The sequence below is a fragment of the Paracoccus sp. FO-3 genome (genome assembly GCF_006386455.1).
Taxonomy (GTDB): domain Bacteria; phylum Pseudomonadota; class Alphaproteobacteria; order Rhodobacterales; family Rhodobacteraceae; genus Paracoccus; species Paracoccus versutus.
The window spans coordinates 1-42134 of the sequence record NZ_VCBQ01000042.1; the positions used below are offsets into that span (position 1 = coordinate 1).

Genomic DNA, 42134 nt, shown 5'->3' on the forward strand with positions numbered 1-42134 from the left:
GACGGGAAACCGCGCGGGACTGGGCGGTTGAACCGACCTCCACCAGGTTTCGAGAGGAAGAAATCCCCTGCCAGGACGCCACCGAAACTTCTGCATGAATTCAGGCGCCAGATCCTCGCGGAATACCATGTCGGCCAAAGCCAGCATGCACTCTGCCCGACGAACCGGCGGAACAGATCCTGCATCTGTGCCATCCATGGTCACGCGGATCGGGCCGAGGCCCCGCGGTGATGAGCGGACGGGTTGTCTAGCCGCAGTTGGGACGTCAAGCGGGAAGCTGTCGAGATGACGCTGCCGGGCGCGGGGTCGTCTTCGCGGTCGACATCGGTCGCCGCATGATCGAGCCGGTGACTGCGCCGGCTCGGCGCAAGGCGCCTCGGTGGTCGAGAAGCTGTCGGTCCCGCCGCGTGGATCGGTATCGAGATAACCGGCGCGATCCGCTCCAGCGCCGCGACTGGCGCGCCGATGCCGAAAGCGCCGAGGAACAGGTCGGGCGACAGGGCCTGCAGCGATTCCGAGTGCGGTGCGTGGAAGAAGCCGAGGTTCATCGTCTCGCAAAGGCGCTGCATCGCGGATCAGCATCCATGTCTGCGTCGTCGACAGGCCGATGCGCTGCCCGATCTCGGCATTGCCGAGCCCCTCCCAGCCGATGCTGTTCGAAGGCCAGCCGCGTGCGCGGCGGCAGGTCCGCCCGCGCGCACCTGACGATGCGAAGCGCTGCCGGTCATGGACGATGGTTTCCGCGCCCGGCGACGGGTCGGGGACCTGCCGCCGCGCGTCGTCGCCGACCTGGTGGATGGTGACAGAGTGCCGCCGGCACTCGTGGTCTATCACCAGATTGCGGGCGAGCGCACTGTCATGACCCACTCCGGGAGCGCAAGCCGCTTCCCTGGCATTCTTGTCGGATGTCGTTCGCGGCGTTTCAGCCACATTGCGCGCCGGTCATGATCATCCCGCGGCCATGGGCGGGATGGGCCGGGCGGTCCCGCCGGCCCGCCCGCGCTGCGTCGCGAAAATACACCAGCCTGGCCCGGCCGAAACGACGTTGGGGCCCGCCATATTGCCAAGGCGGGCCGTTTCCCGCATCATGCGTGGTCGACAATGGATCGCTTCCCAGAGATGACGCCTCGCGCCCTGCTGCGCCGCGCCTGACAGGCATGCCATCTGGAATACTCAGCACGAGCGGGGCTTTCGGACGATGAGCTATCGTCACTCGATGATCTGTTATACCCAAGGCATCAGCTGCGTATCGCCGGTGCAATGGCGCGGGCTGGACGGGCTGGTCAGCGTCTATTGGCAGGCCGAAGGCCAGGCCGGCGCGCATGGCTATTACCTGTCGCCCGACCCGCGCATCATGTTCTTCTTCGACGACGTGTCCTCGCATATCCTGATCTCGAACCGCGACGACGAAATGCGACGCAGCGGGCGACCGATGATGCGGGCGCTCTATGTCCCGGCGGGCGTGCCGATGTGGTCGCGCTTTACCGGCCATCACGTCTTTGCGCATCTGGACCTGCATATCCACAAGGACCGGATGATGCGCTTCCTGACGCCGACGGTGGGGGCATCCGCCGCACTGGCCGCGCTGCGCCGCCCGGTCGAGATCCAGGACGCCGATGCGATCCACACCCTGGCCGGGCTGCTGGTCGGAGAGGTCGCGCAGCCCTCGCGCCACGGCGTTTTCGCCGAAAGCCTTGTCGGCAGCATCGTGACCGGGCTTCTGGACATTCCGCACGAGGGGGCCGAGCGTGCAAGCGGCGGGCTGACCCCGGCGCAGATGAACCGTCTGGCCGCGCGTCTTGAAAAGGCGGGCGATCACCGCCTGACCGTGGCCGAGATGGCGGCGACGGTGGGGCTGTCGGAAAGCTGGTTTGCGACGGTGTTCAAGCAGACGACCGGGCAGACGCCGCTGCAATGGCAGATGGCGCAACGCATCGGCCAGGCGCAGAAGCTGCTGGTCGAAACCGACCTGACCGTCGCCGATGTCGCGGCCCAGGTCGGCTTTTCCGATCAGGCGCATCTGACGCGCGTGTTCCGCCAGGTCGCCGGGGAAACGCCCGCCGCCTGGCGGCGGATGCAGCTGGTCAGCTAGGGGCCCGGCCGTCGCGACGACGGCCGGGCCGTCGGCTTACCAGGTGCGGCGCAGCGTCACCGCGACGGTGCGGCCCGGATTGTAGTAATCCGCCGTGCCCCGCCCGACGACATGCTGTTCGTCCAGCAGGTTGCTGATATTGACCGCCAGGTTGGTGTTTTCCAGCACCTTGTAGTTGAAGGCCGCATCAAGCGTGACCGAGGCATCGGCCTTGCCCGTATTGTTCGAGATCGTGTGGAAATACGAACCGACGTAGCGCGCGCCCAGGCCGAAGGTCATGTCGCCGCGGGTCTCATTGCCCTCAAGGGTATAGTTCAGCCACAGCGATGCCATGTGGTTGGGAACCTCGGAGAACTCGTTTCCTTCCACGTCCACGCCCCGGATCGGCCCGGATCGCACGACTTCCGAATCCATGTAGGAATAGGACGCGATCAGGTCGAGGTTGTTCGCCAGCTCGGCCTTGCCTTCCAGGTCGAAGCCGCGCACGCGCTGCTCGCCCACCAGTTCGCGGGTGATATTGCCGTCGGGCTGGACCACGGCGACAGTGACGTTGTTCTTGCGCAGGTCATAGACCGAGGCCGAGATCAGCGCATTGGTGCCAAGCGGTTGGTATTTCACCCCGACTTCGTATTGCTCGCCCCGTTCCGGCTCGGCGCCGACGCCCGGAGGCGCGACGGATTCGACATAGCTGGCATAGGCCGAGATTTCGCTGTTGATCTTGTAGGTCAGCGCGCCGCGGATCGAGGTTTCCGAGTAATCGCCGCTGGAGCGCACGCCGTTCAGCGTTTCCTCGATGTCCAGCCAGTCGTGGCGCAGGCCTACCGTTGCGATGATCTTGTCGTCGAAGGACAGGTTCTGCTGCACGAACAGCGATTGGGTCTTGTAGTCGTTGTCGCGCAGTTCGTAGGGCGCTGCCAGCGCGCCGGGTGCGCCCGAATAGACCGGATTGGCCACGTCGATGGGTGTGTAAAGCCCATAGAACGGGGCGCTGGTGGTCGATGCGTCGCGGAACTCGATGCCGCCCACGGTGCTGCTGTCGAAGGCTTCGAAGCTGCGGTCGTATTGCAGGATGACGTTGCCGATCAGTTCCTTGGCCGTGGAGTTGCCGCCGAAATACCAGCGGTCCACCATGGTGCCGGTCCGCGCCGCGCTGTCCGACAGATAGACATAGCCGAAATCGCTTTTTAGGTCGCTGTAGCGCAGGTTCGCACGCAGGCTGAGGCCGCTGTCGAACTCATGCTCGAACAGGGCGCTGATGCTCGAGCGCTCCACGTTCTGATAGTTGAAATCCGGCTCGCCGAAGAAGTCGCTGCGGTCGTATTCGCGGTCCAGCGGATAGCCGCCGCTGTTGGGCGTGTTCTCGCGCTTCAGGTAATCCGCGATCACGCTGAGCTTGGTCGCCGTGGTGGGCTGCCAGGACAGGCCGCCCATGACGAAGGTGGAATCGTTGCGCGAATAGTCGTATTCCCGCTCGCCGTCCTGCACCCTGGCGGTCAGGCGCCAGGCCAGCGTCTGGTCGGCGTTCAGCGTGTCGCCCACGTCGAAGCCGTATTCCGCGTTCCGCGGCGATCCGATCGAGCCATAGACCTCGCCGAAACGCTCGAAGCGCGGCTGCTTGGTCACGAAGTTGATCGTGCCGCCCGGATCCGAGGTCCCGAAGAGCGTCGAGTTGCCGCCGCGGATGACCTCGACCCGCTCATAGGCATAGGGCTCTTCGCGCGTGGCGCGCATCGAGCCCAGGGTCAGCCCGTCGCGATAGGTCGTCGCCTGGAAGCCGCGCACGAGATAGTATTCGTTGCGGTCGTCCGTCCCCCAATAGTCGGTGTGGATGCCCGCCGAATAGCTCAGCACCTCTTCCAGCGTGGTGGCCCTGCGGTCGCGCATCTCCTTTTCGGTGATCACCGAAACCGAGGCCGGGGTGTCGAGGATGCTGGTCGCCACCTTGCCGCCGACCCACAATTCGCTGGCGACGATGGTGTTCGCGTCGTCGTCGAACGGGCCGCTGGCGTTGATGATGATCGGGGAAAGGCGATAGGGCGATTCCTCGGTTCCCGCCCCGGAATCCGGCGGCGCGGGATCCTGGGCCAGGGCCGGGGATGCGATCAGGGCGGTGCAGCCCAGCAGAAGGGCGGTAAGGTGGCGGCGGGGGCCGCGCCGGATGTCATGTGCCATGGTTCAAGGTCCCGCATGGATGTTGTTGTTGTTGCTGCTGGCTGCCTGCGGATCAGAGGAGGGGCCGAGGCTGGCTGGTCTTGGAATGACGGCAGCCCCCCGGTGCCCGAGGCTGGGGCAGGGACGGCGTGGCGGTCATGCTGGCGGGGCTTCTAGGGCCGATGGCGCGAACCTGTCTTGTAGAATCCCACTTTTTTTGTCGGAATCTTTGGGAAAAAGCGGATACCTTGGTCGGCACGGGTTGACGCATGCCCGCTTGCGCGGGAAATCCGCAGGCGAACCTGCCAGGAAAGGCCATGACGATGCGGATTCTGCGCCCTGCGATGCTGGTCCTGATGACGGCCGCCGCCCCCGCCCTTGCGGATGAGGCCGGGTTTCCCGTCAGCATCCCGCACGCGTTCGGCACCACGACGATCACGGAAAAGCCGCGCCGCGTGGCGACGGTCGCCTCGGGCAATCACGAGGTGCCGCTTGCGCTGGGGGTCGTGCCGGTGGGCATGGCGGCGGCGAATTACGGCGACGACGACAGCGACGGCGTGCTGCCCTGGGTCGAGGAAAAGCTGGCCGAACTGGGCGCGGGCACGCCCGCCTTGTTCGACGAAGGCGACGGTATCGATTTCGAGGCCGTCGCGGCGGTGGACCCCGACGTGATCCTTGCCGCCTATTCCGGGCTGACGCAGTCCGATTACGACACGCTGAGCCAAATCGCGCCGGTCGTCGCCTACCCGGATTCGCCCTGGACGACCGATTGGCGGCGGATGATCCAGATGAACAGCGCCGGCATGGGCATGGGTGCCGAAGGCGATGCGCTGATCGCCAGGATGGAGACGCAGATCGCCGACACGCTTGCCGCGCATCCCGCCCTGCAGGGCAAGACCGCGATGTTCGTGACCCATCTGGACACCACGAACCTCAGCGTCGTGAATTTCTACACGGCCAACGATACGCGGGTGAAGTTCTTCCAGGATCTTGGCCTGTCGATGCCGAAAAGCGTCGCGGATGCCACGCAGCCCGGCAAGTTCGCGGGCTCGGTCAGTGCCGAGAATATCGACGCGTTCGAAGATGTGGACATCGTCGTGACCTATGGCAACCTGCTTTTGCTGGCCGCGATGAAGGCCGATCCGCTGGTCAGCCACATGCCCGCCGTCGCCCATGGCAGCATCGTCATGCTGAAGAACGATCCGGTCGGGAACGCGGCGAATCCCACGCCCCTGGGCATCGCATGGGTGCTGGACGATTACGTCGCCATGCTGGCCGAGGCCGCGCAGAAAGCCGAATGACCGAATCCGCGACCATCTTGCCGCGGCGCGCCGCGCGGGCGCGGCTGCTGTGGCTGGCGGTGGTCCTGGCCGCGCTGCTGCTGCTTGGCGCGCTGTCGGTGGCCATCGGCACCCGGCAGGTGGGGCTTGACGACATCCTGGCCGGGCTGCGGGGTGAGACCGGCACGATCGCGCAGGCCGCCGTCTCGGCCCGCATTCCGCGCACGATGCTTGCGGCGCTGGCCGGGGCCTCGCTTGGGCTTTCGGGCGCGTTGATGCAGGGGGTGACGCGCAATCCGCTGGCCGATCCGGGCATCCTGGGGGTGAATACCGGGGCGGCGCTGGCCGTGGTCATCGCGGTCGCGTGGTTCCAGATCAGCGCCGCGCACAGCTTCATCTGGGTCGCGATCTGCGGCGCCGGCGCGACGGCGGTCTTCGTCTATGCCATCGGCTCGCTCGGCCGAGGCGGCGCGACGCCGCTGAAGCTGGCGCTGGCGGGGACGGCGACCTCGATCGCCTTCTACTCGCTGGTGGTGGCGGTGATGCTGACGCGCGGCGACATCGCCGGGGGCTTGCAGGCCTGGCAGATCGGCGGCGTCGGCGGGGCGACATTCGCGCGGATGCAGCCGGTGCTGCCTTTCCTTGCCGTCGGGCTGCTGCTGGCGATGGCATCCGCGCGCAGGCTGAACTCGCTGGCGCTTGGGGATGAGATGGCGGCGGGACTGGGCGAGCGTGTCGCGGTTGCGCGCGCAACGGCTGCGCTGTCGGCGATCCTGCTTTGCGGGGCGACAACCGCGGTCTGCGGCCCCATCGGCTTCGTCGGGCTGCTCGTGCCGCATCTGTGCCGCCTGCTGGTGGGGGTCGATCATCGCTGGCTGCTGCCGTTCTCGGCCCTGACCGGCGCGGCGCTGCTGGTCGCGTCCGACGTGGTCGGCCGCATCATCGCCCGCCCCGGAGAGCTGGACGTCGGCATCGTCACCGCCTTCATCGGCGCGCCCTTCTTCATCTGGATCGTCCGTCGCCAGAGGGTCCGCGAGCTATGATCGCCGATGCCGTCACCGCCGCGCGCCTGCGCCGCGCGCGTTATCGCAGCCGGGTGATCTGGACGGCGCTCGCGCTGCTGGCGGCGGGGTTCGCCGTCACGCTGATGCTGGGCCAAAGCTTCACCCCGCCGCAGGACGTGCTGCGGGTGCTGGCCGGGCACGAGGTGCCGGGCGCCTCCTTCACCGTCGGGCAGTTGCGCCTGCCGCGCGCGGTCATGGCGATCCTGGCGGGCCTGTCCTTCGGCCTTGGCGGCGCGGCGTTCCAGATCATGCTGCGCAACCCGCTGGCCAGCCCCGACATCATCGGCATCAGCTCGGGCGCCAGCGCCGCGGCGGTCTTTGCCATCGTCGTGATGGGCCTCGACGGCGCGGCGGTGTCGGTCTTTGCCGTCCTGGCCGGGCTGGGCGTGGCGATTGCGATCTATGCGCTGTCCTTTCGCGGCGGCGTCGCCGGCACGCGGCTGATCCTGGTCGGTATCGGCGTGCAGGCGATGATGCAAAGCTTCATCTCCTACACGCTGTCGCGCGCGCCCTCGTGGGATCTGCAAGAGGCGATCCGCTGGCTGGCGGGCAGCCTCAACGGCGCGCAGCTGGCGCAGGCCGTGCCGGTGCTGCTGTCGCTGCTGGTCTTCGGCGGGCTGCTGGTCTTGCGCACGCGCGATCTCGAGGCGCTGCGGCTGGGCGACGATGCGGCCTCGGCGCTGGGCACCGATGTCGGACGGACGCGCGCCCTCGTGGTGGTCACGGCGGTCGGGCTGATCGCGGTGGCGACGGCGGTGGTCGGGCCGATCTCCTTCGTCGCCTTCCTTGCCGGGCCGATTGCGGCGCGGATCGTCGGGCCGAACGGCTCGGCCCTGCTGCCCGCCGCGCTGGTGGGCGCGGCGCTGGTGCTGGCCGGCGATTACGCCGGGCAGTTCCTGCTGCCGGGGCGCTATCCCGTGGGCGTCGTGACCGGGGCCCTGGGCGCGCCTTACCTCATCTATCTCATCATCCGCGTCAACCGCACCGGAGGCTCGCTGTGACCGCCCATACCCTTTGCGTGCAGCAGCTGTCGGCCGGATATGGCGACCGGCTGATCCTTGAGGGGCTGGACCTCGACGTGTTGCCGGGCCGGATGACGGCGATCGTCGGGGCCAATGCCTGCGGGAAATCGACGTTGCTGCGGTCGATGTCGCGGCTGCTTGCGCCGCGTGGCGGGCAGGTGCTGCTGGACGGCAAGGCGGTGCATCGCATGGCGCCGCGCAAGCTGGCGCAGGTGCTGGGCCTTCTGCCGCAATCGCCCACGGCGCCCGAGGGGATCACCGTGGCCGATCTGGTCAGCCGGGGCCGCCATCCGCATCACGGCATCCTGTCCCGCTGGAACCGCAGCGACGACCAGGCCGTCGCCGCCGCGCTGGAGGCCACGCGCACCGCCGACCTGGCCGAGCGCGCCGTGGACGAGCTGTCGGGCGGGCAGCGCCAGCGCGTCTGGATCGCGATGGCGCTGGCGCAGGAAACCGACCTGCTGCTCTTGGACGAGCCGACGACATTCCTGGACATTGCCCATCAGGTCGAGGTGCTGGACCTGCTGACCGACCTGAACCAGCGCCGCGGCACGACCATCGTGATGGTTCTGCACGACCTCAACCTTGCCGCGCGCTATGCCGATCACCTGGTGGCGATGGCGGCGGGGCGGCTGCATGTGTCGGGCAGCCCGGACGAGGTGCTGACGGCGGCGAATGTGCGGGCGGTGTTCGGGCTGGACAGCCGGATCATCGCGGACCCGACCTCGGGGCGCCCGATGATGCTGCCCATCGGGCGGCACCGGATGGCGGGCGCGTGATCCGCTGCATCGCGGCGTGCCGACCGGCAGCGCCTCCGGCCTGCCCCGCCAGGCATCAGGTCAGGCACCAGGCCCGGTTGGATCAGGCCGCCGTGGCCTGCCGAACCGGGATCAGGGCAGAAAGATCTCCTCGATCTTCCGGTCGAAGAGACGTGCGATCCTGAAGGCAAGTTCGAGGCTGGGATCGTATCTCTCGCGCTCGATCGCATTGACGGTCTGGCGCGAGACATTCAGTTTCGCGGCGAGTTCGGCTTGCGACCAGCTTTTCTCCTGGCGCAGCTGCTGCACGCGGTTGTTCATTTGTAGCGCAGCCGGCCGATGACCAGTCCGAGGGTCCAGAGCGCGCACATCAGCGGCCAGACCGCGAACATGGACAGCCGAGGCATGCCGGCATTTTCCAGGAACCCGTAGCTGAAGGTCAGCAATGCCGTGCCGGCAAAGGCCAGCGCGAATGCCTCGAACTGGATGCGCCTTTGCAATTCGTCCAGTGCGCGGATGGCGCGAACGACCGACCAGCACAGAAGGACGGCCGGAACCATGGGCGCCATCGAAACGACGATCTGCATCGTCTGGCCCCGGTCGTTGCCGTTCAAAAGGCGCAACGAGACTGCCAGCGTGACCATATAGGCCAGCATGCTCAGGATGAAGGATGGGGCTATCCGGGTCATTTCATGTCCTCGATGTAAAGCACGCTTTACAGTCGGGCCGCAGGCTGCGGATGTCAAGTATGCTTTACATCGGCATCGCAGGCGGCGACCGCTGCGGGCGGATTGCGCCCCAGGCGCACAGGCCGTAAGGCTCCGGGTTCTCATCGCCTTGCAACGGAGACGACGCCTTGCCCCTTGCCGCCGCAATGAACAGCCTCGGGTCGCTGGCCTTCATCCTGCTGGTCGCGCATACGACCGCCTATCAGGAGGCGAACTGGCCCGCGGGGCGGGTCGTCCATGTGCGCGACTGGGTGGTCCATGCCGCCTATGCGCTTGGCGCGGCCCTGCTTTGGCTGACCCTGGTCCCGGCAAGGGATGCGCGGCGCAGGGTCTTGCTGGCCATATGGTTCCCGCGCGCCTGCTGGGCGCTTCTGCTGGTCGGGATCGTCGTCCTGCCGATGTTCTTTCCGCTCGAACCGTGACCGGCGGCAAGGCGGCGGGCCGGGAAACCGGAACCCTGCGAAAGGGGAAAGCCCCGCCTCTCCCGCAGCTGCCATCTGCGGAAAGGGGCGGGGCCGCCGCGGCCTGCCAGGAGATTCAGGCAGCGGCAAGCTCGGTAACCAGAACCTCGTCAACAACAGGCGCTTCCGACCCGGCGTTGGTCGCAAGGACCAGACCACCGTCGCCATCGGGTCGGAAGCTTTCGGTCACATCCAGCGTCCGCACGGTGAAATTGACCGTATGGACCGCCTTCAGCGTCCCCAGCAGGGAAATGCGCCCCTGCGTGGGATCGGTGGGATCGCGGCCATAGCTCCAGGACTCGTCGGCCGCCGAGCCATGGCGGTTGATCCATTCGCACAGCGTGCCGGCATCGGCCTGCCAGATCCTCTGGCCACGGATCGGCGACAGGAAATTCGCCACCGTGCTGCCCTTCAGGATGATGTCGGCGCGATAGGGCATGCTGAGTTCCTTCTTGTTGGCCATCAGCACGACCTGCCAGACCCGGCCGGCAGGCACGTTGCGCACCGGCACCGAGACGCTGAAGCTGCGCGACTCGGATTTCGACACGGCGGTCGCATCCGTCCAGGAATGCGAATATTCGGCGGTGAAGCTGATGCCGAATTCCTTCTTCACCACCTTGGCGTCGATGGTCCCCTTGATCGAGACCGTGGTGCCCGTCTTGACCGCCTTGCTGACCGAATGCGTCGTCGTCACCGTGTCCTGGAAGGTGCAGGACAGGCCGACCGTCTGCTCGGGCGTCAGGCCGTTGCGGTTGTCCACGATCCCGGTCGCCGCCGCCGACTGGTAGACGCTGAAGGTCTGCGCCGGCACGTCGAAGACCAGTTCGGATGCCAGCGTGTCCGTCAGCTTGCCGAACAGCCCGCCGTTGTTGCCGGGACCGTTGGCGAACCATTGGCCGCCGGCCGGGTCCTTCTCGGTTTCGAGGTGATTTTGCCAGGCATCCACGATGATGGCGCCAAGCCCAAGCGTGTCGAGATATTGCAGCGTCATGGAAAATCCTCCTGAAGGAAGGGCTCAGCAGTTCACGTCGATCAGCCCCAGCGTGTTCGACAGCGTCGTGCCGGTGATCGTATAGGCCGCCGTGCAGGTATTGCCGCGCTCGTAGGTGAAGGCGCGCGCGGCCTCGTTGTCCTTGCCCCAGACCACGTCGACATGCAGATAGACGAGCGCGCCGTCCGGGATGTCGAACTCTTCCAGTTTCGCGGTCTTGGTCTGGCCCAGAAGGATGTCGCCGGTTTCCCGCGTGCTCTTCTTCTGGCCCTCGTCGTCGATATAGGCGAACTTCATCCGGGCGACGAAGCCGCCGCCATTGTGCAGGCTGAAATTGCCGACTTTCTGCAGAGACATGATTTTCCTCCGAAATCGCGGGTCTGAAATGGTCCGCGGCGTTGCCGCCTTGGGTAAGACCTGTTTCGCGCATTCCGCGAATCGGCGCAGTGGCATTTGCCACAGCGCCGGGGAATAATCGCGCCGGTTGTGGATCATTCGCGCAATGGGAGAGAGGCGATGCAATTGACCGGCGAGGCGCGGGCGATGTTCATGGCGTCCGCGCACCAGCGCAGCCACCCGGCCGGCGCCGAACTGATCCGCGAGGCCGACCGGGACCGGCGCGTCTTCCTGATGCTGGCGGGCGAGGCCGACGTTCTGGCCCATTCGCCCGAGGGGCGCATGGTCCTGTTTTCCCGTGTCGTGCCCGGCGACCTGGTCGGCATCCTGGCCGCCATCGACGGCGGCGCGCGCTCGACCAGCGTGGTGGCGCGGGATGCGGGGCGCACGGCATGGGTCTCGCCCCAGGATTTCCAGCGGCTGATGCGAGAGCCGGATTTTGCCGGTGCGATCCACCTGCATTTCGTCGGCCTCATCCGCGGCCTGTCCGAGCGGGTCTATGAATTCGGCACGCTCCTGGTGCGCGAAAGGCTGGTGCGCGAATTGCTGCGCCTGCTGGCCGCGCCGGGCGACGGGCCGCATCTGCTGGACCCGGCGCCAAGCCATATGGAGCTGGCCGCCCGCATCGCCACCCATCGCGAGGCAGTCTCGCGCGAGATGAGCCGGCTTGCCCGGCTGGGGGTGCTGGAAAGGCGGGGCCGCAGCCTGCACGTGCCCTCGCGCGCCAGGCTGGCCGCCGCGCTGGACACGGGCGAGCAGATCAGGCCAGAGCCGTGATCTCCACCGGGTCGTCGATGCCCTTCAGCGTGACCTGGCGCAGCGGCGGGGGCGCCTGCCGCGCGGCGTCGCAGACGGCCCTGGTGGCCAGGATCTGCCCCGGCTCGGCCAGGGCCGAAAGGCGCGCCGCGATGTTCATCGCCTGGCCGAAGGCGCCGACCTCTTGCAGCAGGCCGCTGGCCGCCGAAAAGGTGCACAGGAAGGCCGTGCCGGTATGCAGGCCGATGCCGGCGCGGATCGGATCGTCGCCGGCATCCTCCTGCCGCGCCAGCGTCCGGGCCATGCTGCGGGCGGCGGCGACGGCCTTGAGCGCATGGTCCTTGCCGGAAAAGCCGGGCGGCCAGACGCCGATCACTGAATCGCCCTGGAACTCCAGCACGAAGCCGTCATGCTGCCACAGCGCCGCGACCACCGTGTCGCGCATCCGCGCCACCGTCGCGGCATAGGCGGCCGCGCCCAGCCTTTCGCCCAATGCGACCGAGCCGCGCAGGTCGCAGAACAGGATGCTGATCGGCACCTCGGCGCCGCCGGGGAATTGCTCGATGAACCTGTCGCAGGCGTTGCAGAAGCGCGGGTTGCGGTTCGACGGGCGCAGGCCGATCCGCCGGGCCACCCAGCCGCCCCAGCCGCCGAAGGGCGCGAAGCACAGCTTGCAGCGCGGCAGGCCCGGCAGCCGCCGGTAGCGCCGCTGCTTGCCCATCAGCACCGGGTGGCCGTCGCGAAAGATCTGCAGCCAAAGCTGCTCGTTGCCGAATTCGGGCTGCGAGGCGCTATCGGACATCGGGCCTGACCAGGTATTCGTCGGGGGTTTCGGAGGCGTGCATCGACTGATCCTCGGGGCAGACGTCCAGCCCCTCGCTGTTGCAGACCGCGGTGGCGCAGAAGAACGAGGGGCCGGCGACGGCGGTCAGGGGCGGGTCGCGCGGCAGGCCGCGATAATCCAGCACCACCGCCTCGCCCTCGGCCATGGGGATGGCGCAGGGGATATGCGCCCGCCCGTCCGGGCCGCGCAAGGGGATCGAGGGCACGGTGACGACGATCCCCGCCTCCAGCATGTCCGGCGCGATCCAGTGGGGCGTCCCCGCCAGGCTCAGCACATGGTCGTAGCCGGGGCCGAAAAGCATGCCGCCGTCCGCGGCCAGGGCGACGGGCGCGGTCTGCAGGTCGGTCATATGCGCCTCGGCGCCGCGGCCGAACATCAGGTAATGCGCGACCTCGGGCAGGGGCTCGGCATGGGAGAAGGGCCGGAAATATACCACGCGCTCGACCGTGACCGGGATCTTGCCGAAGACCGGGCGCACCCGCGTCAGCTGCCAGGGAAAGAAATGCGGATCCTTCTCGTCCTCGGGACCGAAGGGCGGGATGCCCTGGAAGATGTTGCCGGTGAAGGTGGGCTTCAGCCCGGCCGCGACCGAGGGGATGTTGAACTCGTCGCTTTCGTCGTTGGCCAGCACGAAGATGTCGCGCGGATAACGCGCCCGGATCTCGCGCAGGGCGGCGGCGACCTCGGCCGGGACCGAAAAGCGCAGCACCAGCTGATACTTGTGCATCTCGGTATGGTATTGCGTCATGTGGACGCCGAACAGCGTCTGGGCGCCGACGATGGTGAAGGCGTGCTGATGCGCCATGTTGCTGATCGGCGGCCCGGCCGGATCGTGTTCGGGGCAATGATCCATCTTCATCCTTTCTTCAGACGCAATCCGGCGGCCCGGCAGATTTCCCCGGCAGCCTCGGTGGCGGTTTCGCGCAGGATCGCGATCAGCCGCGGAATGAAATCCCCGTCCTCGGTCGCGGTCAGGAACGGGTTCTGCTGGGTCGAGATCAGGAAGCGCACGCCCATGCCCGGCTGCGGCTCGACCCCGGCCCGCCGGGCGAAGCGCGCGACGAACCCCTCGCCATAGACGGCGGGATCGAATTCCGAGGCGGTGACGAACATCGGCTTCGGCGGCGGTCCCGAAACGGGCGCCTCTTCCAGGCTCAGCGCGCGGAAGATGGCGTCGTTGAGCCGGTTCATCAGCCCCAGGTCCGTGTTGAGCCCGCGCTCGCTGCGGAAGTTGAAGGCATAGGGCACGATGCTGGTGTCCGAGCCGATGCTGCGAAACAACGCCATCAGCGTCGGATCGGCCAGCAGCCGGTCGACCAGCGCATCGTTGTCGAGGCAGGCGATCTCGTCGTGCAGCCGCCGCTCCTGCTCGGCCACGGCCTGGGGGTCGAGGCCGCGGCGCTCGGCCGGCAGGCGCTGGAAGGGGGTGACGGCGACCGGCCCGTCGGCCGGGAACCCGGCCCGCAGCGCGGCATAGAAGCGGCGGCTGGCAAAGATGCATTTCGCCAGCAACCGGCCATAGCCCGACTGGTCGGGCGGGATCACCCGATGCGACAGCCAGACCGAGGCCGCCGCGGCGCCGGGCTTCGAGCCCTCGATGCCATAGATGCCGACCGTCGGCACCACGCCGTCGTGAAAGACCACCGGCGCGGCAAAGCTGACCAGATCGCGCATCGCGCCGTCGCGATAGCAAAGCGCGCCGGCGGGGTAGGGGATGAACCCCGCCTTGTGCGGGTCCACGGTCAGCGTCTCGCAATGCCGCGCCGCCTCGAGGCGCGCCTCGACCCGCGGGTTCAGGTGCATGCCGGGCGGCGCGTCGTCGTCGTCGATGTCCAGCATGTGGTTGGGGTCCGAACTGCCCAGCGGCGGCTGGCGCAGCATGGACATGAAATAGCCGCCCCAGGCGGCGTCGGCATGCAGCGCAAAGCCCAGGCCGCGGCCGCCGAACGCCTCGCGCAGGGAGACGATGCGGTCCAGCGGATCGACCGCGCCCTCCTCGGTGGTGCCCAGCACGGCGACCGCCAGCATGACCGGCCGGCGCTGGTCCAGGCATTCCGCCAGCATCCGCTCCAGCGCGCCGATCTCCATGCGGCCGTTGTCGTCCACCGGCACGCTGCGCAGCGCGGCGCGCCCCAGGCCCAGCAGCGCCGCGCCCTTGGGCCAGGAATAATGCGCCGTCGCCGGGGCAAGGATCAGAGGCACCGGCAGGTCGGGGGCATGGCGGCGGTGCATCTCGGCCAGGCCCAGATCCTGCACGGTGCGGCCTGCCAGCGCGGCGACCGCCGCCTCGGGCTCGACCCCGGCCGACCGGGCAAGATCGCCGGTCAGGTCCAGCACCGTCCGCACCGGCAGGTTCATCAGCCCCCAGGCGTCCAGCTCCAGCAGCCGGGCCTGCCCCTGTCCGGTCCGCACCTCCAGCCCGCGGGCCGCGGCCAGGGCCGGCACTTCGCGCAGCGCCTCCGCCGCCGCGAAGGGCAGGTATTTCAGGTTGCGCGCCGCCCAGATCGCCTCGGCATTGGCCACGCTGCCGTCGCAGGTGACATGGCCCCAGGGCGGGCGCTGCGCATCGTCAAAGCCGGCCATCCGGCACAACTCGCGCCCGACGGTGATCTCGAGCAAGGTGGTGACGGGCGAGGCCTCGGCCGCGACATTGTTCTGGTTGAAGAGCAGCGCCGCGATATAGCCCGCAACCCCCGGCAGGGTGATGTCCCAATACATGTGCGACTGGTTGCGATAGCTGGAAAGCGGCGTGGACCCGGCCAGCTTGCCGATCATCTCGGCAAGACAGGCGCGCATGCGCTCGACCGTGGCGCGATAGGCGTCGCTTTCGAAGACGCGGTCCGGCCCAAGCCGGGGATCCTGCGGCGCATAGTCCCGCCGGGCGGCGACATGGCCGGAAATCGCCATCCCGACCAGTTCGCGCAGCACCGCCTCGTTCTCGGCCTTGGGGCCAAGGAACCATGCTGGCAGCGCGCCCGCCCGCGCGACCCCGGCCGCGCCCAACAGCCCCGTCCCCTCCCGCGCGATCCGGTCCAGCGAATCTATCAGGTCGGGATTGGCCTTGCCGGTCATGGACGCCTCGCAGGATCGCCGGGAGCAGGAAGATGGGACCACCATGGCCCGAGCGTTCGGCCTTTTCAACATGCAGTTGCATGAGCCGCGCCGTTTTCCCCAATGTTTGGACGGGCTTCCGCGGGCCGCATCGCCCGCGGCCGGGGCAGGAGCCGGGCAGGAACCGGGCAGGGCGGCGGCCGCATATTTTCCGAAATGTCGAATTCTCAACATTCCGGCCATCCGCCGTCCGCTTATACCCGGAGACGGCGCCCACGGGCGCCCCTTGTCCCCACCAGATTTGCACAGGCGCGATTATGAGCAAAAACCTTCGCCATACCCGGAATCCCGACATGATCGCCTTTACCATCGGATGGGTCGTGCTGCAGCTTATCCACGACGACCTGCCCACCGACATCAAGACCATCAAGGGAAGGCTGCGCCAGATCGCTGCGGGCCGCGCCGAAGGCCGGGTGACGCCCGAGATGGCCAAGGACGCCCTTTCCGGCACCGAGGGCCTGGAGCGCGGGCGAATGCGCGACGTGGCCTGAAAGGACAGGGCCTGAGAAGGCCCGGCCGAGAGCGGATGGCCGGGGTATCAGCCCTCGGTCCCGGTGACATAGGCGCGCAGGCCCTGTGGCCTCAGCACGGTTATCCGGCCATAGCCGACCTCGATGCAGCCGAGGGCCTCCAGCTTCTTCAGCGTCTCGTTCACGATATGGCGCGAGGCGTTGGCCATTTCGGCCAGGTCGTTCTGCGTCAGCCGGCAGGTCTCGGGCGCGTCCTCGCAGGGGCCCGTGCCGGCCACGCGCAAAAGCACCGCCGCCGTCCGGCGATCCGCCCGCCGGATCAGCAAGTCGGCCATGCAGCGGACCGCTATGTCGAGGTTGTATTCCGAAAGAGAGCCGAAATGCAGCGCCGCCTCGGGCAGGCGCCGGCAAATCCTGTCCACGGCCGCAAGCGAGACGTAAAGCACCGCGGCAGGCTCCATGGCGCGAAAGGACAGGGTCCGCGGCTGGCGAGAGACCATCGGCCCTTCCCCCACCCAGTCGCCGCGCCGGAAGATATGCCCCATGGCGATGCCGGCATCCGGGGTTGGGCCCAGCCCGGCAAAGCTGCCCCGGACGATCCCGTAGAATCCGCCCAGGCCGTCGCCGATGTGATGGGTATACTGGCCGGCCTCGTAATGGCGCAGCCTCGCCTCGTCGAGAAGGGCGGACTGGAACGCGCCCGGCTTTTGCGCCAGCCAGCCAAAGGACAGCAGGGTCTGCCGGCACTCGGCCATGGAAACAGCAACTTGCATGAAATTCCCGGTATCGAACGGCGCGCAGGGCGCCCGCCACAGGCTTGTCCATCATCGAGAAAGGGTCAAGCCTTGCTGCAACGGCCGCGCGCGTTGCCCGCGCCTCGTGCATGAGGAGATCCCCTGTTTCTGCGGATGGCCGGACAAAGGTTCACCGCTTGCCGGCCCCCGCGCCACCCTGTCCCAGCAGCCAGACCAGGTAGAGCCCGCCGCACAATCCGGTCATGCTGCCGATGGGCAAGAGCAGGCCAAGCGGCGCGCGCTGCGAGATCAGGTCCGCCGCCAGCAGCAGCGCCGCGCCGGTCCATGCGCCGGAAAGCAGCGGCACCCCGGGCGCGCGGGTCAGGCGGCGGGCGATCTGCGGCCCGGCCAGCGCGATGAAGGCGATGGGGCCGGCGCTGGCGGTGGCCACAGCGGTCAGCCCGACGGCGGCGATGACCAGCAGCACGCGGGTGCGGGCGATGTTCAGGCCCAGCTGGGCCGCCATGCCCTCGCCCAGCTCAAGGACGGCCAGGCGGCGCGCGTTCAGCACCAGCAGCGGCGCGAACAGCGCCAGCCCCGCCAGGGCCGGCCAGACATGCGACCAGCTGCGCGCGTTCAGCGATCCGGCCAGCCAGATCTGCGCCGACATGGCGCGGTCGAGGTTGCCCATCACCATCAGCATGTTGTTGACCCCGGTCAGCACCGCGCCCACGCCGATGCCGACCAGGATCAGGCGATAGCCGCCCTCGGTCCCCCGGCGTCGCGCCAGCGCCAGCACCACCACCGCCGTCGCCAGGCCCGAGACCACCGCCGCCGAGGCGACCTGGAAGGTGCCGGCGTTGAACAGGACGATCTGCACGATGGCCCCGGTCGCCGCCCCGGTGGTGAAGCCGATCACGTCGGGCGAACCCAGCGCATTGCGCGACAGCGACTGGAACACCGCCCCGGCCATGCCCAGCGAGGCGCCGACCAGCGCCGCCGTCAGCACCCGCGGCAGGCGGATGCCGCGCAGCACCCGCGTCACCGTGGTCTCGCCCGAGGTGCCGGCCAGCCCCTCGACCACCTGCGCCGGCGACAGCCGCACCGTGCCGGTGCCCAGAAGCAGCAGCGCCAGGACCAGGCACAGCAGCAGCAGCGCCAGGCAGACCGCCAGCGCGCGCGGCCGCCACAGCAGCGAGGCGCGGCCCAGTCGCAGGACGCGGGTCTCGGGCAGGATCATAGCCGCGCCAGCCGGAAGCGGCGCACGACATGGACGAAGAACGGCCCGCCCAGGATCGCCGCGACGATGCCGGCCGCGACCTCGGCCGGCGGCGCGACGACGCGGCCGATGATGTCCGCGCCCAAGAGGACCGAGGCCGCGAACAGCGCCGAAAGCGGCAGCACCCGGCGGTTGTCCGGCCCGGTGACGGCGCGCGCCAGATGCGGCGCGACCAGCCCGACAAAGCCGATCGGCCCGGCCGCGGCCGTCGCGGCGCCGGCCAGGATCATCACCGACAGGCAGGCGAGCGCCCAGAACCGCTGCGGCCGCAGCCCCAGCGCCCGGCCGCTGTCATGCCCCAGCGCCATGGCGTTCAGCCCCGGCGCCAGCGCCAGCGCCAGCCCGCCGCCAAGCGCCAGCGCCACGCCCATGGTCGCCGCCACGGCCCGCCCGCGCCCCTCGAGCGCGCCCGAGCCCCAGTTGCGGAACAGGTCCAGCACCTCGAGCCCCGAGTTCAGGATCACCAGGCTCGCCGCCGCGCCCAGCAGGACCGAGATCCCGGCCCCCGCCAGCACCAGCCGGACCGGGTCGGTGCCGCTTTCATGCGCCCGGCCCAGCAGGAAGACCGCGACCCCCGCCAGCCCGGCGCCCAGGAAGCCGAACCAGACATATTGCGCCATCTGCGTCAGCCCGAAGGCCGAGGCCCCCAAGACGACCGCGATGGCCGCGCCCGAATTCACCCCCAGCAGGCCCGGTTCGGCCAGCGGGTTGCGTGTCACCGATTGCATCACCGCCCCGGCCAGCCCCAGCGCCGCGCCGGCAAAGATCGCCAGCAGCGTGCGCGGCAGCCGCAGCGCGCGCACCACCAGATGCAGGTCGTTCGCCGGGTCGAAGCCGAACAGCGCCGAAAGCACCTGCGAGGGCGGCACCGGGCGCGAGCCGACGGCCAGGCTTGCCAGCGCCAGAAGCGCCAGCACCGCCGCTCCGGCCGCGTATTGCCGCCCTGCCGGCGCCGGGCGCAAGAGCGGCGTCATTTGGCGAAATAGGGCGCGACCGTCTCGATGATCTGCAGGCCCGAGTAATAATCCACCCGGAACGAGTTCGGCCCCAGCGGATAGACCCGGCCCTCGCGCACTGCGGGCAGGTTGGCCAGCACCGGATCGGCGCTGAATTCGCGCACCGTCTGCTCGGTCCCGTTCAGCAGGAAGACGCTGTCGCCGGTGATCGCGGCGGGCAGGTTCTCATGCGAGACGAAATCGAAATCGGCCGAGCGCGAGACCTCGCCCCGCATCTCGTCGGGAAGGCCCGCGACCGAGAACCCCAGCGCCGCCAGCACCCGCGCCTGCGGGCTTTCGGGCTTGCCGACCGAATAGGTGCCCGAGAAATTGTAGGACACGATGCTGACATCGCCCGGCGGCAGGGACAGCCCCGCCTTCGCCTCGGCCGCCCGGCGGGCGAAATCCTGGGTCATGCGGGCGGCGTCGGCCTCGTGCCCGGTGGCGCGGCCCAGGCTGTGGGCCAGTTTCTCCCAGCCGTCGTTGGCATAGTCCAGCACGATCACCGGCACCTCCTGCGCGCGCAGCTGGTCGAGATAGGGCAGGATGCTGTCGCCGCCGACGGAGGAGGCGACGACGAGGTCGGGCTCCTGCACGATCAGCGCCTCGATGTCGAAATTCAGGTTCGGATACAGCAGCTCGACCCCGCGTTGGTCGGCGGTGGCGGCCCATTGCGTGAAGAAGCCCTTGTGGTCGGTCAGCGGCCCGACCATGGCCGAGGCGGTGGCCGCAAGCGGCGCGTCGATGGCCAGCAGGATGCCGGTCAGGCTGGGCGAGGTCGAGACGATGCGCTGCGGAGGCGCTGCCACCTTCGCCTCGCCCAGGGCGTCGGGAATGCTGCGCGGCCAGCCTTCGTCGGCAAGCGCCGCGGCGGGCAGGATCAGCGCAAGGAGCAGCGGGGCGAGGCGTGTGGGCATGGGCATTCCTCAGATCGGCAGTTCGGCGTCGTCAAGGTCTTCCAGCCGCAGCCCGCGTTTGCGGATCTCGGCATATTCGCGCAGCCGGATGCGGTCGATCTCGGAGCTGCTGGCGCCGTGCTTCCAGTAGCCGAAGACGCGCACGTCCTCTCGGGCCAGGCCGAGGGCGCGGAAATGGCTGCGCAGATCCCGCATCTCCTGGCGCTCGCCGGCGGCCCAGAGCGTCCAGCCCTTGGGCGTGGTGATGGCGTTGCGCGCGGCGGCCAGCAGTGCGCCGGTGGTGCCCGCGGGCCGGTCCCGCCGGATCAGGTAATAGTCGATGCCGGGCAGGCGCGGCAGTTCCTCGAATGCGCCGCGCTCGGCGGTCTCGATCCACAGGCTGCCGGGGGTGCCCTGCGGCCATGCGCCCAGGATGGCGTGGACGGCGGGGATCGCGGTTTCGTCGGCAAAGATCGCCGCGCGCTTGCCGGGGGCGTGGCCGGGGACCAGGTGCTGGCGCGGCCCGATCATCCAGGCGCGCGTGCCGGCGCGGGCGGCCTTCAGCCAGCGCATCGCCGGGCTGTCGTCGTCATGGAGCACGAAGTCGATCTCGACCGTGCCGCTGGCGGGCTCGAAGCTGCGGACCGTGTAGATGCGCGAGACCGGCCGCTGGTCCTGGGGCGTCTCGACCTCGATGCGGACGGCCAGGTTCGCGGGCAGCCAGGCGGCGGGGTCCGCCGCGTCGATGCGGCCGACCACCCGCGCGACCGAGGGAAAGGGGCGGCGGATCTCGGCCACCTCCAGCTGGACGCGATCCATGTCGCGCATGTGATCCTGCTGCGACAGCAGGTCGTCAGGATCTTCGACGGATTCCGTGTTCGGGCTGGCCATGGCATCCTTTCCGCCTGCAGCATGTCGCGGGCGCTGGTCTGAAAAGCAGGGATGGCTGATCGCCGGACCGGGCTCCGGCGCAATGGCTGAAACCATATTGCAGAGCGCATTCCGCAATGCAATACACATGCCGCCGGAAAAAGGCGGCCCAAGGGAAGGAACGGGAATGTCCCATCGCCTGCATGCCGATGCGGTGACGCTGCGCTACCAGGCGCGGGTGGTGTCGGAAAACCTGTCGCTGGCGATACCGGACGGGTCGTTCACCGCCATCGTCGGGCCCAACGCCTGCGGCAAGTCGACGCTGTTGCGCGCCCTGGCGCGGCTGCTGGTGCCCGATGCGGGGCAGGTGGTGCTGGACGGCAAGGCGATCCTGGGCCTGCCCTCGCGCGAGGTGGCGCGGCGGCTGGGGCTGCTGCCGCAGTCGCCCGTGGCGCCGGACGGGCTGACCGTGGCCGAGCTGGTGGCCCGCGGCCGCTTTCCGCACCAGGGCTTCCTGCAGCAATGGTCGCCCGAGGACGAGCGCGCCGTGCGCGCGGCGCTGGAAACCACCGGCACGCTGCCCCTGGCCGGGCGCCCGGTGGCCGAGCTGTCGGGCGGCCAGCGCCAGCGCGTCTGGATCGCCATGGCGCTGGCGCAGGAAACCGGCATCCTGCTGCTGGACGAGCCGACGACCTTCCTGGACATCGTGCATCAGGTCGAATTGCTCGAGCTTCTGTCCGGGCTGAACGCGCAGGGCCGCACCGTGGTCGCGGTGCTGCACGAGTTGAACCTGGCCTTTCGCTATGCCTCGCATCTGGTGGCGATGAACGATGGCGCCGTGGTGGCCGAGGGCGCGCCCGACCAGATCGTCACCGATGCGCTGATGCGGCAGGTCTTTGGCCTCGATGCGCTGGTGCAGCCCGATCCGCTGACCGGGCGGCCGATGGTGATCCCGCGTCCGCGCGGCGAATTGGGCGGCGGCTGATCAGTCGAAGGTGCTTTGCCCGCCGGTCGCGCGGTTGATCAGCCGCGCCGCGTCGCGCAGCGCCAGCCCCGCCTGGGGCGAATCCAGCTTGCCCAGGTTGCCGGCCGTGGTCACGACGCAGACCAGCTCGCCCTGCGCATCCAGGACCGGCGCGGCCTGGCCGGTGACGTTGGACAGAAGGTGGCTGGTCAGTTCCGCCCAGCCCTCGGCGCGAATGCGGTCGATCGCCGCCTTGCCGGGCGGCGTGCCGCGGAAGCTGGCCGGTTGCAGGCGGCGTGCGGCCTCGATCTGCGCGCGGGGCAGGAAGGCCTGGAAGACCAGGCCGCAGGCGGTGTTGTCCACCGGCAGCACGTCGCCAAGGCTGACGGCGGTGATGGCGAAATGCGCGCTGCGATACCAGCGCACGATGGTCGGGCCGCGCTCGGTCCAGATGCAGACGCCGGAGCTGAGCCCGTGATTCTCGGTCAGCTGCTTCATCTGCGTGCCCGAGATCTCGACCGCATCGACCCGGCGCAGCGCGGCGACGCCCAGGCTCAGCGCCGCCGGGCCAAGGTCATAGCGGCTGGAGGCGGGATCCTGCACCGCCAGCCCCTCTTTCACCAGGCTCTGCATGTAGCGATGCGCGGTCGAGCGGCCGGTGCGCGACAGCTGCGCGATCTCGGCCAGCGGCAGGGCGCGTTCCGCCCCGGCCAGGATGTTGAGGAAACGCATGGCGATGGTGATCGACTGGATCGTCCCCGACCGCTTTTGCCCCGAGAGCTTCGCATCCTCGTCAAGGAAGGGCTCGAACTCCATCATGGGCGGTTTCTCCTGCGCTTGCGGCTGGCTCGCGGATCGGGCGTGCGGCAGCGGCGCAACACTAGCGCGGCGCGGCGGCGATGGCAAAGGGGCGGGCGCGCTATGTGATTGACATGCGGAATGCATTGCGCAATGTGGCACGCATGCCGCCAGCAAGGTTCCCCTGCCAGCCCGCGCTTTTGCCGACAAGCCCGAGGAACCCATGCCCAAGAATCATCGCAGGCGGCTGACGCAAGGGGTCAGCCTGGTCACGCTTCTGGTCGCAGCGCCGCTGCAGGCGCAGGAAGCCCCCGCCGAAGCCATCACGCTGGAGACGGTCATCATCACCGGCGACACCATCACCCGCGACCTGATGGAGACCCCCAGTTCGGTTTCCGTGGTGACGGCCGAGGAGCTGGAAAAGGAAAAGCCCGGCAAGGCCGAGGTCCGCGGCGTCATCGCCGGCACGCCGAACGTGCTCTATACCGACAACGTCAGCACGCCGGTCATCCGCGGCCAGGACGCGCAGGGGCCGCATACCGGCGCCAACGCCTTCTTCGCCGGATCGGTGCCGCGCGCGACCATCAACCTCGACGGCCATTATCTCAGCTATAACGAGCTTTACTTCGGCGCGACCTCGACCTGGGACGTGGACGGCGTCGAGGTGTTCCGCGGCCCGCAGACCACCGCGCAGGGCGCGAACGCCATCGCCGGCGCGATCATCGTCAACACCAAGGATCCCAGCTTCACCCCCGAGGGCGCGTATCGGCTGGAAGGCGGCAACTACAACCAGCGCGCCGCATCCTTCATGTGGTCGGGGCCGATCACCGAGGAACTGGCCGCGCGGGTCTCGCTGGACTATTCGGCCCGCGACACCTTCATCGACTATGTCGGCTCGAACTTCATCCAGAACGAGATCGGGCAGGACTTCCTGAACGCCAATGCGCGGCTGAAGCTGCTGTGGCAGCCGGCCGAACTGCCGGGCCTGTCCGCCAAGCTGACCTACAGCCACAGCCGGATGAAGCGCCCCAGCGCCGAGGGGGCCTCGGAACCCTATGACGAGCTGGAATCGATCGCCACCTGGATGCCGGGCTGGGACCAGGCCACCGACACCGCGATCCTCGACGTGGATTACGACATCGGCAACGGCATGGTGCTGAGCAGCAGGACGCAATATTCGACCTCGGATGTCGAGCGCCGCGTCGGCACGCCGACCATGGGCGACGCGAATGTCGCGCAGGACAACTACTCGAACGAAAGCAAGCTGACCTTCGGCACGCCGGCCGACGGGCTCAGCGGCGTGGCCGGCATCTATGTCGCCTTCACCGACCAGGACGAATGGCTGAACCAGGGCGGCATCTCGACCTTCCGCGACGAGAAGTCGAACCTGGGCCTTTACGGCGAGGTGAACTGGCGCATGGACGAGCGTTGGACGCTGTCGGCGGGCCTGCGCTATCAGCGCGACCACATCCGCCGGCAGGGCGACGTCTCGCCGCTGTTCGCCAACAGCGACGTGGATTACGACCACACCTTCGACGCGCTGCTGCCCAGGCTGACCCTGGCCTATCAGGCGACGCCGGACTGGAGCGTCGGCGCGCTGGTCAGCAAGGGCTATAACCCCGGCGGCATCTCGCTGGACTTCGGCTATTCCAAGGAATGGACCGAGTTCGACGCCGAGACCGTCTGGAACTACGAGCTGTTCACCCGCGCCGAACTGCTGGAAGGGCGGCTGATGCTGACCGGCAACCTGTTCTACATGGATTACAGCGATGCGCAGCACAATATCGCGCATCTGGTCAATGGCGTGACCTATCTGCAGACCGTGAACGCGCAGGATGCCCGCGCCTACGGGCTGGAGCTGGCCGCGGACTGGCGCGCGACCGATGCGCTGACCCTGCGCGGCAGCATGGGCCTGCTGCATACCAAGTTCGAGCGCTTCGACCAGATGCCCGCCTACGAGGGCAACGAATTCGCCCGTGCGCCCGGCAAGATGCTGACGCTGGGCGCCAGCTGGGATGCGACCGACCGGCTGAACCTGGGCGGGCAGCTGCGCTATATCGACGGCTATTATTCCAACACCGCCAACACCCCGGCCTATGCGGTGGACGGCTTTACCCTGGTCGACGTCAATGCCAGCTACCGTGTCAACGACCGGGTCGAGCTTTACGGCTATGTCAACAACCTTCTGGACGAACGCACGCCGACGCTGCTTGAAGCGGCGCGGGGGAATGTGGTCTTTACCCAGGGCAGCATGACCTCGCCGCGCATGGTCGGCATCGGCATCCGCGGCACCTTCTAGGCGGCTGCACCGCGCAATTCCGGCCGGCGCCCCCGTGGCGCCGGTCTTCTTTGACAGGCAGGCAGGGCGAATGATGCTCCGACCAAGACTTTGCATCGGCATGTCCGTTGCGCCCACATGGCTCAGCGGCGAAGGCTGGCGGCACAGGGACAGCGGCATCGAGGGGCTTTATTCCAGCGACCTGGCGCTGGACGTGGCCCGGCGGGCCGAGGCGGCGCATATGGATTTCGTCTTTCGCCCCGACGCCAGCTTCCTGCCCCTGCCGGTGATGGCGCAATCCTTCGGCTTTTCCAGCTTGGACCCGACCCTGCTTCTGGCCTCGATCGCGCGGGAAACCCGCCGGATCGGGCTGGTCACGACCATCTCGACCACCTTCGGCCATCCCTATCACGCCGCGCGCCAGCTGATGTCGCTGCATTGGCTCAGCCGGGGCCGGGCGGGGTGGAACGTCGTCACCGCCTTGCAGGGCAACGAGAATTTCGGCCTGCCCGAGATGCCCTCGTCCGAGGCGCGCTATGCCCGCGCGGCCGAGTTCACCGAGGTGGTGCGCCGGCTCTGGGCCAGCTTCCCGGCCGAGGCGCTGCTGGTCGACCGCGAGAACGGCCGCTATGCCGATACCGACCTGATCCTGCCCATCGACCACCACGGCCCGCAGTTCCAGGTCAGCGGGCCGATGAACCTGCCGCAATATCCCGGCCCGGACATTCCGCTGATGCAGGCCGGCGGATCAAGCCTGGGGGTGGATTTCGCCGGGCAGGTCGCCGACATGGTCTTCGGCATGACGCCCGACATGCCGACCGCGCTGGAGATGCGGCGGCAATTGTCCGAACGCGCGCTGGCCCATGGCCGCCAGCCCCGCGACGTGCGGCTGCTGCCGGGCCTGAGCCTTTACCTGGGCAAGACGCGGGACGAGGCGCGGGCGCTGTTCCTGGCCACCCACGCCCGGATCGACCGCCGCCAGCGCATGCGGCTGGCCCAGGAATTCCTGGGCCTCGACCTGCGGGACTGGCCCGAGGACCGGCCGATCACCCCGGCGGACCTGCCGGCCGACCACCGCTCGTCCCGCTGCGCCAGCCATTGCGAGGCGCTGCGCCGCATCGTGCGCGACCAGCGCCCGACGCCCGCCGACCTGCTGGCCCGGCCCGAGATCCTGGCCTCGGTGCATTGGCAGGTGATCGGCACGGTCGAGGATGCGGTCCGGGAGATCGCCGCCTGGTTCCGCGCCGGCGCCATCGACGGCTTCATCGCCGTGCCGGGCGGCTCGATCCGCTCGCTGGACCTGCTGCTGGAGGCGCTGATCCCGCGGCTGGTGCAGGAGGGGCTGTTCCGGCCGCGATACTCGGCCGATACCCTGCGCGGCCATCTGGAGGAATGACCGGCCGCCCGGCCGCAAGCTGCGCGAGTGCAGGATCGGGACCATGCGATCCGCTCCCGCTGGCGGTTTCGCGGGCCTGGCTGCCTGTCACGGTCGTGCCCCGTGCAACTTCATTGCCCGGTGACAGGCCGCCCGCGCCGCCTATAGTGGTCCAGCGCAGTGCAGGAGGATGAATCATGCATGTTGTATCGCTGCTTCGCACCGACATGTTCGCGATCCGCATCGGCGGCAGGCCCGCAGGGCTGGACGAGCTTTTCCCCGGCTGGACCGAGCTTGACCGTTTCGGCCTGGTGATCGACGAGCCCGTGGGCGGGGTCGGCGCCACCCACCTGCTGCAATCCGCGATGATGGCCTATTACGACGCGAAACCCTCGCGCCGCAGCAGCCGCGCCGTCTATCCCGAGATCTATGCCTTCCATATCGGCAAGTGCCACGGCGCCCATGCGCCCTATGATTTCTGGCCCGCCCGGCGCGAGGTGATCCTGCGTACCGACGATCACCGCGAGGTGCTAGATGCGATCAACGACCGCGGCATCACCCGCCTCGCCGTTCCCGACCGCCCCTTGCGTGAGGTGGTGCATCGCCCGAAAGAGGTCGAGGCCGCGCTCGACCGCATCGCCTCTGCCTTCGTCTATGACGCCACGGGGCGGGTGACGGGCGGCGATGTCGAGATCGCGGGGACCGACAAGCGCACCGAGTTCAATCCTGCGCAGGTGCTGCGCCCGGTTTCCGAGATCGTCGCGATGCGCCGTTCGCCCGGCGCGGTCTCGAGCAGCGGCATCCCGATCAAGGAAGCCGATGACGATTATGCGCATTGGCTGGTCGCCTGCGACGCCGAGATCGCCCCCGAAGAGCGGGAAAGGGCGCTGCAGACCCGGCAGGCCCTGCGCTCGCCCGAGGGGCTGGCGACCGAGACCTATCGCCGGGTGGAGGTGTCCGAGGCGCTGAAGCGCCTGGCTTCCGCAGGACAGCCCCGCCGCGCCGCTTCGGCGGAATGAGGGTCGCAGGACATTCGCCATGACCCACCGGCCCAGCGGCATGGTGTGACGCTTCCCCAATCAGCCGCGCAGCATCCGGGCGATCCGTTTCGCCGTGGCCTTGGCCGAGGCGCTGAAGCGCCTGGCTTTCGCAGGACAGCCCCGCCGCGCCGCTTCGGCGGAATGAGGGTCGCAGGACATTCGCCATGACCCACCGGCCCAGCGGCATGGTGTGACGCTTCCCCAATCAGCCGCGCAGCATCCGGGCGATCCGTTTCGCCGTGGCCTTGGCCGAGGCGCTGAAGCGCCTGGCTTCCGCAGGACAGCCCCGCCGCGCCGCTTCGGCGGAATGAGGGTCGCAGGACATTCGCCATGACCCACCGGCCCAGCGGCATGGTGTGGCGCTTCCCCATTCAGCCGCGCAGCATCCGGGCGATCCGTTTCGCCATGGCCTTGGCCGAGGCGCTGAAGCGCCTGGCTTTCGCAGGACAGCTCCGCCGCGCCGCTTCGGCGGAATGAGGGCCGCAGGACATTCGCCATGACCCACCGGCCCAGCGGCATAGCGTGGCGCTTCCCCAATCATTCCCGCAGCAGCCGAGCGATGTGCCGGGCAGTGGCCTTGGCCGAGGCGGGGTTCTGGCCCGTCACCAGCCGCCCGTCGGCGACGACATGCGGGACGAAGGGCAGCCACGCCTTGCGGTAGAGCGCGCCACGGCGGATCATCTCGGCCTCGGCATCGAAGGGCATCGCCTTGGCCACCCCGGCGAGGATCTCCTCGCGCCATGAAAACCCGGTGACGCGGCGGCCCGCCACCAGAAGCCGGCCGTCCGAAAGCCGGGTGTTCAAGAGCCCGCAATAGCCGTGGCAGACCGCGCCGACGATGCCGCCCCGCTCCCATATCTCGCGGGTGATGCGCTGCAATCCGGCGCTGTCGGGGAAATCCCACATCACCCCATGCCCGCCGGTGAAATAGATGGCGTCGTAATCGGCCGGGTCGATCCGGTCGGGCGCGGCGGTCTCTTCCAGCAGCGCCATCCGGGCCGGATCGTCCCGCCAGGCCCGCGCCGAGGCGTCCAGCAGCGGCCATCTCAGCGCCCGCGGTTCCAGCGGCGCGCGGCCGCCTTGCGGGCTGGCCAGGTGCTGGGCATGGCCCTGGGCGGCAAAGATGTCCCAGGCATGGGTCAGTTCCGACAGCCACAGCCCGGTGGGGTGGCTCGGGTCGTCGTAATGCGCGGTATTGGTCACGACATGCAGGATGCGTTTCATGGGCTCTCGCCTCCTTGCTGGCGGGCCTGCAACCAGGCGCGATAGCGGCGGCTGCGCCAGGCGGTCCTGACCTGGTCGAGGACTGCCACGCCGGGCGCCCAGGCGCGGGGCGTCGGTGCCTTGCCCGCACCCATGCGGCGCAGTTGCAGCTTGGCCAGCGCCATGGTGGCGAGGCTCGCCAGCGGGCGGCTTTTCCAGCGCACCCCTGGCACCTCGGCCACCGCCTCTCCCGCGCGCCAGCGGTTCGGCAGGTCGGGCGCCCAGGCCAGCGCCTGCGCAAGGCCGACCATGGCCACGCCGGGGCGGCCGTCCTCGGGGGCCAGCGCGGCCTCGGCCGTGGCGCGGCGGCGGATCCCGCCCGTGACCAGCACCGGCATATGCGCCACCGCCACCACGTCGCGGGCGAAATCGACGAAATAGGCCTCGCGCGCCACGGTGCTGGCGGCGGCGGGCCGGCCATGCATGGCCGGGCTTTCGTAGCTGCCGCCCGACAGCTCGACCAGGTCGACGGGCAGGTCGTTCAGCATCCGCACCACGGCGACCGCATCCTCGGCCCCGAACCCGCCCTTCTGGAAATCCGAGGAGTTCAGCTTGACCCCCAGTCCGAAGCCGGGCGAGACCCGCGTGCGCACCGCCCGGACGATCTCGACCAGCAGCCGGGCGCGGTTCTCCAGGCTGCCGCCCCATTCGTCGGTCCGCAGGTTGGTCAGCGGCGACAGGAACTGGCTCAGCAGATAGCCATGCGCGGCATGGATCTGCACCCCGTCGAAGCCCGCCTGTTCGGCCAGCGCGGCGGTTTCGGCAAAGCGGCGGATCACCTCGGCGATCTCTGCGCCGGTCATGGCGCGGGGCTGCGCGAAGAGGCGCGAGGCGCCCTCCATTCGCATCGGCACCGCCGAGGGGGCGATGGCCTCGGGCGCGGTGCGGGCAAAGACCTGGCGGCCGGGATGGTTGATCTGCATCCAGAGCCGCGCCCCGTTCACGCGCCCCGCCGCCGCCCAGTCCTTGAACGGCGCCAGCGGCTGGCTTGCGTCGAGGATAACCCCGGCAGGCCCCGTCACCGCATCGGGCGCGACCATAACATTGCCGGTGACGATCAGCCCGGCGCCACCCTCGGCCCATTGTCGGTAAAGCCGGCCCAGGCGCTCCCCCGGCAGGTGGCGTAGGTCGGCCATGTTCTCCTCCATCGCCGCCTTGGCGATGCGGTTGGGGATGGTCTGGCCGCTGGGCAGCGGAAGCGGCTGGAACAGCGGGGATTGGGACATATCCGGCATGCGGCGCGATCCTTTCTTGTCGTGTCGCATCGGGATATAGGGTTTGAACCTAGGTTTAAGGTCAAGGGGCCAGAATGAAGATCGGTGAGATCGCGAAAGCAGCAGGCTTGACGACCTCGCGCATCCGCTTCTACGAGAGGCGCGGCATCATCGCGCCTGCCGCACGCGGGCCGAACGGCTATCGGGACTACCCCGAGGAACTGGTCGCGCTTTTGCGTTTCATCGAGCAGGCGCAGGGGCTGGGCTTCACCCTGCGCGAGATCGCCAGCGTCGAGGTCCGTTCCGGCCCGCATCCGATCTCCTGCGCCGAGGCGATCCGCCTGCTGAGCGCAAAGCGCGATGCGGTGGACGCGCTGATCGCCGAGGCGCGGCAGCGAAAGCGCAGGATCGAGGCGCTGATCGGGGAATTGCAGGCGAGCCAGGCGGGGACCACGGGATAAGGGCGGGGGTGGCCCTTACCCCGTCGGTGTCGAGTGTCGGGCCAAGCCGGCTTGCGATTGCCTGCGACGATCTCGATCGTCCTGCTGTTCGCGCAGGGCGGCCGGATCGTTGACGAGAAGCCGCGTCTCGCCTCGGTGCGTGAGGCGGAGGTCGGTGCCCCAAGGGGGCTGCTGGGAAACGGTGCCTTGGCGGCGATCCGTCGGCCTCGGCACCGGGACGGGTTCAGAGGAAAGGCTGGCCGCGGTTTCTCGCCTGCGGCGCGGGGCGGCATCTGGGGGCTGTTGGGAAACGCGGTCTCGGCGATGCGATCCGTCGGCTCAGGCGCGGGGACGGGTGCAGAGGAACGGCTCGCCGCGGGCGGCAGACCGTGGTGCCGAGCGGCGATCCCGCGGGCGGCTATGCGGGAAGGCTGGCGATCCCGGTCGATTTCGCCGCCAGGCGCGGCATGGGCATGGCGCGGCCACCCGGAAACGGCTGAGCCGCGCGGTGCGGGACAGACCCCTTTGGCCCGGCCGGGCCGGGCACGGCGCGCCTGGATTGATGCGGATCAAGGACGGCAAGGGCGAATCGGGCTAGGATCAAATAATCCGGGCAAGCCGCCGCCAGCTCGTTTCCTCCTTGCCAACGAGGTCATCCATGTGCGCGGTATCCCTTGACGAAGCCCCGGACGGCGCGCTTGGGGTGCGCGCCATCGAGGCCCCGCCCGAAGAACAGCTTCGCCTGTCCGATCTGGGCCTGCATGTCGGCTGCCGCCTGCGCGTGGTGCAGCGCAGCGGGGCAGGGCTGCTGGTGTCCATCAACGAGGATGCGCGGCTGACGCTGGACCTGGACACCGCGCGGCGGGTCAAGGTGCGGCTGCTGGAGCCGGCCATGCCGGCGCTGACGCTTTCCGACCTGGTGCCGGGGGACAGGGCGCGGATCCTCGGGCTGGGCCGTGGCGCCGCAGGCTATCGCCAGCGGCTGATGTCCATGGGCCTGACGCCCGGCGTCGAATTCGCCATCACCCGCGTCGCGCCCCTTGGCGATCCGGTCGAGATCAGCCTGCGCGGCTTTGCCATGAGCCTGCGCAAGGCCGAGGCCGCCCTTCTGTCGGTGGAGAAGCTGCAATGACCATCGTCATCGGCGTCGTCGGCAACCCCAATTGCGGCAAGAGCACGCTTTTCAACATCCTGACCGGCGCGCGGCAGGAGGTGGGCAACTGGCCCGGCGTGACGGTCGAGAAAAAGACCGGCCGCTTCCGCCACCAGAACCGGGTCTATGAGCTGGTCGACCTGCCCGGCGTCTATTCGCTGGGCGCGACCGTGCAGGTGTCCGAGGACGAGCGCGTCGCGCGCGACTTCGTGCTGTCGGGCGCGGCGCAGGTGATCGTCAATATCGTCGATGCCTCGAACCTGGAGCGCAACCTCTACCTCACCACGCAGCTGCTGGAGATGCAGGTGCCGATCGTGGTCGCGCTGAACATGGTCGACATCGCGGCGCGGCGGGGGCTGGCCATCGACCGGGCTGGGCTGGAGCGCGCGCTCGGCTGCCCGGTGATCGAGGTCGTGGCCTCGCGCGGGACCGGCATCGAGGCGCTGAAGCGCGCGATCACCGCCGCCCCCGGCCCAGGCACCGAGCCGCGCTATGCGCCCGAGATCGAGGCCGCCGTCGCCGCGCTGATGCCCCATGCCGGCAGCCGCTGGCGGGCGCTGAAGCTGATCGAGGGCGACCCGCCGACGCTGGCCGGGACCGGGGGCGAACTGGAATCGCAGATCGCCGCCGCCCGCGACGGGCTGGAGCGCGCGCTGGGCGAGGACAGCGACATCCTGATCGCCGATGCCCGCTTCGGCTTCGTGACCGGGATTGTCTCTGCGGTGCTGACCCGGCCGCATGACGTCTCGCGCACCATGTCGGACCGGATCGACCGGGTGGTGCTGAACCGCTGGCTGGGGATCCCGATCTTCCTGGCGATGATGTATCTGATGTTCTTCTTCACCATTTCCATCGGCGGCGCCTTCATCGACTTCTTCGACATCGCGGTGGGCGCGGTGGCGGTCGACGGCTTCGGCCGGGCTCTGTCCTCGATCGGCCTGCCGGAATGGCTGGTGGTGCTGCTGGCCGACGGGGTGGGCGGCGGCATCCAGACGGTGGCGACCTTCATCCCGATCATCGCCTTTCTCTACCTGTTCCTGTCGGTGCTGGAGGATTCGGGCTACATGGCGCGGGCGGCCTTCGTCATGGACCGGGCGATGCGCTTCATCGGCCTGCCGGGAAAAAGCTTCGTGCCGCTGATCGTCGGTTTCGGCTGCAACGTGCCCGCGATCATGGCCACGCGCACGCTGGAAAGCCGTCGCGACCGGCTGCTGACGGTGATGATGGCGCCCTTCATGTCCTGCGGGGCGCGGCTGCCGGTCTATGCGCTGTTCGCCGCCGCCTTCTTTCCCGAAACCGGGCAGAACCTGGTCTTCCTGCTATACGTCATCGGCATCGCCGCGGCGGTGCTGACCGGGCTCTTGCTGAAGAACACGGTGCTGAAAGGCGATGCCTCGCCCTTCATCATGGAACTGCCGCCCTATCACCTGCCGACCTTCACCACGGTGATCCTGCGCGCCTGGGACCGGCTCAAGGCGTTCATCGTCAAGGCCGGGCGGGTGATCGTGCCGGTGGTCGTGGTGCTGAACTTCCTCAATTCGGTCGGCACCGACGGCAGCTTCGGCCACCAGGACGAGACGGATTCGGTCCTGTCCGCCATCGGGCGCGGCATCGTGCCGGTGTTCCGCCCCATGGGCATGACCGACGACAACTGGCCCGCCGCCGTGGGCGTCTTTACCGGCATCCTGGCGAAAGAGGCGGTGATCGGCACGCTGAACGCGCTTTACACCCAGCTTGGCGTCGCGGAAGCCGGCGGCGAGGCGGCCGAGGAAGAGGCGCCCGGCATCGGCGAACAGATCGCGACCGCCCTTGCCACCATTCCCGCGAACCTGGCCGATGCCTTCGGCTCGGCCGGCGATCCGCTGGGGATCGACGTCTCCTATACGGCCGAGGGCGAGGATGCGGCGGCCGAGGAGCTTGAGGTCGCCCCCGCCGCCTTCCGCGCGATGGAGGCGCGTTTCGACGGGCAGGCCGGCGCCTTCGCCTATCTGCTGATGATCCTGCTCTACATGCCCTGCGTGGCCGCGGTGGGCGCGATCTGGCACGAGGTCGGCTGGCGCTGGACCGCGTTCTCGGCCGGCTGGACCACGGGGCTGGGCTGGACGGCGGCGACACTGTTCTACCAAGGCGCGCGCTTTGGCCGCGACCCGGCGCAGGCGACGCTCTGGATCGCCTTCTGCCTCGCGCTGCTGGCCGGGTCGATGGCCGCGCTTTGGGTGGTGGGCCATTCGGTCGCGCGCAGGCGGCTGCCCGAGCGCCCGCCGCTGCCGGACCGGATCGGAGGTGCTGCATGACCACGCTGGCCGCCCTTCGCGACTATATGGAGCGCGCGCATCGCGCCAGCCTGACCGACCTGTCCATCGCGCTGGAGACCAGCCGCGACAATGCCCATGCGATGATGCAGATCTGGGCCGCCAAGGGTCGCGCCCGGCTGGTGGCCGATGCTTGCGGTTCCTGCGGCAAGGGGCCGGTATGCTGCACCTGCCCGGTGGCCGAGATGCTGCCCGAGGTCTGGGAATGGATCCCGCGCGAGGTGCCCCATGGCTGATCCCATGCCCGATCTGGCCCCCTTCCTGCACCTGCGCCGCCATGTCACCGTGGCCCATCACGTTGCCGGCCGCATCCGGCTGAAGCTGGCGCCCGCGGCGCTCAGGGACATGCCCTCGGCCGATCCGGCGCCGTTCCTCGACCTGTTGCGCCGCCTGCCGCTGCGGATCGCGCGGCTCAACCCGGCGGCGCTGTCGGTGGTGGTGGAATACGATCCGCAGGTGATCGGCGCGGCGGATTGGCAGGTCATCTTGAACGGAGGGGCCGCGGAGATCGCCGCGGCCCTGAACCGCCAGCTTGGGGACGGCGCGTCCCCGCACCAGTCGCAAAGGAGCATCCCATGAGCAACGATTATCAATCCGGCCCCGGCCAGCCCCACGGCTGGGGCTATGGCCAGGGGCCGCAGGGCGGGCCCTATGGCTATGGTCCGGGTCCGGGACCGGGTCCGCGCCGGGTCGATCTGCTGGACGTGCTGGAGGGGGTGATGCAGGACGGGCTCAGCCTGTCGAACCTCGGCCGGATCGCGCGGGCCAGCGGCTCGAAATTCTGGCTCGGCGCGGCCATCGGCGCCGGCGTGGTGGTCCTGGCCCGCAAGCCGGAACTGCGCGAGGTCGTCTCGCAGGTCTTTCACAAGCCCGGTCAGGAGGGGTGAGCATGTCGAGCAAGGATAACGGCGGGGTGCATTATCACTATCACTTCTACGGCAGCCAGGGCTGGCCGGCGCCCGATCCGGCCCAGCAGATGGCCCCTCAGCCCCAGCCGCAACCTCAGCCATGGGCCGGCCCGCCGGCCTTTCCCGGCTATCGCGGCCAGCCCGGCCAGCCCGCGCCGGGCATGGCCAATCCGCACCCGCATCCGCAGGCGGATTCGCTGGTCAAGGGGCTGGCGGTCGGCGCCGGCGCGGCCTGGCTTCTGACCAGCGAGCCGGCGCAGCGCGTCATCATGCGCACCGCGGTGCAGCTTTGGGCGACGCTGCAGGGCGGGATCGAGGAGTTGAAGGAACGCTATCACGACGCCGAGGCCGAAGCGGCCGCCGAAGCCGCGGCGACGCCCGAAGCCCCCGCCGAGGCCCCCGCCGAGCCCCAGGCGGCGGTCGATCCCCAGGCCGACCGCAGCGGCCCGCGCCCGGTGAACGGCTAGGCCATGCGGATCGCCCATGAACTGCCCGGCCGCCTGCGCCTGCGGCTGCCGGCCGATGCCGCGCTGATCGCGCGGGCGGGGGCGGCGATCCGCGCCCTGCCGGGCGTGACCGGGCTGCGGGTGAACCGGCGGGGCGGCTCGGTCGTGGTCCTTCATGACGGCCGCCCCGGTCTGCGCGCACGCATCCTCGCCACCGCCGCCAACCCGCCCGCCCATGCCGAGGGCTTCGTGCCGCCCGAGGGGGCGGACGGGCTGGACCTGGCGCTGGCGGCTGGCTCGGTCGCCGGGGCCTTCGCCCTGCCGCGCCCCCTGGCCGCGCTGGCCACCTGGGCGAATGTCGCCCGCCCGGTCCTGACCGGCGCCGGGGCAGCGCTGACCCAGGGGCTGAAGGTCGAGGTGCTGGACGCCATCGCCATGGGCCTGCCGGCGCTGCGCGGCGAATACGGCACGGCGAACTTCACCCGCTTCCTGATGGAGCTGGCGAATTACATCGAGGCGGGCACCGAGCAGCGCTCGGACGAGCTGTTGCGCACGCTGCTGCACCGCCGCCCCGACGACGTCTGGGTCGAGCGCGGCGGCCAGACCGTCCGCGTCCCCTTCGACAGCCTGCAGGGCGGCGAAAGCGTCGTGGTCGGCATGGGCGAGACCGTGCCCGTCGACGGGCTGGTGCTGGCGGGCGCGGGCTATGTCGACCAGTCGGCAGTGACGGGCGAAAGCCTGCCCCTGTCGCGGATGCCGGGCGAGGTGGCGCTGTCGGGCGGCATCGTCACCGACGGCCGGCTGGTGATCCGCGCCGACCGGGTGGGCGACGCCACCACCACCGGCCGCATCACCCGCTATATCCAGGAGGCGCTGGAACGCCCGGCCGAGATCGAGACCGTGTCCGAGCAGCTTGCCGACAAGCGCATCGGCATCACGCTGGCCTCGGCCGCCGGGGTCTTTGCCGCGACGCGCGACTGGCGGCGGATGGAATCGGTCTTCATGGTCGATTATTCCTGCACCGTGAAGCTGGGCACCCCCATCGCCATCAAGAGCGCGATGTATCGCGCCGCGAAACAGGGCTGCCTGATCAAGTCCGGCCAGGCGCTGGAGGCGCTGGCGGGCGTCGATACGCTGGTCTTCGACAAGACAGGGACGCTGACCCACAATACGCTGCAAGTCACCGACATCGTGCCGCTGGCCAGGGGCGTGGACGAAGAGCGGGCCGTGGCCATGGTCGCCTCGCTGGGGGAACACACCGCCCATCCCATCGCCCGCGCGGTGGTGGAACTGGCGCAGGCCCGGCATCTGGCCCATGTCGCGCATGAAGAGGTGAACTTCATCGTCGGCCACGGCGTCGAGGGCAGGATCGGCGGCAACGTGATCCGCTTCGGCAGCCGGCATTTCCTGGAAGACGACGAACATGTCTCCTTCGCCGCCGAACGCGCGCGGGTCGAGGCGCTGAAGGCCGAGGGCAAGTCGATGCTCTATGCCGCGCAGGACGACCGCCCGCTGGCGATGTTCGCCCTGCGCGACCGGCTGCGGGACGAGGCGGCGCCGGTGCTGGCGCGGCTGCGGGCGATGGGCATCCGGCGCATGGTGATGATCACCGGCGACGCGCGCGAAAAGGCGCTGGCCTTCGGCCGCGTGCTGGGCATGGACGAGGTGCATTACGAACAGCAGCCCGAGGACAAGGCCAGCCTGATCGCCGCGCTCAAGGCGCAGGGCGCCAAGGTCGCCTATGTCGGCGACGGGGTGAACGACGGGCCGGCGCTGATGGTGGCCGATGTGGGCCTTGCCATGCCGCGCGCGGCCGACATCGCGCGGGCGACCGCCGACGTGCTGCTGGTCGAGGACCGGCTGGACGCCTTGGCCGACGTGCTGGAGATCGCGCAGGACACGATGGCGCTGATCCGCTCGAACTTCCGCGTCGCGGTGGGGGTGAACTCGGCAATCCTGGCCGGGGCGACGACGGGCCTGCTTGCGCCCGCGACCACGGCGCTCTTGCATAACGGCACGACCATCGCGGTCCTCGTCCGCTCGATGCGGCATCGGCGGGCGCTTGGCATGACCCGCAGGCCCGTCGGCGCCTGAGCGGCGCCAGGCCCGGCCGTTCCGCAGGCTTGCCGCGACGGCGATCCGCCTTGCCTGGCCGGCATCACGGCCGCGCCCGGCCGCGGTCGGCTTGCCGTGCGGATCACCCGGCCGCGGCCGGCGACGGCCCTAGTCGATCCCGGCCAGGGCGGCCCTTGTCGCCGCCGCCACCGCCACGACCAGCGGAACCTGGAACTTGTCCTGGATGCGCATCGCGGGGGCCGACAGCGGGCCGCCGCCCATGATGATCGCCGCCGCGCCCTTTTCCGCGATGGCCCGTTCGACCGCATCCGCCAGCGCGGCGTCCAGCGCATCGGCATCCTTGACCAGCTCGTTCGGATCCCCCTCCGTCACCGTGACGCCCTGGTATTGGTCGGCATAGCCCAGCTCCTCGGCCCGCAGGCGGAAGGATTCGAGCAGCCCCTCGTCGGGGGTGATGGTCACGATGGAGAAAGGCCGGCCATCCCGCGCCGCCTCGTGGAACGCCTCTTCGCCGATGCCGAAGACACCGATCCCGGTCACGGCCTGGCGCAGCTCCGGCAGGCCCGGATCGCTGAAGGCGGCCACGATGACCGCGGCGACGCCGGGCTCGGCAGCAACCTCCTGCCCGATGGCGGCGACGCCCCTGGCGGCATTCGCCATGTCCTCGGGCGTGGTCAGCAGCGCGGGAACGCCTGCATTCGTCCGCTCGACGATGGTGGCGCGGTCGCCGGCGACGCCGCGGGCCAGATCGGCCATGCTTCTGGTCGCCTCGGCATTGGAATTGGGGTTGATCAGCACGATGGCGGGCGTTTCCGCCAGCGCCTGGGGAGCAGTCGCCAGGGTCAGCATCAGCGCGGCCAAAACCGGATGGGTGCGGTGTTTCATCTGTCTTACCTCCGTGGGATCAGGATGCGCGGGGCGCGCCAGGGTCAGGCCGGGGCCAGCTTGTGTTGCGGCACCGGGGCATAGCCGCCCAGGCGGGACGTCCGCAGCTTCAGCCGCACCATCGCCTCGCACAGGGTCACGGCACAGCTGACCCCGTCCAGGACGGGGACGCCATGTTCGGCGGCCAGCCGCTCGGTCAGGTCGGTCATCCCGGCGCAGCCCAGCACGATGGCCTCGGCCCGGTCGTCGGCGATGGCGCGGGCGATCTCGCGGCCGATGCGGGCGCTGGCGTTGCTGCCCGGCTCTTCCAGCTCCAGCACGGCGACCTCGGACGAGCGCACCCGCCCGCATCGCGACCACAGGCCATAGCGGTGCAGGTTGTGTTCCAGCGCCGGGACCGAGCGCGCCAGCGTCGTGACCACCGAGAACCTGTTCGAGATCAGCGAGGCCATGTGATAGGCGGCCTCGCCGATGCCGACCACGGGAATGTCGGTCAGGCAGCGCGCCGCATCGAGGCCGGTGTCGTCGAAACAGGCGATCACCACAGCATCGACATCGGGGGTCTCGCGGATCACCTGCAACAGGCCCGACAGGCTCATCGCCTCGTCATAGAAACCCTCGATGGAGGCCGGGCCGCGGGCGGGGTTGGCCGCCACGATCTCGGTTCCGGGCGAGGCCGCGCGCCGGGCGGCGGCGGCGATCTTTTCGGTCATCGAAGCGGTGGTATTGGGGTTCAGAACCAGAATGCGCATGTTTTCCTCAGACATCCCCGCCCAGATAGGCGGCCTTGACGCGCGGGTCGTTCAGCAGCTCGCGCGAATTGCCCGACAGGACGACCTGTCCCAGGGACAGCGCATAGGCCCGGTTCGAGATGGACAGCGCCATGCGGCTGTTCTGCTCGACCAGCAGGACCGACACCCCCTCGTCGCGGCTGATGGCGACGATGGCGCGGGCGATGTCCTGCACCAGCTTGGGCGCGATCCCCAGCGAAGGCTCGTCCAGCAGCAACAGCCTGGGCTTGGCCATCAGCGCGCGGCCGATCACCATCATCTGCTGCTCTCCGCCCGAAAGCGTGCTGGCCTGCTGGTTGAAGCGTTCGCGCAGGCGGGGAAACCGCGTCAGGATGCTTTCCAGCGTCTGTTCGATGCCGGGCTTGTCGCTGCGGGTGAAGGCCCCCATCAGCAGGTTGTCCTTGACGCTCATCAGCGGAAAGACGCGCCGTCCCTCGGGGACCATGGCGATGCCTTTCCTGACGACCTCGGGGGCGGAGGTGCCGTCCAGCCGCTCGCCCATGTAGGTGATCTGGCCGGACTTGATCTTGCGCAGGCCGGTGATCGCCCGCAGGATCGAGGACTTGCCGGCCCCGTTCGCGCCGATCAGCGCCACGGTCTCGCCCTCGTTCAGTTCGATGGACACGCCTTTCAGCGCATAGACATGGTCGTAGTAAAGCTCGACATTGTCGAAGCTGAGCATCCTGGTCATGCGCTTACATCCCGATGGCCGCGTCTTCCGAGCCGAGATAGGCTTCGATGACGCGGGGGTTGGCCTGAATCTCGGCGGGGCTGCCCTCGGCGATCTTCTCGCCGAAGTTGATGCAGACGATCCGGTCCGAGATCTTCATCACCGCGGGCATGTCGTGTTCGACCAGCAGCACGGTCACGCCGCGTTCGTCGCGCAGCCTGCGGACCAGGGCGACCATGCGCATGGTTTCGTCGTGGTTCATGCCGGCGAAGGGTTCGTCCAGCAGGATGACCTGCGGCTGCGTGGCCAGGCCGATGGCCATGCCAAGCGCCCGCAGATGCCCCTGCGGCAGGTTCGAGGCCAGTTCGTCGCGGATGGCGCCCAGGCCCAGGAAGTCGATGATCTCGTCGGCCGAGCGGGCGAATTCTGCCTCGTCCGCGCGCGCGGTGGCGGTGCCCAGGAAATAGCCCAGCAGGCTGGCGCGCGAGCGCAGGTGATGCGAGACGATGACGTTCTCGCGCACGGTCATCGACCGGAAGATGGTGGTTTCCTGAAAGGTGCGCACCACGCCCAGCCGCGCCACCCTGTGCGGGGCCAGCCCCGAGATGCGTTCGCCCTTGAAGCGGACCTCGCCGGTGGTCGGCTTCTCGAAACCGGCGATCTGCTTGAACAGCGTCGATTTCCCGGCGCCGTTCGGCCCGATCACCGACAGGATCTCGCCGGGTGCGACGTCGAAGCTGATGTCGTTGTTCGCCGTCAGCCCGCCGAATTTCTTGGTGACGTTGCGGATTTCCAGGATCGGGCTCATTTGCCGCCCCCCTTCCGGTCAAACAGGCTCAGCACGCCGTTCGGCAGCACCAGCATCAGCGTGATCATCGCCCCCGAATAGATCAGCAGCTGGTATTTCCCGGCCACCGACAGCAGATCCCAGCCGAAATACAGCAGCAGCGTGCCCAGCATCGGGCCGAAGACATAGCCCAGGCCGCCGAGGAAGCAGTAGAGCATGAAGTTCACGCTGTCCTGCACCACGAAGGACGAGGGATAGATGGATTGCGAGATCGACACGAACATCGCCCCCGCGACGCCCCCGAAGAAGCTGGAGATGGCATAGGCCATGATCCGCAGCCATGCGGTGTTGACGCCGATGGAGGCCGAAAGCTCTTCGTTCTGCTGCAGGCTGCGGCACAGGTGGCCCAGGCGCGAGTTCACGATCCGCCACAGGATCACGTAGACCAGGATCATCAGGCCGATGGCGGCGAAATAGAACGCCTGGCGCGGGTTCTGCAGCGTGGCGAAATCGGGGATCAGGGTGATGCCGAAGACCGAGACGCCCCCCGGCAGCGGGATCGAGGTGATGCCCTTGGCCCCGTTCGTCACCGGCAGGGCCAGCGCGGTCAGCCGCGCCACCTCGGTCAGCACCAGCGTGACCATGGCGAAATAGACGCCGCGCAGCCGCAGGATCGGTAGGCCGATCAGCACCGAGATCAGCGCGCAGAACAGCCCCGCCAGCGGCAGGGTCAGCCAGAAGCTGACGCCCGCCTGCGTGATCAGCACGGCCGAGACATAGCCGCCGGCCAGCGCATAGGCCCCCTGTCCGATGTTGATCCGCCCGATATAGAAGGTCAGCCAGACCCCCGCCGCCCCGATGGACAGCAGCGCCACCGAGGTCAGCGTATAGTAGAAGTCCCAGCGGCCGGTCGCCGCGATGAACATGGGCACGGCTGCGAAGACGAAGGCCAGGAAGGCGGCCACGCCCAGCATCTTGGGCATCGTCAGCCCCTTGCCGGCCGCCAAGGGCGCGGCGTGCGGTTGGTTTTGCATCGTCATCGCCTCAGCCCCAGGGTTTGCCCATCAGGCCCTGCGGCCGGATGGCAAGGAAGATCATCAGGGTGGCGAAGATCACCAGATAGGTCACGTCGCCATAGGAGGACAAGACCGACAGGCCGACGCTTTCCATCATCCCCAGGATGAAGCCCCCGGCGATGGCGCCCGAGATCACCCCGGCGCCGCCGATCATGATCATCAGGAAGGCCTTGATCGAGGTGGGCCCGCCCATGCCCAGGTTGACGCCGGTGATCGTGACCAGCAGCGCCCCGACCAGCCCGGCCAGCATCGCGCCCATGGCAAAGCCGATCATGGAATAGCGGTCCACGTCGACGCCCATCAGCTGCGCCGCCACCCGGTCCTGCGCCAGGGCCCGCATGGCGCGGCCGGCCTTGGAATATTGCATGAACAGGATGAAGGCGACGATCAGGCCGATGGCCAGCATCCCGATCAGGATGCGGTCATAGGGCATGATGATGCGGAAGTCCCAGTTGAAGACCCCGTTGACCACCTTGGGCACGCCGCGCTGCTTTTCGCCGAACAGCAGCAGGATCACCGCATCCAGGAAGAAGGCGATCCCCGCCGCCAGCAGCATGGTGGATTCGTCGCGCTTGGAGCGGCGGATGACGGGGCGGAACAGGAACCGCTCGATCAGCCCGCCCAGCACCGCCAGCACCAGGGCCGAGGCGACCAGCCCGACGATGAACGGCATCCCCAGCTGCGCCACGACGGTGTAGCAGACGAAGCCGCCCAGGACATACATCTGCCCATGCGTGTCAACGGCGGAGTAAAACCCGGC

44 protein-coding genes are annotated in these 42134 nt (G+C 69.0%); 21 read left to right on the forward strand and 23 right to left on the reverse strand.

The genetic code is table 11. The features are described from left to right. Positions 1–200: 200 nt before the first annotated feature. Complete coding sequence (locus tag FE811_RS13165; protein ID WP_116222674.1) at positions 201–569, reverse strand: hypothetical protein; 369 nt, start codon at positions 567–569, stop codon at positions 201–203. 629 nt (positions 570–1198) lie between these two features. Between FE811_RS13165 and FE811_RS13170 the strand changes: the two genes are divergently transcribed. Continuing rightward, the gene (locus tag FE811_RS13170; RefSeq protein ID WP_181180866.1) at positions 1199–2092 is read left to right on the forward strand and encodes an AraC family transcriptional regulator; all 894 of its coding nucleotides are present in this window, start codon (positions 1199–1201) and stop codon (positions 2090–2092) included. A gap of 36 nt (positions 2093–2128) precedes the next feature. Here the strand turns inward: FE811_RS13170 and FE811_RS13175 are convergent, their stop codons facing one another. Continuing rightward, on the reverse strand, positions 2129–4264 hold the full coding sequence (locus FE811_RS13175) for a TonB-dependent siderophore receptor (protein WP_072462538.1): 2136 nt from the start codon (positions 4262–4264) through the stop codon (positions 2129–2131). 296 nt (positions 4265–4560) lie between these two features. Here FE811_RS13175 and FE811_RS13180 point away from each other — a divergent pair, with 296 nt between their 5' ends. From FE811_RS13180 to FE811_RS13195, 4 genes are read left to right on the forward strand one after another with little or no spacing between them, the layout of a single operon-like run. Further along, complete coding sequence (locus FE811_RS13180; RefSeq protein ID WP_208861647.1) at positions 4561–5544, forward strand: iron-siderophore ABC transporter substrate-binding protein; 984 nt, start codon at positions 4561–4563, stop codon at positions 5542–5544. Beyond that, positions 5541–6566 (forward strand): iron ABC transporter permease, encoded by a 1026-nt coding sequence (locus tag FE811_RS13185; RefSeq protein WP_116222675.1) that lies wholly within the window; start codon positions 5541–5543, stop codon positions 6564–6566. Before FE811_RS13180 ends, FE811_RS13185 begins: the two co-directional genes overlap by 4 nt. Next, positions 6563–7588, forward strand: coding sequence for an iron chelate uptake ABC transporter family permease subunit (locus tag FE811_RS13190; protein ID WP_116222676.1), 1026 nt, complete (start codon positions 6563–6565; stop codon positions 7586–7588). Before FE811_RS13185 ends, FE811_RS13190 begins: the two co-directional genes overlap by 4 nt. After that, positions 7585–8388, forward strand: coding sequence for an ABC transporter ATP-binding protein (locus FE811_RS13195; protein WP_116222677.1), 804 nt, complete (start codon positions 7585–7587; stop codon positions 8386–8388). The genes FE811_RS13190 and FE811_RS13195 overlap by 4 nt, the downstream gene beginning before the upstream one ends. A gap of 111 nt (positions 8389–8499) precedes the next feature. Here the strand turns inward: FE811_RS13195 and FE811_RS13200 are convergent, their stop codons facing one another. Together FE811_RS13200 and FE811_RS13205 are read right to left on the reverse strand one after the other, a co-directional pair. After that, a complete protein-coding gene (locus FE811_RS13200) occupies positions 8500–8688 on the reverse strand; it encodes a helix-turn-helix transcriptional regulator (RefSeq protein WP_036755046.1) in 189 nt (62 codons plus the stop codon). Beyond that, positions 8685–9056, reverse strand: a complete 372-nt coding sequence (locus FE811_RS13205) for a hypothetical protein (protein ID WP_116222678.1) — start codon at positions 9054–9056, stop codon at positions 8685–8687. The genes FE811_RS13200 and FE811_RS13205 overlap by 4 nt, the downstream gene beginning before the upstream one ends. Before the next feature lie 167 nt (positions 9057–9223). Here FE811_RS13205 and FE811_RS13210 point away from each other — a divergent pair, with 167 nt between their 5' ends. Beyond that, complete coding sequence (locus tag FE811_RS13210; protein ID WP_208861648.1) at positions 9224–9517, forward strand: hypothetical protein; 294 nt, start codon at positions 9224–9226, stop codon at positions 9515–9517. Positions 9518–9632: 115 nt separating this feature from the next. On the opposite strand, the gene FE811_RS13215 is transcribed toward FE811_RS13210, so the two are convergent. Beyond that, a complete protein-coding gene (locus FE811_RS13215) occupies positions 9633–10547 on the reverse strand; it encodes an ETX/MTX2 family pore-forming toxin (protein ID WP_140847839.1) in 915 nt (304 codons plus the stop codon). A 24-nt stretch (positions 10548–10571) separates the two neighbouring features. After that, positions 10572–10904: a hypothetical protein gene (locus FE811_RS13220; protein WP_036755057.1), complete on the reverse strand. Its 333-nt coding sequence runs from the start codon at positions 10902–10904 to the stop codon at positions 10572–10574. Between the two features lie 159 nt (positions 10905–11063). Here FE811_RS13220 and FE811_RS13225 point away from each other — a divergent pair, with 159 nt between their 5' ends. Beyond that, positions 11064–11720 (forward strand): Crp/Fnr family transcriptional regulator, encoded by a 657-nt coding sequence (locus tag FE811_RS13225; RefSeq protein ID WP_052095879.1) that lies wholly within the window; start codon positions 11064–11066, stop codon positions 11718–11720. On the opposite strand, the gene FE811_RS13230 is transcribed toward FE811_RS13225, so the two are convergent. The 3 genes from FE811_RS13230 to FE811_RS13240 are packed head-to-tail and all read right to left on the reverse strand — an operon-like array spanning position 11704 to position 15615. Beyond that, a complete protein-coding gene (locus FE811_RS13230; RefSeq protein ID WP_116222681.1) occupies positions 11704–12501 on the reverse strand; it encodes an adenylate/guanylate cyclase domain-containing protein in 798 nt (265 codons plus the stop codon). The two genes, FE811_RS13225 and FE811_RS13230, sit on opposite strands and share 17 nt — an antisense overlap. After that, positions 12491–13396 carry a hypothetical protein gene (locus FE811_RS13235; RefSeq protein WP_140847842.1) on the reverse strand — a complete coding sequence of 302 codons (906 nt, stop codon included), beginning with the start codon at positions 13394–13396 and terminating at the stop codon, positions 12491–12493. Before FE811_RS13235 ends, FE811_RS13230 begins: the two co-directional genes overlap by 11 nt. 2 nt (positions 13397–13398) lie before the next feature. After that, positions 13399–15615, reverse strand: a complete 2217-nt coding sequence (locus FE811_RS13240; protein ID WP_116222683.1) for a pyridoxal-dependent decarboxylase — start codon at positions 15613–15615, stop codon at positions 13399–13401. Positions 15616–15911: 296 nt separating this feature from the next. Here FE811_RS13240 and FE811_RS13245 point away from each other — a divergent pair, with 296 nt between their 5' ends. Further along, complete coding sequence (locus FE811_RS13245) at positions 15912–16145, forward strand: hypothetical protein (RefSeq protein ID WP_116222684.1); 234 nt, start codon at positions 15912–15914, stop codon at positions 16143–16145. A gap of 47 nt (positions 16146–16192) precedes the next feature. On the opposite strand, the gene FE811_RS13250 is transcribed toward FE811_RS13245, so the two are convergent. The 5 genes from FE811_RS13250 to FE811_RS13270 form a co-directional block, all read right to left on the reverse strand. Continuing rightward, positions 16193–16897 carry a Crp/Fnr family transcriptional regulator gene (locus FE811_RS13250; RefSeq protein WP_083539140.1) on the reverse strand — a complete coding sequence of 235 codons (705 nt, stop codon included), beginning with the start codon at positions 16895–16897 and terminating at the stop codon, positions 16193–16195. 151 nt (positions 16898–17048) lie between these two features. Further along, complete coding sequence (locus FE811_RS13255; RefSeq protein ID WP_072462550.1) at positions 17049–18098, reverse strand: iron chelate uptake ABC transporter family permease subunit; 1050 nt, start codon at positions 18096–18098, stop codon at positions 17049–17051. Continuing rightward, positions 18095–19054 (reverse strand): iron ABC transporter permease, encoded by a 960-nt coding sequence (locus FE811_RS13260; protein ID WP_255469731.1) that lies wholly within the window; start codon positions 19052–19054, stop codon positions 18095–18097. The genes FE811_RS13255 and FE811_RS13260 overlap by 4 nt, the downstream gene beginning before the upstream one ends. A 53-nt stretch (positions 19055–19107) precedes the next feature. Beyond that, positions 19108–20049: a Fe2+-enterobactin ABC transporter substrate-binding protein gene (gene fepB, locus FE811_RS13265; RefSeq protein ID WP_116222856.1), complete on the reverse strand. Its 942-nt coding sequence runs from the start codon at positions 20047–20049 to the stop codon at positions 19108–19110. Positions 20050–20058: 9 nt separating this feature from the next. Beyond that, positions 20059–20919 carry a siderophore-interacting protein gene (locus FE811_RS13270; RefSeq protein ID WP_181180867.1) on the reverse strand — a complete coding sequence of 287 codons (861 nt, stop codon included), beginning with the start codon at positions 20917–20919 and terminating at the stop codon, positions 20059–20061. Positions 20920–21085: 166 nt separating this feature from the next. Between FE811_RS13270 and FE811_RS13275 the strand changes: the two genes are divergently transcribed. Beyond that, on the forward strand, positions 21086–21883 hold the full coding sequence (locus tag FE811_RS13275; RefSeq protein WP_036755081.1) for an ABC transporter ATP-binding protein: 798 nt from the start codon (positions 21086–21088) through the stop codon (positions 21881–21883). Here FE811_RS13275 and FE811_RS13280 read toward each other — a convergent pair whose 3' ends face one another. Continuing rightward, positions 21884–22681 (reverse strand): IclR family transcriptional regulator, encoded by a 798-nt coding sequence (locus tag FE811_RS13280; protein WP_072462555.1) that lies wholly within the window; start codon positions 22679–22681, stop codon positions 21884–21886. A 202-nt stretch (positions 22682–22883) separates the two neighbouring features. Here FE811_RS13280 and FE811_RS13285 point away from each other — a divergent pair, with 202 nt between their 5' ends. From FE811_RS13285 to FE811_RS27470, 4 genes are all read left to right on the forward strand, one after another. Beyond that, entirely contained in the window at positions 22884–24959 is a 2076-nt protein-coding gene (locus FE811_RS13285; protein ID WP_116222687.1) for a TonB-dependent receptor, read from the forward strand. A 100-nt stretch (positions 24960–25059) separates the two neighbouring features. After that, entirely contained in the window at positions 25060–26334 is a 1275-nt protein-coding gene (locus tag FE811_RS13290) for an NtaA/DmoA family FMN-dependent monooxygenase (RefSeq protein WP_255469732.1), read from the forward strand. Between the two features lie 176 nt (positions 26335–26510). Further along, on the forward strand, positions 26511–27332 hold the full coding sequence (locus FE811_RS13295) for a hypothetical protein (RefSeq protein ID WP_140847845.1): 822 nt from the start codon (positions 26511–26513) through the stop codon (positions 27330–27332). Between the two features lie 351 nt (positions 27333–27683). Next, positions 27684–27830, forward strand: coding sequence for a hypothetical protein (locus FE811_RS27470; protein WP_166435594.1), 147 nt, complete (start codon positions 27684–27686; stop codon positions 27828–27830). A 60-nt stretch (positions 27831–27890) separates the two neighbouring features. Here FE811_RS27470 and FE811_RS13300 read toward each other — a convergent pair whose 3' ends face one another. Beyond that, a complete protein-coding gene (locus tag FE811_RS13300) occupies positions 27891–28577 on the reverse strand; it encodes a type 1 glutamine amidotransferase domain-containing protein (RefSeq protein ID WP_116222689.1) in 687 nt (228 codons plus the stop codon). Continuing rightward, positions 28574–29851, reverse strand: a complete 1278-nt coding sequence (locus FE811_RS13305) for an NADH:flavin oxidoreductase/NADH oxidase family protein (protein ID WP_116222690.1) — start codon at positions 29849–29851, stop codon at positions 28574–28576. The genes FE811_RS13300 and FE811_RS13305 overlap by 4 nt, the downstream gene beginning before the upstream one ends. A 74-nt stretch (positions 29852–29925) precedes the next feature. Between FE811_RS13305 and FE811_RS13310 the strand changes: the two genes are divergently transcribed. The 8 genes from FE811_RS13310 to FE811_RS13345 all read left to right on the forward strand — a co-directional run bounded on the left by FE811_RS13310 (position 29926) and on the right by FE811_RS13345 (position 37183). Further along, positions 29926–30291, forward strand: a complete 366-nt coding sequence (locus FE811_RS13310) for a MerR family transcriptional regulator (protein ID WP_116222691.1) — start codon at positions 29926–29928, stop codon at positions 30289–30291. A 637-nt stretch (positions 30292–30928) separates the two neighbouring features. After that, entirely contained in the window at positions 30929–31402 is a 474-nt protein-coding gene (locus FE811_RS13315) for a FeoA family protein (RefSeq protein WP_116222692.1), read from the forward strand. Further along, positions 31399–33717, forward strand: a complete 2319-nt coding sequence (feoB, locus tag FE811_RS13320) for a Fe(2+) transporter permease subunit FeoB (RefSeq protein ID WP_116222693.1) — start codon at positions 31399–31401, stop codon at positions 33715–33717. The genes FE811_RS13315 and feoB overlap by 4 nt, the downstream gene beginning before the upstream one ends. Next, positions 33714–33971 carry a FeoC-like transcriptional regulator gene (locus FE811_RS13325; RefSeq protein ID WP_036755104.1) on the forward strand — a complete coding sequence of 86 codons (258 nt, stop codon included), beginning with the start codon at positions 33714–33716 and terminating at the stop codon, positions 33969–33971. The genes feoB and FE811_RS13325 overlap by 4 nt, the downstream gene beginning before the upstream one ends. Then, positions 33964–34314 carry a hypothetical protein gene (locus FE811_RS13330; RefSeq protein ID WP_140847848.1) on the forward strand — a complete coding sequence of 117 codons (351 nt, stop codon included), beginning with the start codon at positions 33964–33966 and terminating at the stop codon, positions 34312–34314. The genes FE811_RS13325 and FE811_RS13330 overlap by 8 nt, the downstream gene beginning before the upstream one ends. Further along, a complete protein-coding gene (locus FE811_RS13335; RefSeq protein ID WP_116222695.1) occupies positions 34311–34622 on the forward strand; it encodes a hypothetical protein in 312 nt (103 codons plus the stop codon). The genes FE811_RS13330 and FE811_RS13335 overlap by 4 nt, the downstream gene beginning before the upstream one ends. 2 nt (positions 34623–34624) lie before the next feature. Beyond that, positions 34625–35110, forward strand: a complete 486-nt coding sequence (locus FE811_RS13340) for a hypothetical protein (protein ID WP_114537851.1) — start codon at positions 34625–34627, stop codon at positions 35108–35110. A gap of 3 nt (positions 35111–35113) precedes the next feature. Next, a complete protein-coding gene (locus tag FE811_RS13345; RefSeq protein WP_116222696.1) occupies positions 35114–37183 on the forward strand; it encodes a heavy metal translocating P-type ATPase in 2070 nt (689 codons plus the stop codon). A 129-nt stretch (positions 37184–37312) separates the two neighbouring features. Here FE811_RS13345 and FE811_RS13350 read toward each other — a convergent pair whose 3' ends face one another. The 6 genes from FE811_RS13350 to FE811_RS13375 form a co-directional block, all read right to left on the reverse strand. Beyond that, on the reverse strand, positions 37313–38050 hold the full coding sequence (locus tag FE811_RS13350; RefSeq protein ID WP_208861649.1) for an aspartate/glutamate racemase family protein: 738 nt from the start codon (positions 38048–38050) through the stop codon (positions 37313–37315). Between the two features lie 44 nt (positions 38051–38094). After that, complete coding sequence (locus tag FE811_RS13355; RefSeq protein ID WP_072462565.1) at positions 38095–38802, reverse strand: aspartate/glutamate racemase family protein; 708 nt, start codon at positions 38800–38802, stop codon at positions 38095–38097. Between the two features lie 7 nt (positions 38803–38809). Further along, the gene (locus FE811_RS13360; protein WP_208021360.1) at positions 38810–39523 is read right to left on the reverse strand and encodes an ABC transporter ATP-binding protein; all 714 of its coding nucleotides are present in this window, start codon (positions 39521–39523) and stop codon (positions 38810–38812) included. A 13-nt stretch (positions 39524–39536) separates the two neighbouring features. Beyond that, positions 39537–40319 (reverse strand): ABC transporter ATP-binding protein, encoded by a 783-nt coding sequence (locus FE811_RS13365; RefSeq protein WP_036755116.1) that lies wholly within the window; start codon positions 40317–40319, stop codon positions 39537–39539. After that, positions 40316–41332, reverse strand: coding sequence for a branched-chain amino acid ABC transporter permease (locus FE811_RS13370; protein WP_240540221.1), 1017 nt, complete (start codon positions 41330–41332; stop codon positions 40316–40318). The genes FE811_RS13365 and FE811_RS13370 overlap by 4 nt, the downstream gene beginning before the upstream one ends. Before the next feature lie 10 nt (positions 41333–41342). Next, a partial coding sequence (locus FE811_RS13375; RefSeq protein ID WP_140847850.1) for a branched-chain amino acid ABC transporter permease occupies positions 41343–42134 on the reverse strand: 792 nt, incomplete at its 5' end.

Excerpts from the sequence above, each read along its gene's own strand:
- FE811_RS13165 (WP_116222674.1), bottom strand. The coding sequence starts at position 569 with ATGCAGCGCCTTTGCGAGACGATGAACCTCGGCTTCTTCCACGCACCG.
- FE811_RS13170 (WP_181180866.1), top strand. The coding sequence starts at position 1,199 with ATGAGCTATCGTCACTCGATGATCTGTTATACCCAAGGCATCAGCTGC.
- FE811_RS13175 (WP_072462538.1), bottom strand. The coding sequence starts at position 4,264 with ATGGCACATGACATCCGGCGCGGCCCCCGCCGCCACCTTACCGCCCTT.
- FE811_RS13180 (WP_208861647.1), top strand. The coding sequence starts at position 4,561 with ATGACGATGCGGATTCTGCGCCCTGCGATGCTGGTCCTGATGACGGCC.
- FE811_RS13185 (WP_116222675.1), top strand. The coding sequence starts at position 5,541 with ATGACCGAATCCGCGACCATCTTGCCGCGGCGCGCCGCGCGGGCGCGG.
- FE811_RS13190 (WP_116222676.1), top strand. The coding sequence starts at position 6,563 with ATGATCGCCGATGCCGTCACCGCCGCGCGCCTGCGCCGCGCGCGTTAT.
- FE811_RS13200 (WP_036755046.1), bottom strand. The coding sequence starts at position 8,688 with ATGAACAACCGCGTGCAGCAGCTGCGCCAGGAGAAAAGCTGGTCGCAA.
- FE811_RS13205 (WP_116222678.1), bottom strand. The coding sequence starts at position 9,056 with ATGACCCGGATAGCCCCATCCTTCATCCTGAGCATGCTGGCCTATATG.
- FE811_RS13215 (WP_140847839.1), bottom strand. The coding sequence starts at position 10,547 with ATGACGCTGCAATATCTCGACACGCTTGGGCTTGGCGCCATCATCGTG.
- FE811_RS13220 (WP_036755057.1), bottom strand. The coding sequence starts at position 10,904 with ATGTCTCTGCAGAAAGTCGGCAATTTCAGCCTGCACAATGGCGGCGGC.
- FE811_RS13225 (WP_052095879.1), top strand. The coding sequence starts at position 11,064 with ATGCAATTGACCGGCGAGGCGCGGGCGATGTTCATGGCGTCCGCGCAC.
- FE811_RS13230 (WP_116222681.1), bottom strand. The coding sequence starts at position 12,501 with ATGTCCGATAGCGCCTCGCAGCCCGAATTCGGCAACGAGCAGCTTTGG.
- FE811_RS13235 (WP_140847842.1), bottom strand. The coding sequence starts at position 13,396 with ATGGATCATTGCCCCGAACACGATCCGGCCGGGCCGCCGATCAGCAAC.
- FE811_RS13240 (WP_116222683.1), bottom strand. The coding sequence starts at position 15,615 with ATGACCGGCAAGGCCAATCCCGACCTGATAGATTCGCTGGACCGGATC.
- FE811_RS13245 (WP_116222684.1), top strand. The coding sequence starts at position 15,912 with ATGAGCAAAAACCTTCGCCATACCCGGAATCCCGACATGATCGCCTTT.
- FE811_RS13250 (WP_083539140.1), bottom strand. The coding sequence starts at position 16,897 with ATGCAAGTTGCTGTTTCCATGGCCGAGTGCCGGCAGACCCTGCTGTCC.
- FE811_RS13255 (WP_072462550.1), bottom strand. The coding sequence starts at position 18,098 with ATGATCCTGCCCGAGACCCGCGTCCTGCGACTGGGCCGCGCCTCGCTG.
- fepB (WP_116222856.1), bottom strand. The coding sequence starts at position 20,049 with ATGCCCACACGCCTCGCCCCGCTGCTCCTTGCGCTGATCCTGCCCGCC.
- FE811_RS13270 (WP_181180867.1), bottom strand. The coding sequence starts at position 20,919 with ATGGCCAGCCCGAACACGGAATCCGTCGAAGATCCTGACGACCTGCTG.
- FE811_RS13275 (WP_036755081.1), top strand. The coding sequence starts at position 21,086 with ATGTCCCATCGCCTGCATGCCGATGCGGTGACGCTGCGCTACCAGGCG.
- FE811_RS13280 (WP_072462555.1), bottom strand. The coding sequence starts at position 22,681 with ATGATGGAGTTCGAGCCCTTCCTTGACGAGGATGCGAAGCTCTCGGGG.
- FE811_RS13285 (WP_116222687.1), top strand. The coding sequence starts at position 22,884 with ATGCCCAAGAATCATCGCAGGCGGCTGACGCAAGGGGTCAGCCTGGTC.
- FE811_RS13290 (WP_255469732.1), top strand. The coding sequence starts at position 25,060 with ATGTCCGTTGCGCCCACATGGCTCAGCGGCGAAGGCTGGCGGCACAGG.
- FE811_RS13295 (WP_140847845.1), top strand. The coding sequence starts at position 26,511 with ATGCATGTTGTATCGCTGCTTCGCACCGACATGTTCGCGATCCGCATC.
- FE811_RS27470 (WP_166435594.1), top strand. The coding sequence starts at position 27,684 with ATGACCCACCGGCCCAGCGGCATGGTGTGGCGCTTCCCCATTCAGCCG.
- FE811_RS13300 (WP_116222689.1), bottom strand. The coding sequence starts at position 28,577 with ATGAAACGCATCCTGCATGTCGTGACCAATACCGCGCATTACGACGAC.
- FE811_RS13305 (WP_116222690.1), bottom strand. The coding sequence starts at position 29,851 with ATGCCGGATATGTCCCAATCCCCGCTGTTCCAGCCGCTTCCGCTGCCC.
- FE811_RS13310 (WP_116222691.1), top strand. The coding sequence starts at position 29,926 with ATGAAGATCGGTGAGATCGCGAAAGCAGCAGGCTTGACGACCTCGCGC.
- FE811_RS13315 (WP_116222692.1), top strand. The coding sequence starts at position 30,929 with ATGTGCGCGGTATCCCTTGACGAAGCCCCGGACGGCGCGCTTGGGGTG.
- feoB (WP_116222693.1), top strand. The coding sequence starts at position 31,399 with ATGACCATCGTCATCGGCGTCGTCGGCAACCCCAATTGCGGCAAGAGC.
- FE811_RS13325 (WP_036755104.1), top strand. The coding sequence starts at position 33,714 with ATGACCACGCTGGCCGCCCTTCGCGACTATATGGAGCGCGCGCATCGC.
- FE811_RS13330 (WP_140847848.1), top strand. The coding sequence starts at position 33,964 with ATGGCTGATCCCATGCCCGATCTGGCCCCCTTCCTGCACCTGCGCCGC.
- FE811_RS13335 (WP_116222695.1), top strand. The coding sequence starts at position 34,311 with ATGAGCAACGATTATCAATCCGGCCCCGGCCAGCCCCACGGCTGGGGC.
- FE811_RS13340 (WP_114537851.1), top strand. The coding sequence starts at position 34,625 with ATGTCGAGCAAGGATAACGGCGGGGTGCATTATCACTATCACTTCTAC.
- FE811_RS13345 (WP_116222696.1), top strand. The coding sequence starts at position 35,114 with ATGCGGATCGCCCATGAACTGCCCGGCCGCCTGCGCCTGCGGCTGCCG.
- FE811_RS13350 (WP_208861649.1), bottom strand. The coding sequence starts at position 38,050 with ATGAAACACCGCACCCATCCGGTTTTGGCCGCGCTGATGCTGACCCTG.
- FE811_RS13355 (WP_072462565.1), bottom strand. The coding sequence starts at position 38,802 with ATGCGCATTCTGGTTCTGAACCCCAATACCACCGCTTCGATGACCGAA.
- FE811_RS13360 (WP_208021360.1), bottom strand. The coding sequence starts at position 39,523 with ATGCTCAGCTTCGACAATGTCGAGCTTTACTACGACCATGTCTATGCG.
- FE811_RS13365 (WP_036755116.1), bottom strand. The coding sequence starts at position 40,319 with ATGAGCCCGATCCTGGAAATCCGCAACGTCACCAAGAAATTCGGCGGG.
- FE811_RS13370 (WP_240540221.1), bottom strand. The coding sequence starts at position 41,332 with ATGCAAAACCAACCGCACGCCGCGCCCTTGGCGGCCGGCAAGGGGCTG.